The sequence below is a fragment of the Ruminococcus sp. 5_1_39BFAA genome (assembly GCF_964240875.1).
GTDB lineage: Bacteria > Bacillota > Clostridia > Lachnospirales > Lachnospiraceae > Blautia_A.
Map to the genome: position 1 here is coordinate 1 of NZ_CAXSVO010000014.1, position 57671 is coordinate 57671.

Annotated in this window: 62 protein-coding genes and 1 pseudogene (1 of these 63 running past the window's edge); 56 read left to right on the top strand and 7 right to left on the bottom strand. The window is 44.7% G+C overall.

Annotation, left to right across the window (positions count from 1 at the left end):
- Positions 1-78: 78 nt before the first annotated feature.
- The 3 genes from ACESZH_RS14455 to ACESZH_RS14465 form a co-directional block, all read right to left on the bottom strand.
- The gene (locus tag ACESZH_RS14455) at positions 79-417 is read right to left on the bottom strand and encodes a winged helix-turn-helix transcriptional regulator (protein WP_373217476.1); all 339 of its coding nucleotides are present in this window, start codon (positions 415-417) and stop codon (positions 79-81) included.
- Positions 418-576: 159 nt separating this feature from the next.
- Positions 577-2652: a hypothetical protein gene (locus ACESZH_RS14460; RefSeq protein ID WP_373217475.1), complete on the bottom strand. Its 2076-nt coding sequence runs from the start codon at positions 2650-2652 to the stop codon at positions 577-579.
- Positions 2653-2700: 48 nt separating this feature from the next.
- The gene (locus ACESZH_RS14465; protein ID WP_373217470.1) at positions 2701-3072 is read right to left on the bottom strand and encodes a response regulator; all 372 of its coding nucleotides are present in this window, start codon (positions 3070-3072) and stop codon (positions 2701-2703) included.
- Positions 3073-3260: 188 nt separating this feature from the next.
- Between ACESZH_RS14465 and ACESZH_RS14470 the strand changes: the two genes are divergently transcribed.
- The 29 genes from ACESZH_RS14470 to ACESZH_RS14610 all read left to right on the top strand — a co-directional run bounded on the left by ACESZH_RS14470 (position 3261) and on the right by ACESZH_RS14610 (position 38525).
- A complete protein-coding gene (locus tag ACESZH_RS14470) occupies positions 3261-3983 on the top strand; it encodes a LytR/AlgR family response regulator transcription factor (protein WP_373217469.1) in 723 nt (240 codons plus the stop codon).
- Positions 3984-4231: 248 nt separating this feature from the next.
- A complete protein-coding gene (locus ACESZH_RS14475; protein WP_373217468.1) occupies positions 4232-5299 on the top strand; it encodes a sensor histidine kinase in 1068 nt (355 codons plus the stop codon).
- A gap of 716 nt (positions 5300-6015) precedes the next feature.
- Entirely contained in the window at positions 6016-7668 is a 1653-nt protein-coding gene (locus ACESZH_RS14480; protein WP_373219927.1) for a histidine kinase N-terminal 7TM domain-containing protein, read from the top strand.
- Positions 7665-8945: a sensor histidine kinase gene (locus ACESZH_RS14485; RefSeq protein ID WP_373217465.1), complete on the top strand. Its 1281-nt coding sequence runs from the start codon at positions 7665-7667 to the stop codon at positions 8943-8945. Before ACESZH_RS14480 ends, ACESZH_RS14485 begins: the two co-directional genes overlap by 4 nt.
- Complete coding sequence (locus ACESZH_RS14490; RefSeq protein WP_373217464.1) at positions 8942-9565, top strand: response regulator transcription factor; 624 nt, start codon at positions 8942-8944, stop codon at positions 9563-9565. The genes ACESZH_RS14485 and ACESZH_RS14490 overlap by 4 nt, the downstream gene beginning before the upstream one ends.
- A gap of 215 nt (positions 9566-9780) precedes the next feature.
- A complete protein-coding gene (locus ACESZH_RS14495) occupies positions 9781-10164 on the top strand; it encodes a hypothetical protein (RefSeq protein WP_373217463.1) in 384 nt (127 codons plus the stop codon).
- A 73-nt stretch (positions 10165-10237) separates the two neighbouring features.
- Positions 10238-14239, top strand: a complete 4002-nt coding sequence (locus tag ACESZH_RS14500) for a leucine-rich repeat protein (protein ID WP_373217462.1) — start codon at positions 10238-10240, stop codon at positions 14237-14239.
- A 57-nt stretch (positions 14240-14296) separates the two neighbouring features.
- Positions 14297-15679 (top strand): ABC transporter substrate-binding protein, encoded by a 1383-nt coding sequence (locus tag ACESZH_RS14505; RefSeq protein WP_373217461.1) that lies wholly within the window; start codon positions 14297-14299, stop codon positions 15677-15679.
- Positions 15680-15691: 12 nt separating this feature from the next.
- Positions 15692-17278, top strand: a complete 1587-nt coding sequence (locus ACESZH_RS14510) for a helix-turn-helix transcriptional regulator (protein ID WP_373217460.1) — start codon at positions 15692-15694, stop codon at positions 17276-17278.
- A 208-nt stretch (positions 17279-17486) separates the two neighbouring features.
- Positions 17487-18533, top strand: a complete 1047-nt coding sequence (locus ACESZH_RS14515) for a hypothetical protein (protein ID WP_373217459.1) — start codon at positions 17487-17489, stop codon at positions 18531-18533.
- A 46-nt stretch (positions 18534-18579) separates the two neighbouring features.
- Positions 18580-18933: a hypothetical protein gene (locus ACESZH_RS14520; protein ID WP_373217457.1), complete on the top strand. Its 354-nt coding sequence runs from the start codon at positions 18580-18582 to the stop codon at positions 18931-18933.
- An 80-nt stretch (positions 18934-19013) separates the two neighbouring features.
- Complete coding sequence (locus ACESZH_RS14525; RefSeq protein ID WP_373217456.1) at positions 19014-20423, top strand: SPFH domain-containing protein; 1410 nt, start codon at positions 19014-19016, stop codon at positions 20421-20423.
- 22 nt (positions 20424-20445) lie between these two features.
- The gene (locus tag ACESZH_RS14530; protein ID WP_373217454.1) at positions 20446-21516 is read left to right on the top strand and encodes a DUF4428 domain-containing protein; all 1071 of its coding nucleotides are present in this window, start codon (positions 20446-20448) and stop codon (positions 21514-21516) included.
- 4 nt (positions 21517-21520) lie between these two features.
- Positions 21521-22048 (top strand): hypothetical protein, encoded by a 528-nt coding sequence (locus ACESZH_RS14535; RefSeq protein ID WP_373219920.1) that lies wholly within the window; start codon positions 21521-21523, stop codon positions 22046-22048.
- 55 nt (positions 22049-22103) lie between these two features.
- The gene (locus tag ACESZH_RS14540) at positions 22104-22517 is read left to right on the top strand and encodes a hypothetical protein (RefSeq protein ID WP_373217453.1); all 414 of its coding nucleotides are present in this window, start codon (positions 22104-22106) and stop codon (positions 22515-22517) included.
- A gap of 41 nt (positions 22518-22558) precedes the next feature.
- Entirely contained in the window at positions 22559-23032 is a 474-nt protein-coding gene (locus tag ACESZH_RS14545; RefSeq protein ID WP_373217451.1) for a hypothetical protein, read from the top strand.
- Positions 23033-23359: 327 nt separating this feature from the next.
- Positions 23360-24454: a hypothetical protein gene (locus ACESZH_RS14550; RefSeq protein ID WP_373217450.1), complete on the top strand. Its 1095-nt coding sequence runs from the start codon at positions 23360-23362 to the stop codon at positions 24452-24454.
- A gap of 13 nt (positions 24455-24467) precedes the next feature.
- A complete protein-coding gene (locus ACESZH_RS14555; RefSeq protein WP_373217448.1) occupies positions 24468-25292 on the top strand; it encodes a TPM domain-containing protein in 825 nt (274 codons plus the stop codon).
- A gap of 9 nt (positions 25293-25301) precedes the next feature.
- Positions 25302-25655, top strand: coding sequence for a hypothetical protein (locus ACESZH_RS14560; RefSeq protein WP_373217447.1), 354 nt, complete (start codon positions 25302-25304; stop codon positions 25653-25655).
- A 226-nt stretch (positions 25656-25881) separates the two neighbouring features.
- On the top strand, positions 25882-26364 hold the full coding sequence (locus tag ACESZH_RS14565; protein ID WP_373217445.1) for a hypothetical protein: 483 nt from the start codon (positions 25882-25884) through the stop codon (positions 26362-26364).
- Between the two features lie 8 nt (positions 26365-26372).
- Positions 26373-28109, top strand: a complete 1737-nt coding sequence (locus ACESZH_RS14570) for a helix-turn-helix domain-containing protein (RefSeq protein ID WP_373217444.1) — start codon at positions 26373-26375, stop codon at positions 28107-28109.
- 32 nt (positions 28110-28141) lie between these two features.
- Positions 28142-29254, top strand: a complete 1113-nt coding sequence (locus tag ACESZH_RS14575; RefSeq protein ID WP_373217443.1) for a hypothetical protein — start codon at positions 28142-28144, stop codon at positions 29252-29254.
- Between the two features lie 57 nt (positions 29255-29311).
- Positions 29312-31147 (top strand): M4 family metallopeptidase, encoded by a 1836-nt coding sequence (locus ACESZH_RS14580; RefSeq protein WP_373217441.1) that lies wholly within the window; start codon positions 29312-29314, stop codon positions 31145-31147.
- A 28-nt stretch (positions 31148-31175) separates the two neighbouring features.
- The gene (locus ACESZH_RS14585; protein WP_373217439.1) at positions 31176-32405 is read left to right on the top strand and encodes a hypothetical protein; all 1230 of its coding nucleotides are present in this window, start codon (positions 31176-31178) and stop codon (positions 32403-32405) included.
- A 34-nt stretch (positions 32406-32439) separates the two neighbouring features.
- Positions 32440-33813 carry a hypothetical protein gene (locus ACESZH_RS14590; RefSeq protein WP_373217438.1) on the top strand — a complete coding sequence of 458 codons (1374 nt, stop codon included), beginning with the start codon at positions 32440-32442 and terminating at the stop codon, positions 33811-33813.
- A 318-nt stretch (positions 33814-34131) separates the two neighbouring features.
- A complete protein-coding gene (locus ACESZH_RS14595; protein WP_373217437.1) occupies positions 34132-34848 on the top strand; it encodes a winged helix-turn-helix domain-containing protein in 717 nt (238 codons plus the stop codon).
- Positions 34849-34981: 133 nt separating this feature from the next.
- Complete coding sequence (locus ACESZH_RS14600; RefSeq protein ID WP_373217436.1) at positions 34982-35782, top strand: Ku protein; 801 nt, start codon at positions 34982-34984, stop codon at positions 35780-35782.
- Entirely contained in the window at positions 35782-36702 is a 921-nt protein-coding gene (locus tag ACESZH_RS14605) for a DNA ligase (RefSeq protein ID WP_373217435.1), read from the top strand. The genes ACESZH_RS14600 and ACESZH_RS14605 overlap by 1 nt, the downstream gene beginning before the upstream one ends.
- A gap of 260 nt (positions 36703-36962) precedes the next feature.
- Positions 36963-38525 carry a hypothetical protein gene (locus ACESZH_RS14610; RefSeq protein ID WP_373217434.1) on the top strand — a complete coding sequence of 521 codons (1563 nt, stop codon included), beginning with the start codon at positions 36963-36965 and terminating at the stop codon, positions 38523-38525.
- A 59-nt stretch (positions 38526-38584) separates the two neighbouring features.
- Here ACESZH_RS14610 and ACESZH_RS14615 read toward each other — a convergent pair whose 3' ends face one another.
- Positions 38585-38800 (bottom strand): helix-turn-helix domain-containing protein, encoded by a 216-nt coding sequence (locus tag ACESZH_RS14615; protein ID WP_373217432.1) that lies wholly within the window; start codon positions 38798-38800, stop codon positions 38585-38587.
- A 121-nt stretch (positions 38801-38921) separates the two neighbouring features.
- The gene (locus ACESZH_RS14620) at positions 38922-39134 is read right to left on the bottom strand and encodes a helix-turn-helix domain-containing protein (protein WP_373217430.1); all 213 of its coding nucleotides are present in this window, start codon (positions 39132-39134) and stop codon (positions 38922-38924) included.
- A gap of 128 nt (positions 39135-39262) precedes the next feature.
- Between ACESZH_RS14620 and ACESZH_RS14625 the strand changes: the two genes are divergently transcribed.
- From ACESZH_RS14625 to ACESZH_RS14635, 3 genes are all read left to right on the top strand, one after another.
- Positions 39263-39490, top strand: a complete 228-nt coding sequence (locus ACESZH_RS14625; protein ID WP_373217428.1) for a hypothetical protein — start codon at positions 39263-39265, stop codon at positions 39488-39490.
- A gap of 81 nt (positions 39491-39571) precedes the next feature.
- Positions 39572-39964, top strand: a complete 393-nt coding sequence (locus tag ACESZH_RS14630) for a hypothetical protein (RefSeq protein WP_373217426.1) — start codon at positions 39572-39574, stop codon at positions 39962-39964.
- A 42-nt stretch (positions 39965-40006) separates the two neighbouring features.
- Positions 40007-40267: a hypothetical protein gene (locus ACESZH_RS14635; RefSeq protein WP_373217425.1), complete on the top strand. Its 261-nt coding sequence runs from the start codon at positions 40007-40009 to the stop codon at positions 40265-40267.
- A 249-nt stretch (positions 40268-40516) separates the two neighbouring features.
- Here ACESZH_RS14635 and ACESZH_RS14640 read toward each other — a convergent pair whose 3' ends face one another.
- A complete protein-coding gene (locus tag ACESZH_RS14640) occupies positions 40517-40669 on the bottom strand; it encodes a helix-turn-helix domain-containing protein (RefSeq protein ID WP_373219922.1) in 153 nt (50 codons plus the stop codon).
- A gap of 95 nt (positions 40670-40764) precedes the next feature.
- Positions 40765-41097: a winged helix-turn-helix transcriptional regulator gene (locus ACESZH_RS14645; protein WP_373217424.1), complete on the bottom strand. Its 333-nt coding sequence runs from the start codon at positions 41095-41097 to the stop codon at positions 40765-40767.
- Between the two features lie 290 nt (positions 41098-41387).
- Between ACESZH_RS14645 and acgA the strand changes: the two genes are divergently transcribed.
- The 24 genes and pseudogenes from acgA to ACESZH_RS14765 all read left to right on the top strand — a co-directional run.
- Positions 41388-41621, top strand: a complete 234-nt coding sequence (gene acgA, locus ACESZH_RS14650) for an ACGX-repeat peptide (RefSeq protein WP_373217423.1) — start codon at positions 41388-41390, stop codon at positions 41619-41621.
- Positions 41622-41727: 106 nt separating this feature from the next.
- Positions 41728-42759: a radical SAM/SPASM domain protein, ACGX system gene (gene acgM, locus ACESZH_RS14655; RefSeq protein WP_373217421.1), complete on the top strand. Its 1032-nt coding sequence runs from the start codon at positions 41728-41730 to the stop codon at positions 42757-42759.
- On the top strand, positions 42759-43340 hold the full coding sequence (locus tag ACESZH_RS14660) for a nitroreductase family protein (protein WP_373217420.1): 582 nt from the start codon (positions 42759-42761) through the stop codon (positions 43338-43340). The genes acgM and ACESZH_RS14660 overlap by 1 nt, the downstream gene beginning before the upstream one ends.
- A gap of 17 nt (positions 43341-43357) precedes the next feature.
- Positions 43358-43546: pseudogene (locus tag ACESZH_RS14665) on the top strand (4Fe-4S dicluster domain-containing protein); the annotation flags it as partial.
- Between the two features lie 75 nt (positions 43547-43621).
- Positions 43622-44233, top strand: coding sequence for a nitroreductase family protein (locus ACESZH_RS14670; RefSeq protein ID WP_373217473.1), 612 nt, complete (start codon positions 43622-43624; stop codon positions 44231-44233).
- Between the two features lie 20 nt (positions 44234-44253).
- A complete protein-coding gene (locus ACESZH_RS14675; RefSeq protein ID WP_373217418.1) occupies positions 44254-44853 on the top strand; it encodes a nitroreductase family protein in 600 nt (199 codons plus the stop codon).
- A 16-nt stretch (positions 44854-44869) separates the two neighbouring features.
- A complete protein-coding gene (locus ACESZH_RS14680; RefSeq protein WP_373217417.1) occupies positions 44870-45484 on the top strand; it encodes a 4Fe-4S binding protein in 615 nt (204 codons plus the stop codon).
- A 1-nt stretch (position 45485) separates the two neighbouring features.
- Positions 45486-46265 carry a protein-ADP-ribose hydrolase gene (locus tag ACESZH_RS14685; RefSeq protein WP_373217416.1) on the top strand — a complete coding sequence of 260 codons (780 nt, stop codon included), beginning with the start codon at positions 45486-45488 and terminating at the stop codon, positions 46263-46265.
- Entirely contained in the window at positions 46210-47112 is a 903-nt protein-coding gene (locus ACESZH_RS14690; RefSeq protein ID WP_373217415.1) for an NAD-dependent deacetylase, read from the top strand. The genes ACESZH_RS14685 and ACESZH_RS14690 overlap by 56 nt, the downstream gene beginning before the upstream one ends.
- Positions 47099-47818, top strand: a complete 720-nt coding sequence (gene azlC / locus ACESZH_RS14695; protein ID WP_373217414.1) for an azaleucine resistance protein AzlC — start codon at positions 47099-47101, stop codon at positions 47816-47818. Before ACESZH_RS14690 ends, azlC begins: the two co-directional genes overlap by 14 nt.
- A complete protein-coding gene (locus tag ACESZH_RS14700; RefSeq protein ID WP_373217413.1) occupies positions 47815-48141 on the top strand; it encodes a branched-chain amino acid transporter permease in 327 nt (108 codons plus the stop codon). The genes azlC and ACESZH_RS14700 overlap by 4 nt, the downstream gene beginning before the upstream one ends.
- A 17-nt stretch (positions 48142-48158) precedes the next feature.
- Complete coding sequence (locus ACESZH_RS14705; RefSeq protein WP_373217412.1) at positions 48159-49046, top strand: DUF5131 family protein; 888 nt, start codon at positions 48159-48161, stop codon at positions 49044-49046.
- 467 nt (positions 49047-49513) lie between these two features.
- Positions 49514-49657, top strand: a complete 144-nt coding sequence (locus tag ACESZH_RS14710) for an RNase A-like domain-containing protein (RefSeq protein WP_373217411.1) — start codon at positions 49514-49516, stop codon at positions 49655-49657.
- A gap of 23 nt (positions 49658-49680) precedes the next feature.
- Positions 49681-49941 (top strand): hypothetical protein, encoded by a 261-nt coding sequence (locus ACESZH_RS14715; RefSeq protein ID WP_373217410.1) that lies wholly within the window; start codon positions 49681-49683, stop codon positions 49939-49941.
- Positions 49942-50002: 61 nt separating this feature from the next.
- Positions 50003-50323, top strand: a complete 321-nt coding sequence (locus ACESZH_RS14720; RefSeq protein WP_373217409.1) for a hypothetical protein — start codon at positions 50003-50005, stop codon at positions 50321-50323.
- 301 nt (positions 50324-50624) lie between these two features.
- Positions 50625-52121 carry a phosphoadenosine phosphosulfate reductase family protein gene (locus tag ACESZH_RS14725; RefSeq protein ID WP_373217408.1) on the top strand — a complete coding sequence of 499 codons (1497 nt, stop codon included), beginning with the start codon at positions 50625-50627 and terminating at the stop codon, positions 52119-52121.
- A gap of 16 nt (positions 52122-52137) precedes the next feature.
- The gene (locus ACESZH_RS14730; protein WP_373217407.1) at positions 52138-52551 is read left to right on the top strand and encodes a hypothetical protein; all 414 of its coding nucleotides are present in this window, start codon (positions 52138-52140) and stop codon (positions 52549-52551) included.
- 55 nt (positions 52552-52606) lie between these two features.
- A complete protein-coding gene (locus ACESZH_RS14735) occupies positions 52607-53341 on the top strand; it encodes a Cas9 inhibitor AcrIIA9 family protein (RefSeq protein ID WP_373217406.1) in 735 nt (244 codons plus the stop codon).
- An 18-nt stretch (positions 53342-53359) separates the two neighbouring features.
- A complete protein-coding gene (locus tag ACESZH_RS14740; RefSeq protein ID WP_373217405.1) occupies positions 53360-53911 on the top strand; it encodes a hypothetical protein in 552 nt (183 codons plus the stop codon).
- The gene (locus ACESZH_RS14745; protein WP_373217403.1) at positions 53908-55725 is read left to right on the top strand and encodes a PcfJ domain-containing protein; all 1818 of its coding nucleotides are present in this window, start codon (positions 53908-53910) and stop codon (positions 55723-55725) included. Before ACESZH_RS14740 ends, ACESZH_RS14745 begins: the two co-directional genes overlap by 4 nt.
- A 29-nt stretch (positions 55726-55754) precedes the next feature.
- Positions 55755-55922, top strand: a complete 168-nt coding sequence (locus ACESZH_RS14750) for a hypothetical protein (protein WP_373217401.1) — start codon at positions 55755-55757, stop codon at positions 55920-55922.
- A gap of 70 nt (positions 55923-55992) precedes the next feature.
- The gene (locus tag ACESZH_RS14755) at positions 55993-56181 is read left to right on the top strand and encodes a hypothetical protein (protein ID WP_373217399.1); all 189 of its coding nucleotides are present in this window, start codon (positions 55993-55995) and stop codon (positions 56179-56181) included.
- A complete protein-coding gene (locus ACESZH_RS14760; RefSeq protein ID WP_373217397.1) occupies positions 56181-57320 on the top strand; it encodes a hypothetical protein in 1140 nt (379 codons plus the stop codon). Before ACESZH_RS14755 ends, ACESZH_RS14760 begins: the two co-directional genes overlap by 1 nt.
- A 75-nt stretch (positions 57321-57395) precedes the next feature.
- A protein-coding gene (locus ACESZH_RS14765) for a DUF3990 domain-containing protein (protein ID WP_373217395.1) crosses the window boundary here: on the top strand, positions 57396-57671 show its start. Its footprint extends 420 nt past the window's final position; 276 of the gene's 696 nt are visible here — the first part of the coding sequence; the start codon lies at positions 57396-57398; its stop codon lies off the right edge, out of view.

Below are 57671 nucleotides of genomic sequence, written 5' to 3' on the forward strand. Positions count from 1 at the left end.
CGACAGCAAAACCTTACATATCTATTTCTTATCAGAAAGATTCACTTTCCAAAGACACAAGATTTTTTACAGCCTCATTTATGATTTATATGTTTCTTTATATCCTTCTCCCCAATTCCACATAGCGTCAAGAATGGGTTTCAAACTCCGCCCAAGGTCTGTCAGAGAATATTCCACTCTCGGAGGAACCTCCGCATACATCTTGCGGTTTATGAGTCCGCTTTCTTCCATATCCCGAAGCTGCGCCGTTAATACCTTTTGCGATACACTACCAATGGACTTCTTCAGTTCTCCAAAACGTTTTGTACCGGGAAGCAAATCCCGAAGAATCAACACCTTCCACTTATCACCAATGAGCGTTAAGGTTGTTTCAACCGGGCAAGCCGGTAACTCTTTTTTTACAGTTTGTTCCCATATTGCCTATCTCTCAATATAGAAGTCATGATGACAAGTGATTCCGGTGCTGTGATCAGCCCCCGGTTAGCAAACTCACGTTCCTGTTCATCCTCGAAATGCAAGAACTGCCGAAATAACACCTTTCATCAGAGATTCCTCCTTAAGTTTGCCTGAATTGACTTATTTTCCGAGTACGACGGAAATTCTGATCTCCTTTTCTGTCTCGCTTAGATCAAGTTCGCCGCCGTCTGCGACGCTCATGCGAAGCTCATACAGTGTCCCATCGGACAGCATATTGGCAGCCGCACCGGTTTCATCCGTGAACGACCACAGTTCTTTGGAGACCTCCGTCAACTTGCCATCAGCACCGTAAGCATAGAGCTTTAGGTCGGAGGCATTGCCAGATAGGTTGTTCATCCGTAGCGCGACGGTAGTTTTGGGGTGGACGTTTTCTGCGCTTACGGTGTAACCCCAGCTGGCAACACTGCCTTCTCCGCCATCTTCGGTAAACTGCTCCTGAGTCAGCACATTCCTTGCGGCCTTGTCCAGATCGACCTCGCGGTACGGCATTTCAGGCAGATACACGAACCGATCCTGCAAGCGAAGAAGCTCCAGATAGCCCGTCGGGCAGTAGAGTGCGTTGCCGCTGTTTCCAGCGTATATACCGATGGCCATATTGTTATAACCGTATTTATTCGACACATCCATAGTAAAGACGGTCTCACCTGTTTCAAAGTCCAGAATGATGTACTGCCACATGCCGCTCTCCAGATCCTGCACATAGCCGTAAATATAACCAGTTGCAGTAGAGAGCTTCATGATCGACGTGTCACTCAGGTCGTTTCTGCACCAAACACTTCTCATCTCATAGCCGGTATCGGTTTTGACCGTGTCAACACGCTCCACGCCGGGCGCGATCATGACGTTACCCTTTGTCAGCCAGTTCATATCATAGATATTGGCATAGCTCTGGATAGAAGAGTCGCTGTCGGGGTTCGACAGAGCTGCGTTGCCTGCGCCGAACCAGTTGCACACGATTGTGCTGACGTTGCCTGCACCGTCGTCATAGACGATTGCAGAGTTTTCGACGGCCACCTGATAGCCCTCGGGCAGGTCGTCCAGCACCGGTAGGCTGGCAACGACCTTGCCGGTCTTCATATCGAGCGCCAGCAGATTGACAGGATCCTGATTGTCGGTGAACAGGACAAGATCGGGTGTCAGTGACGGAGAGCAGCCGCCACCCCATGCAAGGCCGCCACCGGTAGTCTTGTCGCCCTCGCCGCTGACCTTTGCGCCGACGCTCTCATACGGCGTACACCAGACAACCTTCACGCTGCTATCAGCACGGAGCAGATAGCAATTCTGGTTTGTCAGGATCACCGCGCCATCCTTGGAGGCGGCGATGCCATTTTCCGCACCTTCACCGGGCGCCAGGTCATAGACGAAGACTGCATTGGAAAGATCCGTCTGCTCACCGCTCAGAATCGCATCGATCGCCGAACGCGCAATATAGCCGATCACACCCTGCTGCGCCCGGTCGGGATAGATACGGAAACCACCCGTGGCAAACCAGAGATTTCCCTCGTAGTCAAAAACCACGGACAGAAGATTCTGCTCCAACGTCTTGCCAAGCGCAGCCTCTGCGGCTGCTTTGATGTCAATATCCAACACCTTTTCAAATTCAGGCAGGACGTTTCCTTCTTCATCAGTCGCCCGTAGCATCAGCACATGGTTATTGCTGGTGGGGCAGACAACGCGATTCTCGGAATCCAGAAATGTATAGGAACTCTGGATCACATAACCACCGCCGTCATGCTGTTTCGGAGAAAAATAGCCAAGCGTCTTCGTTTCTTTGGCGTTCAGATCACGGATGGCGATGCCGCCGAGCAGCGGAACCACCGCGTGTCCGTAACTGTCAAAATAAATGGCGGGCGAGGCGTTCGCGTTGGTTTTCTCATAAGAGACATTGATTTCCGGATAGATGCCAAGTGGCAGAATCTCATTCGTGGAATCGGTGTTATATCCATCGTGATGAATATTTGCGTCGCTCTTCGCCATATAAGGGTTTTCGTCTACCCGTTTTGCATGCAACGCTTTCACCGGCAAATCGGCGGTTGCCGTATGATAAGTGGCTGTATCCGGTGGCAGCGTCTCGGAAGCTAATGTCTGCTTTGCACTGTAAGCAGACATCGTCAGGCATATCGCAGCTGCCAACATCAAAGACAGTGCGGAATGAAGTGTTTTTTTCTTTTTCATTTTCATAGACAAATCCTCCGTAATTTCTTATCGTTTGTTTTGAATCGATCAGCTATTTGCTCTTTCAAACCAAATGATCAAACCTTGTTTGAATGCTTCTTCGGCAATCAGTTTTGGCAGGAAGTAGTCCACTCTCAGCATAAATGCATGGAGCGAAAAATCCAGAACGCTACACCATATGATCCCACATATGGGATAAATGGAGCGAAGGTGTTTTGCCGCATTTAGCCCTGCCACGCCGGAAAATGCAATGACCACATTGGTCGGTGCAATTTTCTGCACATTTTCAAAAAAGAGTTCCTGATCTTGGTATTGCACAATTTGAGGGAACATGCCTTTCTCGCTGCAAAACCGGGCAATTTGCTCTGCATAATACTGGCCCTCCATTTCTTTTTCTGCCAGCACGGCAATGTGGTACACAGATTCCCCTCCTTCCTAAATCCAATTACATGCCTTGCTTGTTTTTAGTATAAAAAGCTGTCCGACTATTTCAAGCGGGGTGTCACGAAAGCCCCAATAATGGCATGAATTCTGAGTCTGGACCATAGTCGCTCCAAAGGAAATGTGATATAATTATTTTGGAGTATCATATAGGGAGCTACTTAACCATGAGAATCGCAATTGTTGATGATCTTGCTGATGAACGGACATTGCTGAGAAACCGGTTGGAACGGCAACTGCGGAGTCGGAATGTGCAGGCAAGCTTATTTGAATATACAAGCGGCGAAGAATTTTTGGAAGCAGAAGAGGCACAGCATTTCACTGTCGCATTTTTGGACATCTATATGGCTGGAGCAAACGGAATTGAAACAGCGAAGGAACTGCGCAAGCGGGACACCGACTGCCTGCTGGTCTTCACCACGGCCTCGACCGATCATGCGTTGGAGGGTTTTCAGGTGCGTGCTATGCATTATCTTGTAAAACCCTTTACTGAGGAAGATATTGACCGTTTAACAGACGAGCTTCTTTCAAGAATTCCTCGCCCGGACAAATATATGGAACTGAAAGTAGGCGGAAGTGAGATTCGCCTGTGCTATCAGAATATCGTCTATGCGGAGCATTTCGCCCACATGATCTATGTCCACACTACCGCAAAAAGGACGCTTGCCACGCGCCAACCCTTCAAGGCGTTCATAGCGCCGCTCAAGGATGAGCCACGCTTTTTTGTGTGCGGACGCGGTGTGATCGTCAATCTGGAGCATACTGTTGATTTTGAAGATGCAGCTTTTCGCATGGATGATGGGAGTCGCGTGTTTGTCAGTCAGGAACTGTTGAAAAGCGCCCGACAGGCTTTTATGGAGTATTTGCTGCAAAGGGGGTATATGTCGTGACAGATGCACTGCGTCCTGTTTTTGAGCTTTGTGTTGTGCTACCGGGGCTTTTGCTCGCGTATTTCCCAGTGAAATCCTATTTGAGACAGCCGCTGCTGAAACTCATTACGTGGATCGTGCCGCTGCTCCTGTTTCTTTCTGCTGTTGGGGGAGCGGTATGTTATCAATACCATATTTCCGCGGAACCAGCGCTTACATCTATCGTGTTGATTGCAGTTACCATATATATAAAAACGCTCCGGGGTTCCATGTGGAAATCCGGAACGGTGGCTTTATCTGTTTGTGCTGTATTTGCCTGCATCAATAGCCTTTCAAGAGCCATCAATGCCGCCATGCTGATCGATATGCGCTTGACGGAGGCCGAGCCATGGCTTTGCCTTCGGGCGGTCGTTTGCTACAATGTGCTTTGCTGGCTGTTTGCCGTCATCGCGTATTATCCCGCGACACACGCGGCACGAAAGATGGTGGAAGACGAGAATTTCGCGCAGACCTGGTATGTGTTCTGGGTTTTGCCGCTTGTGTTTATTGCGCTGAATTTGTTTATGATTCCGAAGTATCAAGATACGCTCTATACCGGACGGGTCTTACAGGGTTATATCGTCATCAGCATTGCACTGCTGATCCTGCTGCTCTTGTTTTACGCTATTTTTTTGATGATGGCAAACAGCTTGAACCGGAATGCCAGACTACAGCAGGAAAACCAGCTCCTTTTCATGCAACAGCAGCGATACGAAAATCTCAAAACCGCCATTGAGGAAGCCCGGCAGGCACGGCACGATATGCGGCATCACCTGAATCAGCTTTCTGCACTTGCCGAAGAGGGGAATCTTGATAAACTCAAAGTATATCTTGCCGGTGCTGTTTCCAGAATTCCTAGCCTTGATATGCGCCTCTGTGAAAACCGGGCGGCGGACAGTGTGGTCAGTTATTACTGTGCTCTTGCAAAGCGGGAAGGTATCCCATTCTACGCGCAACTTGATCTACCCGAAAAGATTCCTGTCAATGAAATCGACATGTGTCTTGTCCTCTCCAATCTGCTGGAAAATGCACTGGAGGCCAGTCTACAGGCGGCTCCCTCCCGGCAGCAAATCAAGGTGACTTCCTATCTGCATGCCAGCAGGTTGCTCCTGATTCAGGTTGAAAATACATATGACGGAGTAATCAAAGAAAAGGACGGAGTATTTCAGTCCTCCAAGCGAAAAGGAAATGGTGTCGGACTTCAGTCTGTTCGTCACATCGCGGAGAAATCCGGTGGCGCGAGCACATTCTCTTATCAAGCTGGCATTTTCTGTGCAAAAATTATGATTTGCGGGTAAATAAAAACAGGAAAAAAATAATCTCGTATAAAAAGCGCAATAAAAAGCGCAATAAAAAGCGCAATAAAAAGCGCAATAAAAAGCGCTTGCTGTTTTGGTAAAAGGCTAATGCAGCAAGTGCTTTTTTGTACAGACTTATGTTAGTCTTTTATACTAAGGATAGAAATATTAAAATGAATATGACAGATAAATACGAGGAAGATGAAAACAGTCGTTACTTTGATAATAGCCGTTTTCTCCAGACAATGACATAGTCAGGATGCACCAGCATGAATGATGTCAGTGACTACTATCGGAGCAGTGTCAGTTCATCGGCAGGCTCGGATACCTCTTATTTAGATGAACGTTTTACAGATTAAATTTTTTCACAGAACGATTATACACTGTTCAATGGCGACCATGTAAAGGTACCTACCTCATGCGATCATGTGTATGCGGATGACAATGGGAATGTTTATGTGACCAACAGTACCTAATTTATCAATAGAAGCAGCAGAAACGGAAGGAATGGCTGTGCTGTGGATGTAACAGTTCCTTCATTGCAAGAGGAAGAAGTGTATGATACAATCAAATTAATTATCGCTCTTAGAAAAATATCGCAATACACATTGAGGAGAATGTCTTAAAGTAATTCGAAAAAATATTTGACATGAAGGTGGAGGAGAACAGTGCAAAAGAAATTCACATTATGCGCAGGAAGTGCAGTAATTTTATGTGTGATTACCGCAGCAGTAATCCGAAACTTATCTTTTACAAATCCTTACCTTGATGCCATATGTTGCTTTTTAAGACCGTTTATTTACATAGGACTGTATTCGACTTGGGCATTTTCCTTTCAGAAGAGGATTATTCAAACAAATACACGCCGTTGTCTGATCTTAATTGCAGCTCTGATGATTTTCTGGATGTTTGTCCGTATGTGCAAATACCAGATGCCATATGAATTGCCGATAGCTTTACGCTATGGCTGGTATCTCTACTATATTCCCATGCAGTTGATTCCAACCGCCAGCCTTTATCTGGCATTTCACATGCGGCAGCCGGAAAATTACCGGCTTCCACGATGGACACACTGGCTGTTTCTGACTGCGTTGATTCTGATAGGACTGGTATTAACAAACGATCTGCATCAACTTGTGTTCTCTTTCCCGGAGGGAAAACTGGGAGAAGCAGCATCTTATGAAGTGGGCGTATATGGGTATGGACCAGTGTATTATTTGATTATCACATGGGATATCGGTTGTGCACTGGCGGCTGTTTGTATGATTTTGTTTAAATGCCGGGTGGTAAGGAATAAGAAGCTGCTCTGGTTTCCATTCAGTGCGTATGGACTGGCTGTAATATATGGGATTACTTATTGTCTGGATTTGCCTTTCTGGAGAATGCTCACAAGGGATATGACGGCTGCTTTCTGTCTTCTGTTTGCCGCGATTATCGAGAGCTGTATTCAGTGCGGCCTGATTCCCTCTAATACAAGCTATGCGCAGTTGTTCGAGTCCTCTGCTATTGCTGCACAGATCACAGATACGGACGGAAATGTATGTTATCGTTCAAAGGATTCCGGGGAAATCAAAGCGGAAACCGTACATCGTGCGCTGGAGAGACCAGTGATGATGGAAAATGGAATTCGCTTATCGGGAGCGCCGATCCGGGGCGGTTATGTGCTGTGGAAAGAAAATCTGTCAGAGCTGCAGGACATATTACAAGAATTAGCTGACATGAAAGAAGAATTGAAAGATGCAAATGTGATAGAGGAAGAAAACCTGAAAGCCAAAAAACAGATGGCAAAACTGTCTGTAAAGAATCAGCTTTATGATAAAATGCAGAAACAGACTTCCAGGCAGATTATTCTTCTGACCAGGTTGATCGATGAGTATTCTCTGGCGGAAAATGAGCAGCAAAGAAAAAAGATACTGGGAAAGGTTGTTGTCATCGGTGCATATATAAAAAGGCGCAGCAATCTTATATTTATTGCAGAACATAATTCTATCATATCGGTAAGAGAACTGGAATTATGTTTTGAAGAAACCATAAGAAATCTGGAATTGAGTGGTGTAGCCGCAGGCTTTCTTGTGATAAAGGAAAGTTCTCACTGTCCTTTATCACAAATGACTGGGAAAATGATCTCAAGTGAAGCAGCGATGCGAATTTATGATTTTTCTGAAGCGGTCATTGAAGAATCACTGGATAGTTTATCCGCACTCTCAGTAACACTGAAACAGAAAAATGAAAAGCTGGTGTTATCCATAAGTGCAGAATGTGAAGCGAACCTGACGGAAATAGCCGGACGCTATGGTGCAGAAGTTGAACAGGATTTTGATGGTGCATGGTTACTTTCTTTCTCTGTGAAAGGAGGGGAAAGCAGGTGATGAAATCTTTTGGAAACAATTCCCTGGAATTTCAAATGGTTTTGGTTGTTTTTTTCCTGATGACAGCTTTGACATATTTTCTATTGATCATATATGAAATTACCTGGAAACAGAAATGGAAGCGGATTATAATAAATATGGCAGTGTTTACGGTGACTTTTCTCACAGCTTCATGTTTAAGCGTGAGATATCTTTTTTATGATTGGGAACAAAATTCATTTATACTTTTTAAAATTCCTTATGTTGTTTATGTTGCTGCCGGAATTTGCGGAATCGTATTCGCAGCAATGCAGATTAGGGATGCTTTCAGACAAGGGAAAAATCATTTACAGGGAAATGCGATTCAGGAAAGTCTGGATAACTTACCCAGTGGAGCGGGATTTTTTGATGAACAGGGGATGCCTGTACTGATTAATCGACAGATGTACAGAATCTGCAGATACTTAACAGGGCGGGATATTCAAAGTGTAGCAGAGCTTCGGGAAGCATTGGAACATCCTCTGGAAGGCAGTGTGTCTTACGATCCGGATTTTCAGGTATATTGTTTTCCAGATGGAAGTGTATGGAAATTTTCAGAAGATTTCATAGTTGCAGAAAATGGAGAACGGTTCCTGCAATTTCTGGCTTCAGAAGTATCTGAATTATATCAGAACAAGCAGCTTCTGGAAAAAGAAAACAGGAAGCTTCAGGAAATGTCTGTGGCTATGAAAGAGCTTTCCAAAAATATTGTGATACTGACCAGGGAGGAAGAGACGCTGGCCATGAAAATGCGGGTGCATGATGATCTTGGATACAGTGTACTGGCAGCACATCGTATGCTGTTACAGGATTCTGAAGAAACCAGAGAGGCGTTCCTTTCACAATGGAACAGGATTTTGAGCTTATTGAGAAAAGACAATGAGCCTGCGGCAGAGACGCTTCATCAGATGGTGCAGGAAAGAGCCGATGCTCTTGGATTGAAAGTCTTTTATACAGGAGAAATCCCGGATGATCCGGGGGCGGCTGAACTGATGGATGTGATTTTTTTGGAGGCGCTTTCAAATAGTGTACGCCATGCCGGGGCAACGGAACTTTATGTAAACATAAGCAGCGGGATTCATGAGTGGGTGTTTGTGATCACAAATAATGGCAGGAAGCCGGACAAAGAGATTGAGGAAGGAGGCGGCCTGTCTGCAATACGGGAAAAGGTGGAAAATTGTAATGGTACTGTCAGTATCCGTTCCTTTCCGGAATATTCCCTGACAATAAATATACCGAAAAAGGAGGAGCATGTATGATCAGCGTACTCATTGTGGAAGACCAACGTATGGCGCGTGAGGATATGGAAAACTATATTCAGTCAAGCGGTAGATATTCCCTGGCAGCTTCTATCACGAATGCAGCTATGGCGGAAACCGTATGTCGCCGGAGTGGATGTGATCTTGTTCTGATGGATATCTGCACGGAAAACGACGCAAGCGGTCTGATTGCTGCAGAGAAGATCAAAAGAGCAATGCCTCAGACAAAAGTAATCATTGTTACTTCCATGGCAGAATGCAGTTTTATTGACCGGGCGCACAGGGCAGGTGCAGACAGCTTCTGGTATAAGGATGCCGGTAAAGAGGAACTGTTAGAGGTTATGGACCGTACAATGCAGGGGGAGAGTATTTATCCGGATGCTCCTCCGGAAGTGATGATAGGAACAGCAAAAAGCTGTGAATTTACCCCGGCAGAAATAGATGTCCTCCGGCTCGTAGTAGAAGGACAGTCCTATAAAAAAATTGCGGAAACTCTGTCTATATCGCCGGAAACGGTAAAATGGCATATCAAAAATATGCTTCAGAAAACGAACTTTGACTCAAAAACAAAACTGGCAGTAGCAGTTACAAAGAAAAACTTAATAATTAATGGATTTTAGAAAATCCTGTCGCTTTCTTTCACAGAGGGCGGCAGGATTTTTTTGCGTCATCATAGAAAATTGCTCCCCATTTTCTTATGATACAAAAGTCCCGCAAGATGTGTGATTTGTTCCATCCCACCCATATGGGGAGTGTGTGAATTTTTGAAAAACGATATAATTTTATCATATAAAGGCTGAAAGTGTATTTCATAACAACAGGGAGGAAACAGATCATGCGAAGAGTAGTCATTGATATGCAGAATCATTTATTCTCAGATGCAATAGCCAGAGTGCTTCAGGCGTATGATTCTGATTTTTTTACAGAGATGTCGGAAGCGCCGGATAAGACTGCAGACCTTTGCAGGATTGTACAGCCGCATATTTTAATGATGGAAATTGCTGTTCATGCTCCCTGGTCGCTGAGTGAACGTCTTGCAATTTGCCGGGAGGTACAAAGATATGTTCCGCACTGTAAAATCATATTCACTGTAGATGAAAAATCAGACAGTGAAACGGCCAGAAAAGTTGTGGAATGTAAGAAAACAGGTCTGATTGACAATTTTATTTATAATACCATTTCTGCCAGTTATATGATTGCTATTTTAGAGAGCCTGTAACTTATTGGAAGGAGAAGCTTTGTCTTGTTGTAAAAACGGAAGATATTTGAAAGGATAAGGGAGGATAATGCTTATGAAGAAATCATTTTATATGTTGGGTTTATTGCTGCTTTGTGTACCTGCCGTATCTGTCCGGGCAGAAGAAAACACCGTCTGGAAATACGATGATTTGAATATGCGTCTGGAGCGGGAAGGGGAAGTGAGCGGTGATGTGGAGGTTCCCTCTGTAATAGATGGACATGAAGTGACAGCGCTTGGATCTGGTTCTTTTAATGATCAGCACAGCGTGACTTCTATAACGTTTCCGAGCAGTATAGAGGCTTTGCAGAGCGGGAGTATCTGTTTTATGGATGGTTTGGAAAAGGTTCAGCTTTCGGAGAATCTGACGACTATAGAAAGCGGGAATTTCAGCGACTGCCCCGCATTGACCAGTGTAACAGTTCCTGCATCGGTGAGTTATATTGAGAGTTCTTTCTGCTGCTGTGAAAACCTAAAAGAAATACGTTTTGAGGGTGTATGTCCCATATTTGGGGGAAATGACTGGAATTTTGATGGTCTGCCGGATGAATGCGTGATTTATGTCCCGGATGATCAGTTTGATGTTTATGCGGAAGCTCTTGCTGATGCTAACAACGCTGCTGACAGGCTGCAGCCCAGTGGAAAAAATGCTGTCACAGTGGATTTTACTGCTCCGGAGGAGGATTTTGAGTTTGATCCCGCTAATGGTACGATTACTGGTTATACTGGTTCCTCTGCCCGTCTGGAAGTTCCGTCAGAAATTGACGGCGTGCCGGTGAGAGCCATCGGTGATGAAGCTTTTTACAGCTGTTATTATATCTATTATGTTACCATTCCGGAAGGCGTGGAGACGATCGGGACCCGCAGCTTCCGTCAGGCATGTAATCTGGGATATGTCAGTTTTCCTTCAACGCTGAAGACAATCGGGGAGGAAGCGTTTTGCAATGCGCAGATAGGGAACATTGAATGGAGGGAAGGTCTGGAGGAGATCGGTCCCCGTGCATTCTGTTATGATCATGAAACGGTTCTGACGCTTCCATCTACGGTCAGGAATATCGGGGAGAGCGCTTTTGAAAATTCCAGATGTTCGGAACTGTATCTGAGCGGTGACCTGGAAAAAATTGATTCCAGGGCCTTTGCGGGAACATCGCTGTATTACATGGTATTTGACCTTTATGAACCGGTCGACATTGCACCGGATGCCTTTGCGGATAACTACATTGAAGATCTGGATCTGCCATGGGACAGCAGTTTTGAAAACAGGGATGCCTATGCGGCGATGCTGAAAGAACAATGTCCGGATTGTACGGTATGGATCAACAATCCTGTCAGCGGGGGTGTTGCGGAATATCCTGACTTAGAAGCGGTGACGATCACAGACGGCGTGTGGGCGGCCTATTCGGGTGAGACCGCAGATCTGACTATCTGGGTGGCCTATAATGATATAGAGGTGACTGCACTTGGCGATGCATTGTTTAAAGGAAACAAGAGCATACGGTCTTTCTATCCCCACCATTGCGGTTGGTTTACCACGATAGGCAAAGAGGCTTTTGCTGACAGCTCGGTGGAATATGTGGAACTGTTCGGTTCCATCACAACGATCGGAGACGGAGCATTTCAAAACTGCGGGAATATGACAGAGCTGACGATTCCTGCATCTGTGACTAGCATCGGGAAAGGTGTATTAGCGGGATGCATGAATCTTCGGAAACTGACGGTTCTTTGTGATCCGTCCATCCTTCCTTTGGATTTTCTGGCTGATTGTACCGGCCTTGAGGAAATTTATGCCGCTTCGGATGCGTCAGATGAACAGATAGATTTACTCGGTACATTGGCTGGACGCCCATGGTATCATCCGGTTACACGTACGGGTGAAGCGCCCCATGAAGTACAGGTGATGCCGTATGAGCCTCTTCCCGGAGAGGACTTCTGGTATGATGAAGAATATAATCGTCTGGATAGTTATGAAGGATATGAAGTGAATCTGGTATTACCACGTGAAATTGACGGTGTACCGCTTACAATGGTTGGCGGCGGTATGATGAACAGAGCATCTTATGGCGATAATTATGAGATGGAGCTTCCGGTACGTTCACTGGTTATCCCGGAGACCTACACAGAGCTTCCTTCCTATGTTTTTGAAAATTGTGAGACACTGGAAACAGTGATCTGCTATGCACCTGTTGAAAATCTCCGGGAAGGAACTTTCCACAACTGTACCAATTTGCGAGAAGTGATCTTCGTGAATGGCGTACGTAATCTGGAAAATTATGTTTTCAGGGGCTGCCCGAGCCTGGAAACGGTTTATCTGGGAGAATACGTGGAAGAGGTGAGTGAATCCGCTTTCCAAAATGAAGATGGAAGTATCGTATTTGCGTTGGAGGACTGCCTTACCTCTCCGGACCAGATGCCTGATGTGGACGCCCTGCTGGCGGCAGTCAAGAGTGATCCCATCCCGGCACCGGAACCGGAAACGGAACCGATTGCCGTACCAATCGGAGAAGAGGGCGCAGCCTTCTTTGGCACATGGTACGGCAAGACGATGGAAATGGAGGGCGAGGTCATCGGTTTGGAAGAATTCGGCATGACGATGCAGCTTACCCTGAATGCCGATGGCACGGCGGAGATGTTTGATGGCGAAGCGGCAGATATGTCTGTGTGGTCGTTCTCGAATGGCATTGCATATATTGATACCATGCAGGGTGCCTTGACAGACAGCGGGGAACTGTGTCTGGAAGAAGATGGTGTGAAGGTGAATTTCTCACGAGAGATTCCGGAGAATGGGACAAAACCGATAACAAAGTCCGAACCGGAAGCAGCGATCGGATCGGTAAAAAAGACTGATCTGGGAGTAGGGCCTGAATCGGAAAATGTAATGCTGGTAAATGAGAAGACTGTATCTGGCGAAGATGCCTGCGATAATCTCGCCATGCACAGGCAGACACTTCTGGACACAAATAGTATCTGCGGTGTGATTTTTCTTGGCTATGTAGATGGAAGTGCGGATGACAGAAGCTGTCTGAAACAGGTTTTATATGACAGAGGTAATATGGATGAGTTCCCGTTTTTGTCAGACATTCCGGATGAACGTATCGTGGAAAATGAATATGGAAGTGAGCTTTATTGTATTTTCCCTTATGATCAGAGTGCTTCTGTGGCAGTGAATGAATATGTTTATGATGGACCGGATGATTACCTTGGAAGAACAGGTAATGTATTGTATCGGAGCGAATATGGAGATCCGATTATTCTTCGCTGCAACGCAAGTGATATCATAAGAGACACCGAAATCACGATCGTGGATTCTCAGAGAAATGTGTTGGTATGGCAGCCAGGGATCAACCTCAACGATGGAAGTGTAGATGTGCCATGGGAAGAACCTTACGTTTATGATATGACATACAGAAATCAGGATAATTGGTGTATGGAGGGAAATTTCGGCCTGAGCGTTATGCAGGTAGTAAATTGCCAGGAATGGGTTTCACTGCGGCAGGAACCGGATGTGAATTCAGCACGTTTGGATATGGTGCCGCTGGGGGCAATTTTACGGAATTGCTTTAGAGCTTCAGAGGAATTCTATTATGTCGAATACAACGGACTGAGTGGGTATGTGCATGGAAATTATCTGAAAGAACTTCCCTCTCCGCAAGGGGAAGCAGGCTCTGAGCACCCGAAGAGTGAGAATGGTTATCTCTTTGGAATGGAAGGAGAATGGGAGACAGATGTTCTTGTACAGGAAAATGGGACAGATATGGTTTACACGCTTCAATTTTTGACTGATGAGAGCGGAGTGGAGGGAGAATTGACTTTTTCCTTCGATGATCCATGGTCAGACGGTGTTTCCACCTGGTATGGAACGTATTTTGCTTATAATCCCGCGGAATATACCTGTGGGATGTATATGTATTTCCTTGATACACCGGACGGGCAACGCTATGGAGAAATATATGTTGCATTGGAAGACAATACGATGACAATTACAGAAGTGTCCGGTGATGCATTCTGGCCGTTTACTTTCAATTCAACAGAAACATTGAGGTTCTATCCATATAGATAGTTGGATTTGTCCGCATTGATTGATACCATGTAAATGGCTGCAGTGAGGAGTGAAGAGATGAGGAAAAAAAGAAAAATCTGTATTAGCATGGCATGGCTTATGGCTCTTGCATGGATGCTGGTTTTGACGGCTTGCGGAACGAATAGAGGGCAGAAAGAGCCGGTCACTCTGACCATTTGGCATGTGTACGGCGGACAGACGGATTCTCCACTGAATGATATGATTGACGAATTTAATCAGACGATAGGAAAAGAGGAAGGGATTTACGTTCAGGTTGCCTCTGTTACCAACACGAATACCATCCATGAAGATGTGCTGGCTGCGGCAAATCAGGACCCAGGCGCGGCAAAACTGCCGGATCTGTTTGTGTCTTACCCAAAAACAGTACTTGCAATGCCAGATGAAAATATTTTGGTAGATTATCGGGATTATTTTAGTGAAGAGGAATTGGAGATGTATCTTCCCGGGTTTTTAGAGGAAGGCAATATAAATGGTAAGCAAATGATTCTTCCGGTGGCAAAATCCACGGAAATCATGTACATCAATAAAACTGCGTTTGACCGTTTTGCAGACGAAACCGGTAGTGGGCTGGAGGACTTAAACACCTGGGAAGGGTTGTATGAGACCGCTGAAAAATATACGGCATGGACAGACGCTCAGACCCCTGATGTTCCAAATGACGGAAAGCCGTTCTTTGTCCATGACTATCATTTCAATTATTTTCAGGTGGGGACAGAGTCGTTAGGAGAAGATTTTTTTGATGGAAATACCATCGCATTCGGAGAAAAATTTGAACAGGCATGGGAGGCCTATGCAAATGCGGCGCTTCATGGGGCAGTGTGGCTTGAAAATGGTTATGCAACAGAGGCTTTAAGAACAGGGGATGCCATCGTTTCGGTTGCCTCTTCAGCCAGCATTCTTTACTATTCGGATGTGGTGACGTATCCGGATAATAATTCGGAACAAATCGAAATCATTGCAAGGCCATGTCCTGTTTTTAGAGACGGCGAAAAGCTTGTCATGCAAAGAGGCGCTGGAATCTGTACCGTGAAATCGACTCAGGAGAAAGAAAAAGCCGCCTGTAAATTTTTAAAATGGCTGACAGAACCGGAAAAAAATGTAGAATTTGTTACACAGGCCGGCTATATGCCGGTGACTCAGGAAGCTTTTGATACATATCTGCCAGAGGCTGTAGAAAATCTGGAAGATCCAAAGTATAAGGAGTTATATCAGGCATTTCAGGAGACACAGCGGGAATATGAGTTTTATACACCACCGCAGCTAACCACTTATCTTGAACTGGAAATGGACTTTGAAGAAAATGTAAGACTGTTGCTGAGAGCTGGAAGAAATTCTTTGCTGGCACAGGGGATGAAGGAAATCGATCTGGCAGGAAAAAGCTGTGAAGTTCTGGAGCAGCTAAAGAAACGATATGGATAATGGTGAGCCAGTATGAGATTGAAAATAAAGGATTTGCTGCGGATGACAAAGCTGGCAGAGAGTAAAAGTGTCAGTATGCAGCGCAAGCTTATGGTATATTGGACGGTTATGATTTTAACAGTTGGCTTTATGATGCTCTTTATTCTCAGTTTTACAGGGGCTTTCTCTAATCAGGAACGGAGACTGCAGGAGTGTCTGGAATATCAGTTGGAGTATTTGGATGTTTCCCTGTCACGTCAGCTGGATGATCTGACTGCCCAAAGTATTACGCTGTCAAAACAGTTGAGCAATGAGATTACGCAGCTTCTGGAAGTAAACGGAATGACGGTATCGGAGCTTGATAACCAACCGGAACTGCTGGAGAAGCTGCAGTTTGCTATGTATGAAAAGCTCTATACCACTCTGCAGGTTTGTGAATGCAGCGGCGCTTATTTTCTGCTGGATGCTACGGTCAATACGGAAGCAGAAAATGCCGGACACTCAAGAAGCGGCATGTATCTGCGGTTTGCAAATCTGAATGACAGAAATACATCCGGCAAGGATGTGGTATATTTTCGGGGTATTCCTGCTATTGCAAGGAACGAACAGCTGGAATTGCATAACCGATGGGAGTTAGAATTTGATACTTCACTTTTCCCGGGGTATGAGGAACTGATGAATAACGGCGTGAACCGTCTGGCAGAGTCAGGATACTGGACAAAAAGTTTTCCTCTCACACAAACATGGGAAAATGTCATGCTTCTTGGTGTTCCTGTTCTTGATGGGCAGGGTAACGTCTGTGGTATTTGCGGTGTGGAAATCAGCTCTATCTATTTTGACCTTTCTTATCCTGCCCCGGATAGTAAGTTTGGAACGATGATATTGATATTTGCCCCCGTTGGAGAAAATAATATGGAATTGGGGAAAGGGATGGCTGTAAGTGATGCTTATTTAGAACAGTCAACTTTCCTGGAGATAAAAAAAGAAAACCATTATTTTTCCCGATATAAGAGCGAGAATGAGACTTATGTGGGAATGCACAAGCAGCTTCGGGCAAAAACAACAGATGGGAGGCACATGGGGGTTGCTTTGCTGATTCCGGAAAGTAGTTTTCGGTCGGCTGCTTTCTCGGCCAAGCTGAAAATAGCGTCTTTTTTTCTGATTTTCCTGGTGCTTATGCTGGTACTTTCCGTTTATCTGACCTGGCGGTTTGTGGCGCCTATTTCTAAAAGTCTGATGGCGGTCCAATCGGAAGAACTGTATAAGGGACAGCAGTCAGGAATTTCAGAAGTAGATATGCTTGTGAATTTTCTACTGACAAAGTCTGATGTACAGCCAGTAAATGGAACTGCACTGCCTCCGGATATCGAAGAACTGTTTACAAATTTTGCTTCCCGTTCCCAAGATCTTACTACAGCAGAGAAGGGAATTTTGAAATATTACATAGAGGGGTGCGATGCAGCAGAGATTGCGGAAAAAGCATTTATCAGTATGAGTACGGTCCGGAAGCATAGCGGGAATATATACAGAAAATTAGATGTAGCATCTAAGGACGAACTGATGCTATATATAGAACTGTTTAGACGGTGCAACCGCCTGGATGATTTGTTGGACAGATAATTAAAATATATGGCACTTACACTACTGTTTGACAAAAGTGATGTGAGTATACCGGAAAAGCAAACATCAGTAAAGGTTTTAGCATGGTATACTTGCGCTACTTTTGCAGAAAAGTGGTGCGAGTGCCATATTTTTTCCGTAATAAGAATGTTATAAAGGGAGTATCAGATAGTGCGCAGCACAATAAAACAAAAAGGAGAAATGGATTATGAAAATGAAAAAGAGAATTATTGCATCAACAGCTGTTTTAGCGGCATCGGTTATGTTATGTGCAGTGAATGTAGATGCGGAGATCACAGATCCAGGCGATTACATGGGAGAATGGTATGCAAACTACATGATGGACGGGCAGAATGGAATGAGAATGAATTTGGCAGGTATTATGGGTGGTTCCTATTTATTTACCCTGAATGAAGACGGAACCGGATCGGTTGCTTATTTCGGCCTTGAGGATGCCGGGGAAGAGGAAGCTGAGCACATCGCATTTACCTGGGAACTTACGGATGAAAAAATAGTTTTAAAAGCAGAGGATGGTTCAGAGACAACCTTAGATGACGTGGACGGTGAAGTTCTGGTGGATATGGGAGATGATACCTGGTTTGCTTTAGGGCGTGAATTGATCCAGGAAGATCTGGACTGGGATGCGCTGATGGAGGCGATGGATGATGAAGAGAATGAGGAAAAGGCAAATACGCCGAAAGAGAATCCCTATGTCTATCATCCGGAAGCACCGAATACAGAAGCTGTGATTGCTGCCTATATGAAGAGCTACAGTTTCGGAAGCGAGTATGAAATCGCTGTGGACGAGGGGAACGGAACGTTTACGGCTGACAGACCGGGCGATGAGTATTCAGAGGCGGAGCATATTGAGGGAACCTATGAGGTCACTGCAGATAACTTTGTTAATATTAAATGGGTTTACGATGAGGAATATGGTTTTGAACAGGTTTATGAAGGAGCTGAGTATGTGGAAAGGTGGAACACATATACTGTGAAGGAAGATCTCAGTAATGTGCCGGACGTCATTGCGGCAATGGCAGATTTCATGGATTATGAGCACCAGTATACGGCAGATTCCGTGATATTGACAGAAACTTCTGATACAGAAGGAACGGCAGTTCTGAAGGACGGGGATTATGAATTTACCTATGATTATTCCATCGTTCCGGGTGTGGATCCGATCCTGACGATCAGTTATTACGATGAAGAACAGGAATATACTCCCAAGTGGGATAATTATAATATGCGTCAGTAGTGAAATGGACAGTTTTTATATTATTTGAGAGGCGGTGTGGAGACAAGTGAAACAGAACATAGATGAATATCTGGAAGACTGCTCGACACAGAAAGAATTTCAGTATCAGATTCGTTGTGAGAGTTGTGGGAAAATATGGAAAAGCAAGTCAAGACTGTTCTCTCAGGCCTGCATAACTCCTTCTACAGAAGGAAAAAGAATTATTTATCAGACGTTGTATCAGAAAGAGAAAGCGGAAGCTTTCTCTCTGGCAGCAAAAGAAGCAAAAGAGGTATTCAGTAGATGTCCGATCTGCGGTCATCTTGTATGTGATAACTGTTTTTTGCTCTGTGAGGAAATTGAAATGTGCAGAGACTGTGCCGCACGGCTGAATGAAACGGGGACACCTGTCGGAATGTAATGGGGGAGAACAGGAATGAGATGGATGTACTTTTTGCAGAGCACCTTTGAGTGGACAATAAAGTAGGGAGGAAGAAAAACATGGGTTTAATCAAAGCGGGAATCGGAGCCGCCGGCGGTGTATTGGCGGATCAGTGGAAGGAATTTTTTTACTGCGAATCAATGGACAAGGATGTTCTTGTAAAAAAAGGAAGTAAACGAACTGGAAAACGATCTTCCAATACAAAGGGAGATGAGAATATTATTTCAAACGGCTCTGTGGTCGCGGTAGCAGATGGACAATGCATGATGATCGTGGAACAGGGAAAGGTCGTAGAGGTTTGCGCGGAACCCGGCGAGTTTGTGTTTGACACCTCCACAGAACCCAGTATTTTTGCGGGGAATCTGGATGAGGGAATTGACCGGACGTTTGAGGCCATTGGAAAGCGGTTCACCTTTGGCGGTGATACTGGAAAAGACCAGCGGGTTTATTATTTTAATACGAAAGAATTAGTGGATAATAAGTTCGGAACTGCTACACCGATTCCATTTCGGGTTGTGGATACCAATATTGGACTGGATGTAGATGTATCCGTGCGCTGTAATGGAAGTTATTCTTACCGGATTGCAGACCCAATTTTGTTTTACACAAATGTCTGCGGTAATGTGGCATCAGAGTATCGAAGAGAAGAAATCGACAGCCAGCTGAAAGCAGAGTTTTTAACTGCGCTTCAGCCAGCTTTTGCAAAAATATCTGAACTTCAGATACGGCCAAGCGCAATTCCGGGACATGTGTTGGAGCTGGCGGATGCCATGAATGAAGCACTGACAAAAAAGTGGTCACAGCTTCGTGGATTAGAAATAGTTTCTGTCGGGGTAAACCAGGTGACATTGCCGCCGGAAGATTCGGAAATGATCAAGCAGGCACAACGCACGGCGATTATGCGTGACCCGTCAATGGCTGCGGCTACCCTTACAGGAGCACAGGCGGATGCCATGAAAATGGCGGCATCCAATGAAAATGGAGCTATGATGGGCTTTATGGGAATGGGAATGGCAGCACAGGCAGGAGGCATGAACGCACAGAGTTTGTTTGCCATGGGGCAGCAGCAACAGGCAGCGCAGCAGACAGCTCCGTCCCCGGCGCCTGCGCAAAATAGCTGGAAATGCTCCTGCGGAGCTACAGCGACCGGGAAATTCTGCCCGGAATGTGGTGCAAAGAAACCGGAGCCGGTGCAGGCAGGTGCCTGGAAATGTAAATGTGGAGCCACGGCGACAGGGAAGTTCTGTCCGGAGTGCGGCTCTCCGAAGCCTGCGGATGCGGACGGATGGACCTGTTCCTGCGGAACGGTAAATAAAGGGAAGTTCTGTCAGAATTGTGGAGCGAAGAAACCGGCGGGTGTACCAATGTATCGGTGTGACAAGTGTGGTTGGGAGCCAGAGGATCCGGCACATCCCCCGAAATTCTGCCCAGAATGCGGTGATGTTTTTGATGACAACGACATGAAGTAACCAGGAAAGGAGAAATGCTAATATGGGACTATTTGACAAAAAATACTGTGATATTTGTGGAGAAAAAATCGGCCTATTGGGAAATCGTAAGCTGGAAGACGGCAACCTCTGTAAGGATTGCGCCAAAAAGCTCTCGCCATGGTTCAGTGAGCGGCGCAGCAGTACCGTGGCAGAGATCAGGGAGCAGCTTGACTGGCGTGAGGCGAACCGCGAGCGCACCGCGCAGTTCCGCACCACCCGTACATTCGGCGAGAGAACAAAGCTCTTGCTGGATGAACAGCACCGGTGGTTTGCCGTGACGCGCGAGAGCAATCCTGCCACGGACAATGCTGACGTGCTGGACATTTCGGCCATCACTGGCTGCCGCACGGATATCGACGAGAGTCGCACCGAGCTGAAAATCGAGACGAAGGACCAAGACGGAAAAATCGTCCGCAAAAGCTACAACCCGCCACGGTACGAATATGACTATGATTTTTATATTATCATTTCCGTGAATGTGCCCTATTTCAGTGAGATGAAATTTAAGCTGAATGACAGCTGTGTACACATTCCTTTCCAGCCTACGACAATCAGGTGGACCGGCAGCAGCTTCCTTCAGGATCGCCATGAAGAGCCTCTGTATGATCCCTGCTACCGCGGTTTTAGGGAAGCGTGCGACGAGATTTGCAGCCTGCTTGAGCAGATCCGCAGCGGTGCGGTGAGCGGACAGCAGGTAGGTGCGACCGCACAGAGCAATTTTTCCATTGAATCGCTTATTCCCGGGCTTTCTTCTTCACCCGCGGCGAAAAAAGCGGTTGAGGAAGTGTTTAGAATCACCACATGGAGATGTGCGTCCTGCGGTTGTCCGAACAACAACACCCTTACCTGTCAGCAATGTGGAGCACCCTTCTCGGACGAAAAAGTACTGACAAACCTTAAAAATTTGGCATTTGCCGCTGCAATGGAAGAAGGTGTTGCGCCAAGCAATACCGCTATGCCGACCGATACTTCCGTCCAGAACAGTGCTGTCGCGCAAAGCTGGAGTTGCCCTTTCTGCGGTGCGGCAAATCAGGGGAAATTCTGTGAGAACTGTGGGGCAAAAAGACCGTAGAGACATGAAAAAGGTTCTAACCGTGCTTTTGATTGTACTGCTTGCCTTGACAGTTTTGTGCGTGACCGGGGTTCTTCTGTTTCGCCATTTTGTTGCTGACCAGATCATGGATAAGGGCGGCATGATGAATCCGGACTATATGGATGGAACAGATGCCGTCCCTATACTGGATGGCGATCATACATACGTCGATAATGAAAAGCTTCTTCAAGTGATTACGGGCACCTGGTCAAGCGAGGACGGGCACTATACCATAAAGCTGGATAGCGACTATCGCATTATACTTTGGCTGGATGGTGAGCCGTTGTTGGAGGATCATATCCAATTTGTTTATCTTCAGCCGGGGATCATCCGGTCTACGGAGCTTTCATTGGACTCCTGTATATTGCAGAAGGAAGATGGATCTCCTGCGGGAGAAATCACTTCCTTTTACCATGAAGTCTCTGAGGAAGATACCAGCGGCAGACTGATCGTGGAGATTGACCTTGCGGACAACAGCAAAACCGTCGAATTCAAAAAACAAGAGAAATAACCAAGGATGCTGAGAAGGAACAGTGTCCTATACAACAAAAACGGAGGAAATTACAATGACTAACAACGGACAGAAATTTTTGAAGATCACTTCTATTTTGATGATCGTAGGCGGCATCATCGCTGTTATCGCCGGGGTAATCGCGATCCTCGGCGTCAGCGCCCTGGCGGCGCTCGCGGGGAGCGCAGAGGGGACTGGCCTCCTCTACGCCAGCTCCATCCTTGTGACGATTTCCTCGGTAATTCAGATCATCGCCGGCGCAAAAGGTCTCAAGGCGTGCAAGGTTCCTGAGACCGCCGGGAAGTGCGTGACCTGGGGCATCGTGATCGCGGTCCTAAGCATTATCTCCATGGTGATCGGTCTGATTGGCGGCGGAGACTTCAATATCACGAATCTGGTGCTCAATTTGCTGGTGCCTGGTCTGTATGTCTACGGTGCGCTGAAAACGAAGTCCAATGTAAATGGATAACTGGTAGTACATTATAACCACTTTTGAAAGAAAAGATTATTATGAAAAAAACGAACAAGATTTTAGCTATTCTTCTGGTACTTACAATGGTATTCGCTCTGGCTGCCTGCGGCGGAAACAACGGCAACAGCGCGCCCAAAACGACAACGGCTTCCGGCGACATGGTAACGGTGGAACTTCCTTCCGGCTGGAGCCTGGTTACCGGCACCGACATGTTCGGAACTGACACGGCGGATGTTATCTGCCATACCGAGGATTATCAGACTGGCGACCCCTATCTGCAGGTTGAAGAATATCCCCAGGATCTGGACGGTGCAAAGGCGGTTCAGGAATCCGGCAATCCCTATGGAAACTACGCGGGGGAAAAAGAGCTGACCAACGGTACATGGTACCTGGCTGAAAATGCAGCTGTCGCACAGATTGACGAAAAAGTGTTTATGGTAAAGGGCTACAAGTGCGATTTTGGAAGTGATGAGGTACAGAGCATCCTCGGCAGCCTCCAGTGGGTCAAATAAATCACATTACATAAAAAGAAAGCAATCTGGTCATGAGGAAGTTTTTATCTGTTCTCATTCGAGCTGGAGGACGGCGAGGAGTGGTACATCTCTTGTAATATGAGCGAAAATGTCATAAACGGCCTCTGGTAAGCAGAAAGCTTCTCGTGTATTGCGCCCGCTCCCTCGCGGGCACATTTAAAGCATTTATGAACAGGGCTGCTGCGCCGCAGCAACCCTGTTTTCACTCAAACCGACGGAGGCTGCCCTTGGCAACGTTGGTACCAAATTGGAAGAAGCGGATGGCGGAAGTACCGTCGCCGTTTCTGAAACAGGGAGGAATGACACATGAGTCTTTTACAGGAATACAAATGCCCATGCTGCGGCGGCGCGATAGCCTTTGACAGCGGGATACAGAAAATGAAATGCCCATTTTGTGATACGGAATTTGAAATGGAAGCTCTGGCGGCCTATGACAGCGAACTCACTTCCAGTCAGACAGATGACATGAATTGGGAAACAGCCGCCGGTGGAGAATGGCAGGAAGGCGAAGCAGATGGACTTCGCTCCTTTGTGTGTAAGTCCTGCGGCGGAGAGATTGTTGGCGATGAAAATACTGCTGCAACTTCATGCCCCTTCTGCGGAAATCCGGTGGTCATGATGGGGCAATTTTCCGGTACTCTGAAACCGGATTATATTATCCCCTTCAAGTTGGATAAAAAGGCTGCAAAGGCAGCGCTTCAAAAGCATTATGGCGGCAAGCGGCTTCTTCCGAAAATTTTCAAGGATCAGAATCACATTGATGAGATCAAGGGAGTGTATGTTCCCTTCTGGTTGTTTGATGCAGATGCAGAGGCAAGCATCCGTTATAAAGCGACCCGTGTCCGCACCTGGAGCGACAGCAATTATAATTACACGGAAACCAGTTTCTTTGCGGTCAGCCGGGGCGGCGTAGTTGGTTTTGAACGAGTCCCGGTGGATGGCTCGTCCAAAATGCCGGATGATCTGATGGAGTCTATTGAACCATTCCGGTTTTCCGATGCGGTAGATTTCAGAACAGCATATTTGGCGGGGTATCTGGCGGATAAGTACGATGTAGATGCCGAGCAGAGTATTGAACGGGCCAATGAGCGGATCAAACGGAGTGCTGAGGAAGCCTTTGCTTCTACGGTACAGGGTTACACCAGTGTGGTTCCGGAAACAAGCAGCGTAAAGCTGCACGGTGGAAAAGCAAAGTATGCGCTCTATCCGGTGTGGCTGCTAAATACCACATGGAACGGACAAAAATATACATTTGCCATGAATGGTCAGACAGGAAAGCTGGTGGGCGATCTTCCCATCGATAACAACGTAGCGCGGAAATGGACCATAGGTCTTACGGCCTTGTGCAGTGCTGCGACTTATGGTATTGCCTGGCTGCTGCATTTTGCAGGCATTATATAAGGAGGGCAGACAGATGAAAAAGAGAATATCTATGATTTTAGTGCTACTCATTCTTTGTTTCAGCATGGCAGTACCGACTTTTACAGCTGGTGGTGCAGAGGATACGGACGGATTTACGGATGAGTATTATCGTTTGCAGGATCTTGCCGACGTTTTAACAGAGGAAGAGGTTAGCGAGATTCAAAAGCTGCTTGACGAAATGAGTGTGCGTTTAAAATTTGACCTCGTTATTGCGACAGTGGACAATCTGGAAGGTTGTACCGTTCAGGATTATGCGGATGATTGGTATGATTACTGCGAGTTCGGCTATGGAAGCAATAAAGATGGCGCTCTGCTGTTGATCAGTATGGAGGAGCGGGACTGGTATATTTCAACTTGCGGATATGGCATTACGGCTTTTACAGATGCCGGGATTACATATATTGGGGAACAGATAGGTGATGATTTGTCAGCTGAGAATTATGCAGAAGCTTTCCGCACGTTTGTCCGGTTTGGTAATCAATTCGTTACTCAGGCAAGAGATGGCGATCCTTTTGACAAATCTGATCTGCCTAAGAAACCATTGTCTGCGATTTGGATTGCAATTTCCCTTGCGATTGGCTTTGGAGTTGCAAAGATTATAGTGGGTTCCATGAAAAGTCAGCTGAAGACGGTTCGCGCCCAGGCAGCAGCAAGCAGCTATGTTCGGGAAGGCAGCATGAATGTGACGGAAAGCAGAGATCTGTTCCTCTATCATAAAGTTGACCGTACAGAAAAATCAAAAAATAACAGTTCTGGAAGCAGTACCCATAAATCGTCCTCTGGTACAAGGCATGGAGGCGGTGGTGGGAAATTCTAAGGAATCACTTTGGGAGGTATAGTTATACATAAAACGATTACACTGTTTTCAAAACGATTGGAGTTGTATTATTTACTTATAAGATATTTTGGTTCCGAATATGAGGTGGACAGATTTGGATATAGGCAAGAAAGGGAAGAAATTTTGACAATTCTGGATAAAGGACCGGAACTTCTTATAATAGAAGTGGAATGCAGTTTCATAGAAGCATTAAATTTAGCTAGGAGATTTAGGTTATGTGCATATACTGGATTCATTTTACTAATTTCTACTACGAAAGAAAGGGACAAACAGATTGAGGAAAAAATATGTGCGATAGATTCTGGTGTTGATGAATACCTTGGACATAGGGCAGACAAATGAAGAAATTATTGCAAGTGTAAAAGCACTTTTGAGACGATTTCAATGGAAAGCGGATTTGGAGCTTAGGATTTCTGGAAGAAACTTTTTCCGGATATATGGTGGAAGGAGAATAAAGGGGATACAGAAACAGACAAGAGATTATCTAAAAAACATAAAAATTGCCACATTTGTCATAGACATGTGTGGCAATTTTTATGTTTTTTATACTTAGGATAGAAATATTAAAATGAATATGACAGATAAATACGGAGGGAAGATGAAAACAGTCGTTACTTTGATAATAGCCGCTTTGATGTTTTGCCAAAATCCTCTTGGAAAACAGGAAGATGATATAAGCTTTGACAAGGGGGATTTTTTATATGAAGCGTTAGGAAATGATAAGCTGGCAGGGATGAAAGAAGAGCTTCCCGTCAAAATATGTGTAGTGAGGGATGATAACGGATGGCAGGAGATTGCAGAATTGACAGAAACAGGAGAGATAGAAGCGGCTGCACAATCGTTTATGGATATCCGTATAGGGGAAAAGACGGATATTTGTGTAACAGATCGGTATAACTCTATAAGTTTTGTTTTTGATGATGGAGAAAAGGTTGAACTCCAACTTAATGATGCAAATCTGGAATGGAAAAAGAATGACAAATTCTACATTTATGAGTTGGAGGGTATTGTTGATTTTTGGAAAATTGCGTATCAGAAAACGGCAGGGTAGGTGAAAATATGATTTTTTGTGAAAAGTTAAGCGAATATATAGAAGAACTCTCATGCACAGGAAAGGAACTTGCGCAGAATTCCGGCCTTTCTGAGGCTGTCATCAGCAGATATCGAAAAGGAGAGAGAGTTCCATCTCCAGACAGCATTCAGCTTAAGAAACTGGCAGAAGGAATTGTGTGGACGGCCAGAGACAAAGGAATACAGAATCTGAATAAAAGAGAGGTCTTTCAGATATTATATGAAGCATTGGTACAGGAGGAACATACAGAAATTGTTTTTCATGAAAAACTGGATCAGATGATAAGAGAACTGGACATTAATGTTTCAAAAATGGCGGCGTCCCTGCATTATGATGCTTCCTATATATCCAAAGTTCGTACAGGAAGAAGAATTCCATCAAATCCGGAGGCGTTTGCGAAGGGAATATGCGGCTATATCATTTCCCATTTTTCGGATGAAAGAGGACGGGAAAACGTTGCATCTATCATAGGCGTTGGCGAGAAGGAACTGGAAGAAAAGGAAGATTATCTGGAAAAATTAAAGGGCTGGTTGTGTTCCGGAACTTTGGCAAAACCGGATTATGTTTCTGGTTTTCTGAAAAAGATGGACGAGTTTGACCTGAATCATTATATCAGAGCTATTCATTTTGACACATTGAAGGTGCCAAAGGTTCCGTTTCAGCTTCCGATTTCCAAACATTATTACGGATTAAAGGAAATGCGCGAGGGAGAGCTTGAATTTTTGAAAAATACGGTGCTCGCAAAGTCTATGGAGCCGTTATATATGTGCAGTGATATGCCGGTGGAGGATATGGCGGCGGATGAGGATTTCTCAAAAAAATATATGTTTGGACTGGCAATGGTGCTGAAAAAAGGGATTCATATCCATATCGTCCATGATGTTGAGCGTCCTGTGAAGGATATGATGCTGGGACTGGAAAACTGGATTCCGCTGTATATGACCGGACAGATCCATCCCTATTATCTGAAAGGAATTCAGAACAGGGTGTATTCCCATCTGCACTATTCCTCCGGCACAGTTGCGATGACCGGCAACTGTATTTCCGGACACCATGATCATGCACATTATTACCTGACCAATAACAGGGAAGAGGCGGTGGTCTGCCGAAAAAACATGGAGTTTCTGCTGAAAAAGGCCAGACCTTTGATGGATATCTACCGCGAAGAACGAAAAAAGGAATTGTGGGATTTTTTGGATGAGGAGGCGGAAAGTGTGGGGAGAGGGAGGAGGATTTTGGCTGCTCCTCCGCTGTTTGCTGTATCGGAAAAACTGCTGTCAGTGATCCTGAAACGGAATCAGGTCACGGAAAACGAACAGCAGCAGCTTCTGAACTATCAGAAAATGCAGAGGAACAGGATGGAAAAGATACTTTGCCACAGCACGGTGATAGATGAGCTGTCGCTGATTAGCGAAAAAGAATATGTGGGACATCCCATGAACCTATCCATGCCGGAATGTTTTCTGGAAAAGGATGTCCTGCTTTCCTACGAAGAATACTGTGCTTGTGTGAAGGCAGCCGAACTCTATGATACGGAACATGAAAATTATCAGTTCAGACTCACAAAGGTGAAAGGCTTTCGCAATATTCAAATCACCTGCTATGAGGGAAAATGGTGCATGGTATCTAAGAACAGGGCGCCTGCGATCCATTTTGTGATCCATCATCCAAAACTCAGGTATGCATTGGAAAATGTCAGGCTGCCTATTATGGATAACGGATGAGAGAAAAATAAAACAGATTAGGGAGGTATCATATGAAAAGATTCATGTTAGCTGTATGTGCAGGGATTATGGTAATGTGCAGCACGGTGTATGCGGGAGACAGCATGCAGAATCCATTGGATTTTACGGATAATCTGCTGGCAGATGGCTCTTCCGTCTACTATTTTGAGGAAGTGGCAGTGACACTTCCTGCAGACTGGAAGGGAAAATACAGTATTGAAGTGGAAGGAAATTCTGCAATCTTCTATCATAAGGCGAGCCGGGAAAAATGGATGGAAAATTATGGCAGCATCGGTGGGAAGCTTTTTGCCCTGTCCTATTCTGTGAATCACGATTTTCAGGATTTACCGGATTTTTATTATATCGGCTTCAGTGAGGAGAGTGTCTTTAACTATTACCTTACAGTCCCCACAGATGCGCAGGCTTATATGGAAGACAGCGCTATTGCGGAAGAATTTCAGCAGATGAGCGCAGAGATTGATTTTGTAAAAGAGCATGCTTATATACTTGGTACGCAGGAAGCTACTGCAGCAGACGAAGCTATACAGGACAGTGTTACCGAAGAAATCAACGATATAGAGAATCTTATTTTAGGAAAAGTCGGAGATACCGCTAATACAGAGATAACGGAAATCCCGGAAACCACAGATACGGCAGAACTATTGGAATACCATTTTGATGAGACACAGGCAGGATATGAGGGAACCTGGGTGGACATGAAAGGTGGCTATCAGGTGTATCTTCCATCAGACTGGAATGTTTTAAATGTAACAGAAGAAGACGTGGCAGATTATGAGTATATGTATATGGCAGCTTCAGAGGATGAAAGTACAAGTTTTGTTGCTATGGGTATCTCTCTGGAAGAATTCCTGAAAGAATTAGACGCAGAGGAGCTGGAGGAACTTAGAACAAGCGGGTATACTATGCTGGAATTAATTCAGGAAGGACTGGGGGAAGATGGATGCGAAATGATTACCGTCAATAATATTCCCTGTGCAGTCATGGATATGCAAGACTCCGGTACACTTGTAATGTTTTTAAGTGAGGATGAAACGGTTTATCACGCGGTGATAGTTGTTGCAGATGACCTTTCCAATCACGTTTATACAGAGTCAATTCTGCATTCTGTGAGATGGGTAGACTGAAGAGGAGCTGTTTCTGCAAATGAAAAACCAGAATAAAGGGGATGGGGGAGAGTTGGCGTGAAAGTGAAATGGACAGGTTTTTCGATTCTGTTCCTTTTGATTGTAGGCATTCTTTGCTGTACAAAGGAGAGTTATGCGGCGGATGCAGAGCAAAGTGGACGTCCGGCGGGCAGCGGACTAAGTGATATCTGGAAACAGAAGATTGCCAATCGTTATGGCTCAGAGTCAGAGAATTCATCCGATAAGGATTCAAATGAAACTACACAAAACCCGGAGAATGCGCCTATTCAGCTGACTGCTGACGACATTGAGAGGATGAATGATGGAGATGTGACGATGCTGTTTTCCGAGGAAGGCTACCTGACATTTCTAAGAGGGAAATATTATGAGGAAAAAGTAACGAACGTGGAAGAAGGGATTGAGTCGCTGCTAGGCATGGCTGAGCTTCTGGGGCTTACCAGGGGAGCTGAATTCTTTGGTGTATATTCGGAGACAAACCAGTATGGTTATACATACTATATCTATAAACAACGGTATGGAGAACTGACCCTGCAGAATGCGGTTCTGAAGATCGTGGTGGATCCGAAGGGTTACACTGCCGGGCTGATCTGTTCATTTACACCGAATATCGGTTTTGCACCGAAAACCCAGTCTTCAATCACGCCGGAAGGAGCGGAGGAAATCGTAAAAACCAGATATCCGGAATACTCGTTTCAATTTTATCCGGCGGCGGCCAGACAGACATCTGTGACCATTGATGGAATCGCATACCACGCCTGGGCGATCTTTACAAATTATCCGCCGGAGGCAGGTCCTCTGGAGGGACGGGGATATTTGGAACATCTGATTGCTTTTGACGGTTCTTACCTGACCTACATGGCGGTGAGTTCTCCGGAGGAATTGGTTCTGGGAGATAATGTGCAGGAGGAGTTGGCACTTTCCTGGTTTGAAGGAAAAATGGCAGATACATACACGGGTACCGTTACTCTGCACGACGGAAGCAGGAAAGAGATTACAGTTCCGGTGGTCAGAGATTCCGAAGGAACCTATTATCTGGCAGATGCAAAACGGCATATCCTTTTGACAGATTATTATATTTATAAAACACAGATGCAGTATCAGCCCTTCACATCCAGGGAGAATACTGGATGGTCGGAACACTATCTCCTGACCTATGAAAGCTACATAAAGGTCTTTGATTTTTTTAACAGTTTTGGTATGACCTCTGTGGATGGATTCGGAATGCCGATTTTGATTCTTACAGATTACTGTAATGACATAGGAGTTCCCATTGATAACGCCTGCTATCTGGGGCAAAATGCGGGTTGGGCGCTGTTTGCTGCCAGCGCGGTGAATGATTTTGGAGAGAGCATCGATGTGATCGCCCATGAGTTCACCCATGGAATCACGTCCTACACGTTGGCGGGAGATCTGTATGAGAATGAACCAGGGGCAGTGAATGAGGCGCTCAGCGATATCCTTGGAAATCTGTGCGAGATGATGATGGGAGAAACAGGTGACAGACAATGGCTTCTGGCCGAGAATTCCGGCAGAACGATCCGGAGCATGAGTTTCCCGTGGCTTTACCGTCAGCCGGCAACAGTCGGCGGAGATTTCTATCAGGAGATGTCGGACAATCCGACTCTGGATGATGATTTCGGAGGCGTTCATGTAAACAGCTCTCTGGTAGCACATTTGGCATGGCAGCTCTGTGCGCAGGGAATGGAGCTACAGGATGCGTTCTGTCTGTGGAAAGAAGTGATCAATCTTTTGACGCCATATTCCGGATTCCGTGAAGTACACCATGCGCTTGTATTTGCTGCAGAGATTATGCAGATGGATGTGAAATGGATGGGGATGATCCATATGGTATGTGAGCAGGCAGGATTTTAAACAGAAAATTTGAAAGGAGAAAAATATAATGAAAAAAACAGGAAAAATGGGAATAGCTTTTATGCTGGCGGCTATGCTGACGGCCAGCACGGTCTCTGCGGAATCAGGACTCAGCATTTTTGGGGAAATCGGGGAGGAGAGCAATCAGATTACTGCGCCGCAGAGTGCTTTAACATCCTCAGGAGATATCGTTGCGCTGGATGATTTGGGAATATCCATTGTTGCTTCAGATTATATGGCGATCAGGCAATCAGATGGATTTGTCTATATTTATACGGCAGAGGATGACTCCATACCTTATGTGATCATCGGAAGATATGATAGCGCTTCCGATGATTTCGCAGATGCCTTCACTGTTTATATGTCCGGATGTTATGAAGATCTCAGGGTAGTGGAAGAAGCCGCTCCGACTGTAATTAACGGCAATACTTTCAGCAGGATCGTTTATGAGTACACAGTCAGCGGATATACGGTAACGGATACCCGTCTCTTTCTGGGTTGGAACGGCAGCACCTATATGTTTGGCTCAAAAGAGATTCCAGCGCTGAACTATCTGGTAGGCACCGGCTATTTGGAACAGGTGGCAGGCGGTTTTGCGCCTCTTGCAGGCGGTGACAGTGATTATGACAAACATGTGGACAGCAGCCGCAGCGTGACCGGGCAGAGTATGCCGGTAACGAATCTGGGAGGACTTGGGGATATTGTTCTTGAGAGAGACAGCGATGACGCATCTGAAGGCAAAGATACGGTTGGCGGGAATGCAGGAAGTGTCGGAGGTATTGCAGATAATACTCAGATAGAGGAAGCAGCAGGAAGCATTACGTTTGATGAATCCGTGGCAAATTTTACGGGAACATGGGTGGAGTTTCAGGACGGATTTAAGCTGTACCTGCCGAAGAACTGGACGCAGTATCCTATTACAGATGAGCAGAAGAATGCAGGAGCACTCTATTTAGCCTATGATGCGTCTTTGGAAAGCTCGCCTTATATTGAAGTGGACTGGGCGAACAGCCAGGGGTATACCACGCTGGATGAGCTGGCTGCAGATCTGACAGCAGCAGGGTATTCCGTGGATGACAAGGTTCTGGTCAATGGAATAGAATGCATTTCTTACAGCAATACAACAGACAATATGAGCGGTTTGATGTTTTTCCACCCTCAGAGCACGGATTATGTCTTTGTGGTAATTGCCGGATCTTATTCTGCCGATGTGGATACGTTGGCTGCAATCCTCTGTTCCCTGAGTCCGAACAATTGACCGTATTTATTGATTTGAACGCCAGGAGGTAAGGATGAGAAGGGCAGTATGGAAACAGATTGTAAAATATATAACAGTCTCCGGAATAGGATTGACTTTGTGTGCCGGACTGATTTCCGGTATGGAAGCGAAAACAGTAACGGCAGAAGAGTTATCGGGATACGGTGTGCATGGTGATTTTGATATAGGAGCATCAAAGGCGGCAGCCGGTGTCGGGGACATGATAGGAGAAGAAAGTTCTTCCCTTGAAAATAAAATGTGGGAGATGGATGGCGGAAATTCTTTTGCCGGGTTTACGGCAGGCGGAATAGGAAACAGTCAGGTCAGCCAGCCGGATACCATGGAATCCACATCCAAGGTATCAGGTTTCAAAATTACAGAGGTACAGGACAAGGAAACCGGAATGACGGTTGCCCGCTGCTATGCGCCATCCGATTACACCATAAACGAAGAGACTATCTGGTGCGGAAAATGGCAGAGCGCAGGGGTGCCCGCACAGGTTTATCTGACAGCATTAAGCCCGGATGGAAATACGGTGATGGGATTTTATTCCCAGGTGGGCTACGAGCATTTGCTGGAGAGCAGTATCAGCGGATCTGTTTATAAGCAGCATCAGGACGGGGTATTTGATACGGAGTATATGACACCTATGCTGCAGTTTATGACAGCAGATGCCTACTGTGATTATTTGGCGCAGTCCATCCTTCCGAACCAGCAGCTTCAGTTTATGAGTCAGGAAGAGGTGACAGCGGAGCATCAGAACAGGATGGATGCTTTAGCATATGAACTGTATCAGCAGATGGGACAGCTGGTATCCGGAACGGGCATCAGTGTGGATGATGCGTATTTTGGCTCAACGGAGAGGGTTTATTCGGTGACGCTGAATGGTTTTCCATTTTTGCTGACCGTTTCCGTTGCCACACAGGGGGTACAGATGTCTGCTTACATGGATTTTGGATACAATGTTACGGTAAAACAGTCCTTTATTTCATGGGAATCTCCGTGTGCTTTTTTTATACTGACTCCGGCAGATGAATATGACGGGAATTACGCCAACTATGAGCAGTTTGTATTGAATACAACGGTCAGCGATCAGTTTACAGCTGCGTTGATTCAGACAAGGGATAAGATTCTCCAGACAATGACACAGTCAGGGTGTACCAGCATGAATGATGTCAGTGACTACTGTCAGAGCAGTGTTAGTTCATCGGCAGGCCCGGATACCTCTTATTCAGATGAACGTTTTACGGATTATATTTTTTCACAGAACGATTATACACTGTCCAATGATGACCATGTAAAGATACCCACCTCATACGATTATGTGTACGCAGATGACAATGGGAATGTTTATGTGACCAACAGTACCGATCAGCCGGCAGGAACGACGCAGTTGTATCCGAACTGAGGATATGGGGTAACCCAGATATCGCCAAGTAAATGAATTTGGCAGAAAGCACAAAAATCGTAAATGGTTTTTGTGCTTTTTCCATGGTAAACCGATGAATGCAGTAATATTCTCGACAGCATTAGATTTCAATAAAAATCACACCTAATTTATCAATAGAAGCAGCAGAAACGGAAGAAATGGTTGTGCCGTGAATGTAACACATGGGGGTACCGGGGAAAAATTCTGAAAATAAGTAGCATTCAGGAATGTATTAACATAATAATGGTTTTTTTCTAGTTATGAATAAAGTCTTTGATGAAATGTTGGATTTGAGACATGGTTATACGTAAGAAACTTTTAATTTTTTCAGAAACGTTAGAATTATATCATTTACTTATACATCATTTTGGAGCAGAGTATGAAGTAGAGACTTATAGAAAAAATGAATGGGATAGCAAGAAGGAAAAGCTGTTGCCGACTGTTCTCAATAGAGTTACGCTTGTAATTATAGAAATAAAGAACTGTTTCAGCGAGAGCACTAGAATAGTCAGACAGATTCAATTATATTCATTTTCAGGATACACTCTTTTCATTTCCCGAGAAGAGGACCGAACCAGGCAGATTGAGGAAAAAATCTATGCGATTGATTCCGGAGCAGACGAATATCTGGCATATCCACAGACAAATGAAGAAATTTTAGCCAGTGTGAGAGCTTTATTGCGGAGGGCTCATTGGAAAAGAGTTTATGCATTGAGGATTAGTGGAAAAGAGCTTCAAATCAATCCACAGACACGAAAAGTTTCTGTGGATGGCTTAGAATTTATTTTCACAAAGACAGAGTTTGCCATTTTGAGTTACCTGATTTTTCATTTAAATAAGGCTGTTTCTTATAAGGAACTTTATGAGGCAGTATGGGAAAAGGAATACCTTCATGATGATATGAATATCATGGCGCATATCCACCGTATACGAAAAAAGATGGGGGATGATACCAAAAATCCTCTATACATACAGAATGTATATGGAACCGGATATATGATAGAGGGGGAATAAAGGCACTTGTTGTTTTGGAAAAAATGCCAATGCAGCAAGTGCTTTTTTTCGTTTCGCAGGGGAAGTGTTTTTTCTCTGCATAGGAAATTTCGGATCGTAGATACTAACCTTAAAAAGAAATTGAGGTGATGATATGGCAGTTGCGCATAAAGGGAGCATTTCCATGGGGCTTGTCCTGATACCTGTTGGAATGTATAAAACCACACAGGATAATGATATCCATTTCAACCAGCTTGAGAAGGAGAGCAAGGCCAGGATCAAATATAAGAAATACTGTTCTCATTGTGGGAAAGAGGTAACCAGTGCGGACATTATTAAAGGATATGAATACGAGAAAAATAAATATGTGGTTATGACTGATGAGGAATTAGAGAAAATCAAGACCAAAAAAGATAAGACTATCCATATCATTCAGTTTGCAAAGATGTCTGAGGTAAATATGATCTACTATGAAAAAGACTACTATGCCGTGCCGGAAGTGGGGGCGGAGAAAGCATACGAACTGTTGCGTCAGGCATTATTATCGCAAAAGAAAGTGGCGATTGCGAAAACGGTGATGGGCACCAATGAGAAATTGCTGGTACTGTACCCGACAAAGGATGGGATTATAGTAAAGACGTTATTTTATCAGGATGAAATCGTTGCTATGCCAAAACCTGTGCAAAAGCTGAAGTTAGATGAAAATGAGCTGAACATGGCGAAAATGCTGATTGAGAACATGACAAAACCTTTTGTGGCGGAAGAATTTCAGGATGAATACCAGGCGAGGCTTCGGGAAGCCATTATGAAGAAAATACAGGGACAGGAGATTGTGGCAGTGGATACCATCGGACCGTCGAACGTTATTGACCTGATGGAAGCGCTTCAGAAGAGTCTGGAGTTATCACAGGAACCCGATGAAAAAAGCCGGAAGCAGCTGACGGGGACAGCATAATGGATCTGTTTGATACGCGCGGCGCAAGTCCCATGCTGATCGCACAGCAGATGGATGCATTCGATGATAGCGATTGGATTTATGAGTTAAAGATGGATGGTTTCCGGTGTCTGTCCTATATAGATCAGACTATGGTGGATTTTCGGAATAAACGGAACATGCGGATGCTGTCAAAATTTCCGGAACTGAAGGATATTTATAAAAACGTGAAAGGGCGTTGTATTCTGGACGGAGAAATAGCTGTCCTTGTAAACGGAGTACCGGATTTTTACCGCTTGCAGAAAAGGACGATGCTGACGGACCGGTTTAAGATTGAGTTAGAGGCGGCCAGATATCCGGCTTCCTACGTGGTATTTGACTGCATTTACAGAGAAGGTCAAGAATTTATATGGGAACCCTTGATGGAGAGAAAAGAACAGTTGTCTCAACTGGTTGTGGAAAGTCCGAGAATTGCAGTATCCCGCTTTGTCGAAGGACAGGGAAGGGCGTTATATCAGGCGGCAGAGGCAAGAGAACTGGAAGGGGTCGTGGCTAAACGCAAGGATAGCCCATACCTTATGGGAAAGCGGACAAAGGACTGGGTTAAGTTTAAGCGTATGGCTGATGAAGATTATGTGGTGGCTGGATATATACAGAAAGGCAGGTATACCTTCAGCCTAATCATAGGCAAATACAAGGGGGACATGCTGCTTTATAAAGGGCATGTCACGTCCGGTGTGACAAAAGAGGTGGTATCACTGCTGGAGGTTACGAGGGTGAATCCGTTCCGCATACTGCCATCGGAAAACAAAGATGCCATCTGGGTAAAGCTGAATTATGTATGTACAGTGGAGTTTATGCCAAATCTCCAGAATTCTTTACGACAGCCGGTTTTTAAGGGTATCCGGGAGGATATCCTACCAAAAGAGGTACAGGTATAAAAAGAAAAAGAAGCACGTTAAAGTGGAGAAATCATGGGAAATGTGTTATGTTATTCTTAAGTTCAAAAAATGTTATATAAGTAGTAGCGCTGGAATAAATGCAAATTGATGGATAGAAGTTAACTGGGATGGAAATGAGGGATAGTCAAAGATGAGGAAAGAGGAATCCGAAGAATGCTGCGGCATTTTTCGGATTTCTTTACAGAAGAACAGCTTCGTGAGAACATGGAACTTATAATCTGCAAACGATGTTTGAAGTGGTGAAAGAATACTTTCAGAGTTACCTGCAGGAGGATGTGCTGCTTTATGCGATTGTCACGGGGAAAAGACATTTCCTGAAACTGGTGGATGAAAACAGCGAAGATTTTTTGTCTGTGAGAAGGGATTCGCTTTTATTGGAGCCAGATATTTACAGGAACTATCTGAATCTGAATACGCTGAATGAGAAGAATCTTCGGGATAGCTACGACCTGAAAATAGCGTATAAGAAAGGCAAGGAATACCTGGACAGGAAAAGCTATACATTTGAGGAACTGAAAATGCTTGCACCATTGCAGCCTTATTATTATCAGTTATACGGATTCCTGACAAATGACAGAAGTGATGAACGTATGCGTATATTAAGGGAGCTTGTAAAGCGTGACTGTGTGCCATATCCGAAAGAGGAAGATGAATCTGGGCTGAAAAATCTGGCGCGGCGGTTGTCCGAAAAGCCGCTTTCTGTGTGGATGCGGGAGGAATTAGGGCATGTTAAGGATTTAGACGCGCATGTCTCTGTAGAGCTTCTGACAGACTGGGAAGATTACCAGAGATTTATTCCCGGCATTAATAACGAGCGGCAGGCAATCTATCTGGTACGGAACAGGGATATATTGTCAAAATATGAAACGCTGGATCAATTTCAGGAAAGTATGCTTCAGGATGACGAGACTTGGTTGTGGCTTAAGGAAAACCTATCAATTACAGACGAATTTGTAAAACGCTATGAGGGCAGAGTCCGCCAGTTTGTGTATAATGGCGAGGCGGAGATTGTGCGCCAGTTTTGTATGGAAACAGAGCATAAACTGGAAACGGTACGCCGGCTTCTGACAGCGGAACTGATGGGGGAATTTGAAAAATTGAAATATCATGAGGAAGATCTGGAAAGGGAGATCGCTTATCCGGTACCCGTAGAAGTAGAAGACGCATGGAAGGATAATTTGTCCAGGAGTGTAGATGACTGCAGAATCTGGGAAGAGGACAGGTTTATCCCGGTACTGCAGATAGGGGAAATACCAATACATACCTGTATTTCTTACCGTGGTGGTGTCAATAAAGAATGCTTATTATCCTGTTTTGACGCCAATAAAAAGGTTATTTATCTTGAAAAGAATGGACGGATTGTATTCCGTGCGCTGATCAGATTGACAAAAGGATCTGTAACTGAAAAACCAATTCGGGCGAAGCGGGTAGAGTTTGTGGATCTGACAAAGGAAAACGGCAGTATGGAGGGAATCGAAGAACTGATATTATTCTTGGAACGCCCCTACTTTGGAGGAATCAGCGAAGAGCAGGAGAATGAGGTGGTATCCTGTGTATATCAGATGGTGCGTGAAAAAGCAAAAAGGATGCGTGCCCGTGTGGTGATCAGCAAAAGCTACGAAAAGTATGCGGCATCAAAGGAATATGAACTTATGGATTATTATGTTTACATTTCCGCATCTAAAAACGGGAAACAGTATCTGGACAGCCTTTACGGGGAGGCGACAGTGAGCGATTCAGGCACATACGGGAAAAATAAGTTCCTGATGGTGTGTACAGAAAAGAGAGAGATCGCAGCATAGAAACTTTTTCGCCGCAGGAATCAGGGAAAATCAGGGAACGCCAGTTTGGGTGGTGTTCCCTAGTTTTCTTTTGCCTCGTCTGGCACATATTCCATGATATCTTCTATGCGGCAGTCAAGGATCTTGCAAAGATTATTCAAGGTGACGGTTTTCACTATCATATTGTGCCGCAGCCTGTGAAGCTGGGCTTTGTCAATGCCGTAATCTTTAATCAGCTTGTATTGGCTGATATTTTTTTCTTTCAGTGTAGACCATAGGCGGTCATATTTTATCATTTGGTTATCACCCCTTATTACTGTATTTTAAAGGGCTGGGTTCTACAAAGATATGGTGCGCGTGTACACCATAAAAGCAATAGAAAAAAGGGCATTGTAAAACTGAGAGGCTTACAATGTCCTATTTATCTTTATCGTCTGGCACATATTCCATGATATCTTCGATCTGACATTCGAGAATCTGGCAGAGTCTATTCAATATGATGGTTTTGACAACCATATTTTTTCTTAATCTGTGAAGCTGTGCTTTATCAATGCCATATTCATTTATGAGCTTATACTGGCTGAGATTTTTCTTCTTGATCGTAATCCACAGGCGGTCATATTTTATCATCCATTTCACTTCCTTCTCTTGCATTTTAAATGTCAATTCTTTATAATGATATGGTGCGTGTACGCACTATATCATTATTATGAGTGAAAAATAAAAAGAAATACGGAATGATGACAGGAGGAGAAATCTTGGCAATAAAATGGGGGATTCCATCTTTTGTGATAATTTGCTGTTTCCTGTTTTACGGGTGTGGCAAGGCACAGACAGAAATAACGGAGACCAAGATATCATTGGAAGAGTTTCAAATAGAGGTTACTTCTGTGGTAAAACCAGAAGACTGTTATATTTGCGGGGACAGAGAGGAAAGTCTGATGCCCTATTACGCAGGCCGTGATTCGATCGGCATTGTTCACTGAAACCAACTGGAAATCATTGATTCGGATGCAAGAGCCTATGATGATGAGGGAAATGAATTGTTCGGCCAGAATGGCAGCGGTATGAGTACTTGTTCTTTTGGAAATGGTTATGGCAGTGTTTATGTAAATGGCACTCCAAACCGGGGATTTACGCATGTGAAGGCGTACTATGAGGATAAAGATGAGTTGGATTTTATGGAGGTCCGCAAGATGGTTTGTCAGAAATGCTTAGATAAAGCGGCAGAGTTTTATGAAGATCAGAAAAAAGCCGGAGATGATAACAGGATTGCGACAACAGGGTATTGTCTGATAGATTTTTCAACGAGAGAACTTTATACGTTGTCTGATCCGTATAGAGGATATTTTATCAGAGACTATTACGTTACCTATGATATTATAGAGGACAAAGAGGGTACGGAGGATCATATAGAATTACTCATACTATATGCTCCGGAACGGAAAAGTAGTATATGAAGGAGAAGGGGCATGTGGTGTGAAAAGAGAAGGGGAAAGCGTATGACAGCGAAAGAAAGGGATAAAAAGGCAATCCGATTACTGGCTGCATCGTTTGGAGCGTATATTCTGGTATATCTTTATTTGATATTCTGCTATAAAATAAATGTGCGGGAAGATGTGACCGCATGGGGATTTGTAATACTTACTTTAGTAGGAGCACTTTGTGCATACGCATACGGAAAGCTGCCGAAACCAGAGATATCACCAGAATGTCTGGAAGAGTTAGAGAAAATGATTGAGAGTATGAAAGAGGATGTATAAATGGCACGGCAGCGCTGAGGAAAAGATGGCCTGTCGGCTAAATTGGCGCAATAGGACTAATGGGGTACTACATTTTACTACGATTGAGAGACTAAGAATAAAAAGCGTAAAAGTAACGGTCTGGAGCAGAAAATTCTGTTTTTCAGACCGTCTATATTATTCCGATATAGGATTAAGCATTGTTTCGATATCGACGGTAAAAAGTGATAAACTGTGCCAGTATTATACCGAATGCCTTACACACTGTTTCTAAGATGGGAAGCGTGGGTGCTTTTTTCTGTTGAACATATTTGTAACTGAGGAGTGAGAGAGGTTTGCTTCTTTTGCCAATCGGTAATCCGTCCAGCCACGTTCCTCCATCAACTTTTTATGCATTTTTGCGCATCCATACTGTGTATCCATAAAGGAGAGGATAAAGCAACGGATTTGTCCTTAATTATGTTGTAAAAAGTAGGTTAATGGAACGAAAAAAGACCAGCGTTGCTGATCTTTTTTCATTACTCCTTATTTATCGTATTCTTATATTGTATTCCCCACTGTTCCATGGCACCTATAATTGGCCGCATAGATTCGCCTAATTCGCTTAAAGCATATTCTACCCTCGGTGGGACTTCGGGATAAACTGTACGAGTGATAATTCCATCGGCTTCCATAAAACGCAGACTGTCCGTTAGTACCTTTTGGCTGATTCCTTCTAAATTTTTTTGCAGTTCATTAAAGCGCCACGGTCGGACAAGTAGATTACGCATAATCAGCAACTTCCATTTACTTCCTATAAGCTGCACTGTAGTCGCCACCGGGCAAGCAGGTAATTCGTCTTTAGCTTTCACTTTTATCACCTCTCTTAAATTATCGTTAATACATTATTATTTTATGTTACATTCATTTCTGATGTTACATTCATTATAGCATTGACAGTCTCTGAAATCAATGTCTGCGGGTATGTTCAAGAAAAATTTACAATTTCCTATTGGCCGAAAAGCCCGAGAAAGCTCAATAGTTACAAAAAGGTGCGTATCCCAATAAAAAGGTGCGTACTTGTGGGACTGAGAAAAATTCGTAAAATGGTAAGTACAGAGAGCAAAACAGCACTCTGAATACTTACTTGGAGGTCAAAACAATGGCACTTTCTAACCTGTCTGGATGGAACAAGAAAATGGAGGCAGCTCCTGCTTCTGCTTGTGGTTCTGCCTGCGGCGCTTCCGATAAACCGGAAGAAAAGCCTGCTGCCTGCGGTTCCGCTTGCGGTGCTGGCGATAAGCCTGCCGAAGCTCCTGCTGCCTGTGGTGCTGCTGATAAGCCGGAAGAAAAGCCTGCTGCTTGCGGCTCCGCTTGTGGCGCTGGCGACAAGTAAATTGTTCTATTTCCACTAAAGCCGTTCCCGGCGGGAACGCTCTCGTCGGGAACATTTGAAATGTTACTCGGTCAATCCGATTTATATATAAGTGAGGTAATTCGATATGAAACAGTATTTTTCTTTCCAATGGCACATCACTGATGAGTGTGACCAGCGATGTAAGCATTGTTATATCTTTTCAGAAGATGCTTGTAAGCATCTGGATGCTATGAGTTGGGAGCAGATGCAGGATACCTTTTACAACTGTCTGGACTTCTGCAAAGTATATGAGCGCCTGCCGTATTTCTATATTACCGGCGGCGATCCCATCCTGCACCCTGATTTTTGGAAGTTGCTCAGGCTAATGAAAGAGAACGACATCCCTTTCACCATTCTCGGCAATCCTTTCCATCTGAATGATGAAGTGTGCCGCAAACTGAAAGAATACGGCTGCCAGAAATATCAGCTTTCTCTTGACGGTATGCGGGAAACACATGACTGGTTCCGTAAACCGGGCAGCTTTGATATCACCCTTGAAAAGATCGCCTGCATCAAGAAAGCTGGTATTCGTAGTGTCATTATGACAACCGTTTCAGGCACGAACATTGAGGAGATTCCTGACATCATCGACACGGTAGTGGCACACAAAGTCGATGTGTTTGCCTTTGCCCGATACTGTCCAACCAGTGAGGAAAAGGATACCGACATTGATCCGATGCGCTACCGGAAGCTGTTGGAAACCTGCGATCAGAAGTTTAAGGAGTATGAGGCGGCAGGCTGTGAAACTTATTTTAACAAAAAAGATCATCTTTGGACGCTGTATGAATATGAAACCGGTGCTTTCAAAATTCCAAAAGTAGTGGAAGAAGGTATGATTTACGGCGGCTGTAACTGCGGCAACTGTCACTTGACTATTTTACCTACTGGCGATATTTTCGCCTGTCGCCGGGTACAGAACAGCAAAGTCGCAAATGTGTTTGAGGATAGAATTGCCGATGTGTGGGTCTGCCAGATGGAAAGTTACCGGGACTATACCAAATTTGAAAAATGTGCAAAATGTGAATTGTTGGCATGGTGCCGGGGCTGTCCCGCTGTCGCCAGTGGCAAGAACGGCAACTTCTATGCAGCCGATCCGCAATGCTGGAAGGAGGTCTGATGATGGAGTTATTGGAACTTATAAAATACCGTCGTTCGATTCGCAAGTATCAAAATAGACAGATTGACCGTGATACCTTGCAAAAAATTATTGAAGCAGGGCTGTACGCTCCTAATGCTGGAGGTGGCCAGCGCACATTCATCTGCGCCATTCATGATAAAGATTTGTGTGAGAAGATCGGAAAACTCAATCTTGCCCGGTTTGACAGATCGAGACTGGCCGGCTCCTATGTTTCAAAGAATCAGCCCAGCATTATTGACGATCCGGCAATCAAGAGTGGATTTTACGGTGCGCCTACGGTTTGCGCGATTTTTGCCCCGAAGAAATTTTTGTATAGTATTCCCGACGCATTTTGCTGTGCTGAAAATATGGTACTGGAAGCGGCGGAACTTGGTATTTCTTCCTGCATCATTGCCAGAGGCGAGGAAACCTTTGACAATGAAATTGGCAGCCGATTTTTAGAAGAATGGGAAATCCCTCAAAACTATATTGCCAGATGCTTTGTACTGCTTGGTTATTGTAATGGTGACTATCCGCAGGCAAAGCCCAGAAAAGAAGGGCGATACAAGATTATTGGCTAAGGAGGGGGAAATATACGATGGGAGCAGAACAGAAAGCTCATTTCAGGGTTGATAAATCAAAATGTATTCAGTGTGGAAAGTGTATCAATACTTGCTCTGGCATGGTAATTGTCTTTGGTAAAGATGGTTACCCGGAAATGAAAGAGTTTGAACGGTATGGCTGGCGTGGTTGTTGGAAATGCCAGCACTGTTTGGCCGTATGTCCGCAGGGGGCAATTTCTATCTTTGATAAAAAGCCGGAAGATTCTCTGTTACCTCCCCCGCCTGAAATGGGAGGCTATATGGAACAACTTATTGTCAATCGTCGTTCTTGCCGGAGGTATCTGGATAAAAATGTTGATCCGCAGATCATTAACCGGATTTTAAGTGTTATGGCTGCGGCCCCGACCGGGGGAAACTCCTGTAATGTGGAATATACCGTCATTGACGATAAGGACAGGGTAAAAGAAATTTGGCAGCTTGCTTATTCAAAAATGGAAGCGGATGCAAAAAAGCATATTTACACAAACAGCTTCAGCGATTTTTATTACGGCAAAATGAAGCAGTCTGAAAAAACGGTTAGGAAAAATGATCTGTTGTTTTGTGGAGCACCGCATCTGTTTATTGCCCATGAAAAATGCGCGGGCAAATGGGCAGAGGATTCTAAGGTGAATTGCAATATTGCAACTGCGTACTTTGAACTTATTGCCAATGCTTTTGGTCTCGGCACAGTCATTATGAGTTACCCAGCGGAAGTATTACAGGAGCTTGCGCCGAAAGCCAGAGCAATGTTGAACATTCCGCAAGACCATTATATGAAACTGATCGTTGGATTTGGTTATCCTGAAATTGAATACGCAAGAGGCGTGCAGAAGGATAAGAATCACAAAATACATCGTTATACGAAGAGCTGACAAAAGGAGGAATGCTGCACATGGATTTTATAGATATTTCAAAGAAACGTGTTACTGTGCGGAAGTTTGCACAAACACCTGTGGAGGAAGAAAAAATACAGAAAATTTTGGAGGCCGGGCGCTGGTCGCCTACGGCGGTCAATGCCCAGCCGCAGCGAATCCTTGTGCTGAATACACTGGAAAGTTTAGCAAAGGTCAGAGAATTTTGTTCCTTTGGATATAGCCAGAAGTATGTGGATTTAGCAAAGGAATGTGATGATAAAGAACACGGGAAGATTAACTTTTACTATGGTGCCCCACTCGTTCTTTTTGTTACCTATGATAAATCTGCATGCTGGACGCATCCGCAGAGTGGTAAAAGCAGCGGAGCTACAGACGCTACGATTGTAGCTACACACATGATGTTGGAAGCGGCAAGCCTTGATCTTGGAAGTGTATGGATCAGCTACTTTGATGAGGGAAAAGCAAGAGAACTGCTTTGTTTACCGGAGAACTGGCAGCCAGTGTGTATGCTTTATATTGGCTACCCTGCTACGGATTTTGTGCCGAATACAAAAGTAGGATGCCATAGAAAACCGCTGGAAGAAACCTGCTTTTATAACACAGTACCGAAAGAATAGGAAGGGGGATTCCGAAATGGACGCAAAAACTTGTTTACAGAAATTGCAGTATGTGGGCGTTTTAGCCTTTGCAACGGTGGATGAATACGGGAATCCGCAGGTTCGGAATATCAGCGCGATTCACTATGAGCCGGATGCCATGTACTTTTTTACGGCAAGGGGAAAGGATTTCTGTAAAGAGCTGCTTTCGGATGGCCGGGTACAGATACTTGGATATACCAAGTATAAGGAAATGATTCGTTTGGCGGCAAAGGCTGTGCCTGTTTCGCAGACGGAGCAGCAGAAATGGAACGACATCATTTTTTCAGAGCAGCCCTATCTTTCCAATGTGTATCCGGGAAATACGAGAAGTATTGGCGTTGTATTTGAAATCAAGGATGCGGTGATTGAATATTTTCATCTCGGAGTAAATCCTATCTTCCGGGAGGTTTATGCAATCGGCAATGGAAATGTCTGGACGAAAGGGTTTCAGATTACAGAGGGCTGTATTGGATGCGGAAAATGCCAAAGGAACTGCCCGCAGCGGTGTATTACGGAAGGGCAGCCATTTATAATCCAGCAAGAGCATTGTCTCCATTGCGGTAATTGTTATGAAAACTGTCCGGTAAAGGCGGTAAGAAAGCGGGGATGACATGACACAGACAGAAAGAAGAATTTTTCTCATAAAAGAATTGCTCAGTGAGCAGCCACAGTATTCTGATATGATAATCCCGGCGGATGAACAGTGGCAAAAGAACCTGCTTCGTTCGCTTTTTAATATCCGTATGCCGGAACCTGTGAGCGAAGCGTTTTTGAAGGAACAGAACGCCTATCTGCAAGAAGAAATCAGGCAAAAAGGGATTACTGAGCTTTCCAACCTAAAGCCTATACAAGACGGCATCTATCTCTGGCAGGGTGATATTACCACGCTGCGCTGTGATGCTATTGTTAATGCAGCAAATGCACAGATGCTCGGCTGCTTTTGCCCTTGTCACGGCTGTATCGACAATGCAATCCATACCTTCTCTGGCGTTCAGCTTCGGGCAGCTTGTGCAGAACTGATAAAAAAACAGGGGCATGAGGAAGCTACGGGCGAGGCAAAAATCACACCGGCCTATAATTTGCCTTGTAACTATATTCTGCACACGGTTGGCCCTATTGTGCAAGGATGGCTTACTAAAAAAGATAAGGAACTGCTGGCATCCAGTTATCGTTCCTGTTTGGATCTGGCAGAGAAAAATAATGTAAAAAGTATTGCTTTCTGCTGTATTTCCACAGGAGAGTTTCATTTTCCAAACGATAAGGCGGCAGAAATTGCTGTTAAAACAGTAAAAGAGTACAGGCAGCAGACACACAGTAAAATGGAGGTGATATTCAATGTTTTCAAGGATGTGGACTACAAAATCTACAGGGACTTACTTGGAACGAATTGAAAGGTTGAAGAAGGAACTTGAAATGACCGATGCGGTTGTGATCGGAGCAGGCGCCGGTCTTTCAACCTCTGCAGGTTTTGTATATAACGGAGAGCGGTTCAAGCAGCATTTTTCAGATTTTGAGGAAAAATACGGTTTTCACGATATGTATTCCGGTGGCTTTTATCCGTATTGCACACTTGAGGAGCATTGGGCTTATTGGAGCCGGTATATCTATGTTAATCGCTATATGGATGCTCCAAAACCTGTTTATGATAAGCTCTTAGGGCTTGTCAAAGATAAAGATTATTTTGTTATCACGACCAATGTAGACCACTGTTTTCAAAAGGCTGGTTTCGATAAAAAGAGACTGTTTTATACACAGGGTGATTATGGTCTGTTTCAGTGCAGTGAACCTTGCTGTAATGAAACCTTTGAGAATGAGGCAATCATTCGCAGCATGATGGAGCAGCAGCAGAATATGCGGATTCCATCGGCATTGTTGCCTGTCTGCCCGCATTGCGGAAAGCCGCTGACAATGAATCTGCGCTCAGATAATAGGTTTGTAGAGGACGAGGGATGGCATAAAGCGGCGGAGCGGTATGAACTGTTTATCCGCAGACATCAGAATATGCGAGTGCTCTTTTTGGAGCTTGGCGTGGGATATAACACACCGGGCATTATTAAATATCCCTTTTGGCAGATGACTGCGAAGAATCCGAAAATAACTTATGCTTGTGTCAATGATGGCGAGGCGATTGGCCCGAAGGAAATTGAACAGCAGGCTATTTATTTCAATGGTGACATCGGAAAAGTTTTGGATGAATTAGACCGAAAGACAGGAGGGAGTAAGTTTGCAGGTGCTTAAAAAGGACACAAAATATTTGCGGGCATTAAAAGCTGCTTTCCCACATACAATTCCGATCTTTGCTGGGTTTTGGTTTCTTGGACTGACCTATGGTATCTACATGAATGTGTCCGGGTTCAGTTTTTGGTATCCGATGCTGATGAGCCTGACCATCTTCGCGGGTTCTGTGGAATTTGTAGCAGTGAATATGCTGCTTGGAGCATTTAATCCAATACAAGCTCTCGCTATGACCCTGATGATTAACGCAAGACATCTGTTTTATGGGATTTCCATGCTGGATAAATATAAAGGAACTGGTTGGAAAAAGTTTTATCTTATTTTCGGAATGTGTGACGAGAGTTTTTCCATTACTTTCACCGCAGATATTCCAGAAGATGTAGACAAAGGCTGGTTTATGTTCTTTGTCACTTTATTGAATCACTTTTACTGGTTTTCCGGTGCAACGCTGGGTGGTATCTTTGGTTCTCTGATTCATTTTAATACAGAGGGACTTGACTTCGTAATGACAGCCATGTTCGTGGTGATTTTTATGGAGCAATGGTTCAAGGACAAAAGTCATATCAGCGCCCTTTTAGGTCTTGGACTTTCAGCCCTTTGCCTGATTGCTTTTGGGGCCAATAATTTTATTATTCCTGCAATGATTGCAATTCTTGGAGTGCTTACACTTTTGAGAAAACCAATGGAGAAAGGCGGTGACACGGCATGACCCTAATACAGCAAATTATTACGATCCTTATGGTAGTGATCGGAACCATGTTGACACGATTCCTACCCTTTATGCTGTTCCCGGCAGGAAAACCAACACCGAAATATATTCAATATCTTGGAAATGTTTTACCTGCGGCTGTATTTGGTTTATTGGTCGTTTACTGTCTGAAAAATGTAAGTCTGTTCACTGGCAGTCACGGCTTGCCGGAACTTATTGCGATTGTGATTGTCATTGCACTGCATTGTTGGAAACGGCAAATGCTTTTATCAATCGCTGGCGGAACCGTATGTTATATGCTATTAATACAGCTATTATTTTGACCTTTGGGAGGTGTCTTATGCACGATATATGGAATCCTTGGCATGGCTGTGTAAAGTGCAGCGAAGGATGCCAACACTGTTATATGTATTTTCTTGATCGGTTGCGACATCGTAATGGCACTGATATTTTTAAGACAAAAGCAGGATTTAACTATCCCCTCCAAAAGAACAGAAATGGCAGTTATAAAATTCAAAGTGGCGAATTGATTCGTGTTTGTATGACCTCTGACTTCTTCTTGGAAGAAGCTGATGGGTGGCGAGCCGAAGCGTGGGAAATCATGCGTCAGCGTCCGGACGTAAAATTCTTTTTGCTGACGAAGCGACCACAGCGTGTAGCTGAATGTTTACCCAAAGACTGGGGCGATGGTTGGGAAAACATTATGTTCAATGTTACCTGTGAAAATCAACGCAGGGCCGATGAGCGCATCCCCATTTTGCTTGATTTGCCGTTTAAACATAAAGGCATTATGTGCGCACCGTTTATCGGTGCAGTGAGTATAGAAAAATATCTTGCCGCTGGACAAATTGAGCAGGTAATATGCGGAGGCGAAAATTATGATGGCGCAAGACCATGTGATTTCGATTGGGTGAAGACTCTCCAAGCTGAATGTGTAACTCACAATATTACATTCTGTTTCATTGAAACCGGGACATTTTTCATCAAAGATAGGAAACGCTATTATATCCCCAAAAAGCAGGTGCAAAGTGAGATGGCTTTCAAGTCAGGAATGAATTATAAAGGAAGGCCAATAGATTGGAAGCTGACGGATCGTTTTGGTACACAAATCCATAAAGAAAATCTCTATATTGCTCATTATCGTAAAAACTGTGGGAAATGTGGAAGCAGGCTGATATGTAACGGTTGTTCAGACTGTGGACGGTGTAGAGAACACAGTATCTATTAAAAACTGGTCCATGAAATAATAGAATATACTATATATTGAACGTATTGAGTTGACACAAACAAGATATTGTGATAAATTATAAGTGGATTATATATTTGTGCATAGGGCTTTTATGCAGAAAATTTGGTTCCGGTGAGTTTGCCGGAAGTATAATTTCAGGGAATCCTATTAAGTATAGAATGACATCAAAAATCTGGTAAAGGGTTTTTGGTGTCTTTTTTTGTGCCGAAAAATGTGGCAGGTAGGGCTTTTGCAAGAGCACTTATGCAAATAAAAAGAAGGAGGGCAGTGATAATCCGAATAGAATAGCAGGAAATTAAAGAAAAGAACATATTTGCGGATAACAGATGTAAATAATATGAAATTTTTAAGGGAGAAGGGACATTGTTTCCTTCTTTTCTTATGTAGAGAATCTGGTATCCGCACACTGGGATGCCGGCGTCTGTTATCAGCGGAAAGGAGAGGAAATGGTGGATTTAACCGTAGGATATGGATTCCGTAAGGGAGAAGACCGACTGCAGGAAAATCTGAAAAAGGCGTGTCTGGTACTGGTAAAGGACAAAGGCGCCGATTGGGGATTTCGGATACTTACCAGCTATCCTATGTTTTGAGAATAAAGAGATGGAGGAAGAGTATGAAATTACAGGTATTAATGGCCGCAAAGGAAGGGATCGTACAGGGAAAAAAGATTGATTTTGAGCTGGACGAAAAAAGCAGGCTTTATATTGCATCCTGCGAAGGAAGGGCTTTTGGAGTCGCAAAAAGGTTGATATCGGGTAAAAGAAGCCATTTAAAGCGGCTGGGCAATTCTTTTAGCGGCGTGGCAGTCAAGGTTTGCCCCGAGATCAGAAATATGGAAGTGAAAGTGATGCGGGAAAGGAGGAAGACTGGATAATGGAAGAACAGGAAAGAAGCGTGACTTTTCAGGAATACGCGAAACAGAGGCGGTGCGCTGCATGAGGGATGAAGAATATGCCGGATATTGCTGTCTTGCGATTGCGATTTTGTGCAACCTGAATGCGGATGAAGCCAGAAAGATGTACCAGTATGGCCCGGAGCATCCGCTTTGTCAGAAGATGCTACGCAGGAAGGTACGGATGTCCGGTCTGGAAAGACTGGATAGGAGAAAATCCGGTGAGGTGATGAAAGAATTGCTAAGTCAGGGATACAGCGTGGACGCGGTATCAGAAGCGTTTCACTGTTTCCCATCGACTGTCAGGCGTAGAGTAAGGGAAACAAGAGAGAAGGGAAAGGAGGAAGAGGATGCACCTGCATAAGTTTGCGGATATGGTCCATTTTGATGAAATTGCTACCTGCGGTACATAAACCTTACCGGAGTATCTCCAATGCGAAAATTCTGGAGATGAGGCCGGTTGCGTATGCAAGTTTCCAGATTGGTTTATAAGAATGCTTTATTTCTTCAAGGCCCGGGTGACAGCCTGGGTTGCTGCTTAGAAAGGCTGTGATTGCGCGCAGCACTTTTGATAAAAGGAATCGGTCAGGCAGCGTAAAAAGACACACCGGGAAGCATGGCTTTTCCGTCCATGAGCAAAATCAAACGCAAAGGACGGGGAAGAAATGGAGCAAATCAGTTTATTTCCTTTAGAAGAAAAAATAGGACGTGCGCTCGAAACTATAAAACTTTTTGAAAAAACAGCACTTCGGATGAATGAGGAGGGATACTATCTGGCGTTCAGCGGAGGAAAGGACAGCCAGGTGATCTATCAGCTTGCGCGTATGGCAGGGGTAAAATTTACAGCCCACTACCATATCACGACAGTAGACCCTCCGGAACTGGTACGGTTTATCCGAAAGGAATATCCGGAAGTGCGGATGGAGCGGCCAAAGATGTCCATGTGGCAGCTGATTGTAAAGAAAGGATTCCCACCTACCAGAAAGGTTCGTTACTGTTGTTCTGAATTAAAAGAAAGAGGCGGCGAAGGGCGTTTTGTAATTACCGGTGTACGCTGGGCGGAGAGTAAGAAGCGATGCAAAAGAGGCCTTGCGGAAGTGACAGGGAAGAAAAGCGCAGATGTCATACTTTTAAATAATGATAATGATGAAAAACGGCGCCTGATCGAGGACTGCCAGATAAAAGGGAAACGGGTTTTAAATCCGATCATTGATTGGACGGATACAGAAGTATGGAATTTCATATACCAGTACGTCCACAGGCATTGTGAATTGTATGATGATGGATTTTCCAGACTGGGGTGTATTGGCTGTCCGCTGGTATCTGTCCGGAAACGTGAAAGGGAGCTTGCGCGTTATCCTAAGTTTAAGGCGGTATACCTCAGGACGTTTGACCGGATGCTGAAAGAACGGGAGTTGGATCCTGCATATGGCGTAAGGTGGAAGAACGCGGAAGACGTTTATCAGTGGTGGCTCTATGGTAGTGAGAAAACGGAGGAACAGATGCCGGGGCAATTATCCCTGGATCTTCAGCCGGAAAGGAGGAACGTGGTGAATGAAGAAACGAAAATAGAAGGAAAATCGAAAAAGGAATGGAAGGCGCTATATCAGGCATCTTTGAGCCATTGGCAAAAAATCTATGATTACGGCGATCCGGATAAGATGTGGGCAGATGGTGTTTCATTGAATTTGATAAGGCGGGATCTTATGAAAATGAAAGAGATTCTTTTATCCTATGGAGAGGAAACAGAGGTTCCTTTAGAAATGCCGCCAAATTATATGGCGAATGCGGAAGCAATCCAGAAGCGGGCCACAGAGAACCTGAAAAAGTATCTGGAATCAGAGGATTATCAATATCTGTGCGATATGGAGCACTGTCTTAGTGACACACAGAAACGGAGAACCAAAATCCAGCCCGCACTTGGCAGCATTCAGAATCTTAAGCAGGCGGTTGAGAATGGAGATTATGTTGTGATGCGGGAGTTCGGTCAGGAAGGGCAGTTTGACAGGCTGCTGGCGGATACGGCTGAGCAGGTTAAAAAAATGGCTCCGGCAAAATCAGGGATAAAACAAAAAACAAAACGAAAAGAGAAGACACCGCCGATGGAAACAGAGGATTGGCAGGTTGAAGGCCAGATGAGTATCTATGACCTGGTATCTTAAGAGAAGGAGGAAACGAATGGTAAGTCAAAAAATGATAGCAAATATTTTCACAGAATTCCGGGATCTGTATACCGGGAAAAAAGCGATAGGGATACGTCCCTTATGTGAAAAGTATGAAAACCATCCGATGCTGATGGGGCTTCTTACGAATATGGAAGCGGCGGCAGAAATCGAGGTTCCGCAGGCAATGAAGGAAATCTATGATTTTTATAAAGAGTACCGCGGAAAAGACCTGAATGATGAGGACTGGGAAACCATTGTAGAACGAACAGGCCGGATGGTAAAGGAAAGGAAAAACAATTTATGGTACCGCAGGGTCATTTTGGAGGTCGTGAACTTGTTGGAAGATGATGACCGTGAACGGCGGAGAATTGCGAAAGAAGTGGAAAAGGAAATGGAAGAGGCGGCAGGAGAACAGGAGGCAGCCTGATTATAAGCGGCAGGAGGGGGAAAAACCCTCCTGTTTCATCTACAGGAGGAAAGCTATGTTAGAAAAAATCGTAAAAAGCGTGGAAGAATTAAATGCTGCGGCAGCGCATCTCCGCCAGAGCGGGGCTCTGGACGCGCTCTGGCGGCTCGCAAAGGCATGGGCGGTACCTTATAAACAGACAGAGGATTTTATTTGTGGGAAACGATACCGTCTGGCAGAGGTTCCAATCGCGGATAAGGATTTCCGGACGCCTTCTGAAAAACTCCGGGAGGAAATGCTTGCTTTGGATGATAAGTGTTTCGCGGATATTGTTGGATGGCACATTACCCATAAGTGCAGGGATGATGAGGAATTAGCGGCTCAGGTTTTAAAGAAGCACAAGTCTTTACAGCGCTGCCTGGACTTTATAACAGGTAAAGCGTTCGAAATGGCGACGGAGCAGGCGAAGCAAAAAGGGCTGGAACGCGTACAGCAAAATACGGGGCTTGCCATAACCGAAAGAGAAGTGTTCCCGTGGGCGGAGGAATATTACCGCAGTGCGGATGAAGCGGAGGCTGAGAAAAAGGCGGAAGAGGAAAAGAAGAATATTCTTGCCGCATGGGAAACAGCAGAGAAAAAAGTGACGACCGCTGGAAAAACCGCGTCAGTAAAGAAAGAGGGAATCGGAAAAGCGAAAAAGCCGCAGAAAAAAGCGGATAAGGAACCTGGTACAGGACAGAAAAACGCCCCGGAAGCAAACGAGAAGAAGGAACCATTCGGGCAGATGTCATTATTTGATCTGCCACAGTAATGGAAAACGGGAGGATATATGATCGCATACAAAGGATTAGAAAAAGACCTTACCTGTAGGGGATACCAGTTTTTTCAAGACAGGATAAACGTGACAGAAAAGGCGAACTGTGCGCAGAATGGATTCCACTGTGCGGAAAATCCGCTGGATTGTTTGTGTTATTACCATAACTGGCGCGATTCTGTTTACTATGTTGTAAGGGCGGAAGGCGATATTGACGAGGATGGTATGGACAGCAAAATCTCATGTACCCATATGACACTGCTGAAAAAACTGTCCATGCAGGAACTTCTGCTCCACGCCCTTGCGTATATGGTCCGGTATCCGGGGCGCAAATGGAATGGATACGTCCAGAGGGAATCTGGAAAAAGTAAGGATGGTTTTACCATTGTCCGTGGAAAATGTCCCAGAGCGTCCGGAAAACTGGGTGATATTCTCGCGCTTGCGAAGGAAATTCCTGACACACAAGGGATACAGGAAGTGGCGCTGTTTGTGGTTGATGGTGAAACTTATCTCCCAAATGTTTGGTATGACGTAAAAGGGACGCGGATGGATGAGGAGGCAGCATGAAGAAAAAGAGATTATTGGAGATGCCGGTTCTGGAGCTGACAGAAAAGATGCGGAAGAAAGCGTTAAGCGCGAAACCTGAGAAAAAATGTGATTGGTCGAACGAGATCCGTTATAACTACAACACATATTTCCGGGCGGCGGTAGAAAAAGAAATCCTGCGGATTGAAGTTTATTTTACGCATCGGATACGCAGTGGATGTATGAGACCGGCTTACCGGATATTTTTTGACAAAAAGGCGGATGATTTCCTTACTTTTGATATGGAAAAACAGAAGTGGACCAGTTCAAGAATCGATAATTTAAAATGGCCGGGTTCTTACTCTAATTGGGACGATCGGCTGTATTTAGAGAGGGAAGAAGAAACGTGCGTGGTGGATTATCTCGGGCTGAAAAGTTTTCGGGATCTGGATTATTGGCAGTATAAGCTCAGGGAAGAGCAGCGGCTGAGCGCCTATAAACGGAGAGCTGAAAAATGGGATGCCATAATGGAAAGGGTACCGCCACTTCCAAAGGATTGGAGCACATGGCTGGCAAAACATGTGATTTCTGAGCACTATATGTTTTATGAGTATAAAAGGGGAGGAAAGATTACCGGCAGATGCAGCCGTTGTGGAAAAGAGCAGATCCTTTATAAACCGAAATATAATAAAACGGGTATCTGCAAAAACTGCAGGCATCCGGTGATATATAAGTCTACCGGGAAATGCGGAAGAATGTGGACAAAACGTTATACCGCACATATTTTGCAGAGAATGGATGGCGGTGTTGTGTCACGCCAGTTTCATACGTATGCTTTTTATCCGAAAGGCTGTTTTGACAAACCGGAGATCAGTTTTTGGGAAGATAGGCGGCTGCTTCTGGATCAGAATGGGAATGAGAAGGCCTATTATTTTGGCGAATATAAGGATAGGATGAGGCATTGGATTGAGACGGATGTATGTCAGTATGAACCGCTGCATTATTATAGTAATCCACGTCATTATACGGAAAAAGGAATGGTATATAAGAGGACATTGCCCGATCTTTCTAAAAATGAGCTGAACAGGACAGGAATCTGGGAAGCGGTGAGGTCAGGTGAATCATTCGCGCCGGAGATCTATTTATTGGCTGTGAAGGAAAAGCCGGTAATAGAAAAGGCCGCAAAGGCGGGCATGGGCCGGCTGGCGGTTGATCTGGCACAAAGCACTTTGGATATCCGGTTAAGCCATATCGGAAAGCTGCACCAGTGCCTTGATATTGACAGGAACCAGTTAAAGAGGCTTCGGACAAATAATGGAGGTTCCGAATACCTAAAGTGGCTGCAGTATGAAGGCCAAGGTCAGAAGAAAATCGATGATGAGGTTATCGCATGGTTTATCGGAAACGAGATTGAAGTACAGCAGATATCTTTTATCAGAGACAGGATGAGTCCGCGGCAGGTAATGAATTATCTGATCAAGCAGCAGAAAAAAAGGACGGGTGAGTCCTGTTCCAAAGTGCTCTCTGCCTGGAAAGATTATCTGAACATGGCGGAAAAATGCAGGTTTGATGTGAATGATCCGATCATTTACAGGGCTGCTGATTTATGGAAAAGGCACGATGAGATGGTACGTCGGATGGAGGAGCAGAAAAATGAGTACAGAGTCCGGGAAATACTGGAGCAGTATCCGAACCTGAACCATATCCTCGCGTCCTTGAAGGAAAAATATGGTTACCAGGATGAAAAATACGCGGTAGTAGTTCCGGAGAATGTGGGGGACCTGCTCCATGAAGGAGATACCCTGCATCATTGTGTCAATAAAACAGACAATTCGCGGAAGCTGCGGAATTTTTGAAAACCTGGCAGAAAGTAGTAAGGAAACGGATGACGAAAGCGGATCTTGCGCTGGCAAAGAGGAGCAGGGAACTCCGTACGGAAGAATACGAAAAACTCCGCAAAGATAATGTAAAGATCGCGCAGGGAACTTACGGAGGGCAGCTTCTGGTAGACCTTTTGGAGTCTGACCTGATGGAGATACCGGACGCGGCGTAACGGGATAACAAACGCTGCAGCGGCTGGGAAGATTGTTTTCTGGCCGCTGTTTTACGGGAGGAAAACAGGAATGGGAAAGGCAGAATGTAATATCTGCTCTAAAGAATTGAGCAGCTGGGATAAACGTATCTCAAAGGTACTGGCATATAAGCTGCCGGTATGTGAGGCGTGCATCGCGGCAGAGTATGGGATGGGAAAGGAGGAACTGAGGGCAAGGATGGAAAGATTCTTCGATATGCGGCCCTGCCAGGGAATGTAATGGGAAATGAGTTTAATTTATTGACAGAAGAATTGCTTCTTTCCGGGTATTCAAAGGAGGAATATCCGAAATACGTAAAAATGCCTTATGGATCTGGAGAGGAATCTCTGGATAATATCTATGGAGGGTTTGAATTTCAGAGAAATTATCTGGAGAAGCATTTCTTTCAGACCGGCTGTGGCTTATGTGTCACCGCACGAAACTGTATCAGTGGTATGGGATATATGGGAATAAACTGGTGTTTTGAAAATGACAACGTACTTATTAAATGCCCGTACCATAAAGAAGGCTGCGAACGGAACCATCCTGTCCTGGCAGATATGAAGCCGGCATTTTGCTTTTGTGCCTGCCATATGACAGATCATTATGACTATGAAAATAGTGTAGAAAAGCTTTTGCGGAAGCAGGATGAGGAAAAGGAGCGTCTGTATAAACAGTATAAGGAAGAACATTCGGGACGAATCTGCAGAAACCATATGTACTATAAAGAGAAGGACAAGGAGTGGGAATTCCGGTATGATCCGGTAAAGTGCATAGGCAGATGCAGCTACGGCCTTTGCCCGGTACGTTCCCGTATGTTAGTAAAAGAAAAAGGAAATGTATTCTATGATATCCGTATTTCCACAGTGAGAAAGGATGGCACATTTTTTGACGGGCAGCCCATAATCAGTGTTGTGAAAGGTAGGAAATTTCTGGAACGGCAGGTTTCCATGGATATCTGCCGAGCGATCGCCGCTTGCGGAAAAGAGGAAATATTCCGCCGGGAATGGTGGAACGGCTATTCCATGCAAAAGCTTTATGATCCGGACCTGAAGATTGAGATCTTGAATATCAGGGCAGAGCGCAGGGCGTGCAGGGATTTGGAACAGGATTTGGAAGATATCAGGAATGGGATTTCCGTAGTACATGAATCAGACAGGATAAAGGCCAAAAAAGAGCGGAAGAAGGTGAATAAGCAAAAACAGCTGGAACGTCTGGAACGAAAAATTGCAAAAAGCGGTTATGGCGCTTTAAATGACGCGGAACAACGGATGGCGGATAAAAAAATCGGAGCTGACAAAGTCGCAATTTTAGAGCAGGAAAGACAATGTACAGGGCAGAACCGGCAACTATCATTGTCTATGTGGATGGAACTGTAAGACAATGGATTTTCCCTATTGGATGAAAGGAAAGTTTCTGATATAATAGGAATATATTTACGGAGGTAGGTCACTATGAGTATTCAATCTGATGTGGAAATGCTGTCGATTCGCGTACTTGAAGATTATGCTCGGTCTCATCATTTGTCTGAAAGCGATGCTGTTGATTTATTTCATAAGTATCAGGTGTTTGAAAAGTTAATATTGCAGCATGAATATCTGCACCAACTGGATTTTAGTGAAACGGTTAAGTATGTTGAGGATATTATGACTCAAAAATCATCAGTTTTAGTTCTATATCATGGAACAAATATTGCTTTTGAACACATAGATTTGTCAAAATCACATAAT

Bases quoted from the DNA above. Each gene is read 5' to 3' on its own strand.
- ACESZH_RS14460 (WP_373217475.1), bottom strand. From the start codon at position 2,652: ATGAAAAAGAAAAAAACACTTCATTCCGCACTGTCTTTGATGTTGGCA.
- ACESZH_RS14470 (WP_373217469.1), top strand. From the start codon at position 3,261: ATGAGAATCGCAATTGTTGATGATCTTGCTGATGAACGGACATTGCTG.
- ACESZH_RS14475 (WP_373217468.1), top strand. From the start codon at position 4,232: ATGTGGAAATCCGGAACGGTGGCTTTATCTGTTTGTGCTGTATTTGCC.
- ACESZH_RS14490 (WP_373217464.1), top strand. From the start codon at position 8,942: ATGATCAGCGTACTCATTGTGGAAGACCAACGTATGGCGCGTGAGGAT.
- ACESZH_RS14495 (WP_373217463.1), top strand. From the start codon at position 9,781: ATGCGAAGAGTAGTCATTGATATGCAGAATCATTTATTCTCAGATGCA.
- ACESZH_RS14500 (WP_373217462.1), top strand. From the start codon at position 10,238: ATGAAGAAATCATTTTATATGTTGGGTTTATTGCTGCTTTGTGTACCT.
- ACESZH_RS14505 (WP_373217461.1), top strand. From the start codon at position 14,297: ATGAGGAAAAAAAGAAAAATCTGTATTAGCATGGCATGGCTTATGGCT.
- ACESZH_RS14510 (WP_373217460.1), top strand. From the start codon at position 15,692: ATGAGATTGAAAATAAAGGATTTGCTGCGGATGACAAAGCTGGCAGAG.
- ACESZH_RS14515 (WP_373217459.1), top strand. From the start codon at position 17,487: ATGAAAATGAAAAAGAGAATTATTGCATCAACAGCTGTTTTAGCGGCA.
- ACESZH_RS14525 (WP_373217456.1), top strand. From the start codon at position 19,014: ATGGGTTTAATCAAAGCGGGAATCGGAGCCGCCGGCGGTGTATTGGCG.
- ACESZH_RS14530 (WP_373217454.1), top strand. From the start codon at position 20,446: ATGGGACTATTTGACAAAAAATACTGTGATATTTGTGGAGAAAAAATC.
- ACESZH_RS14535 (WP_373219920.1), top strand. From the start codon at position 21,521: ATGAAAAAGGTTCTAACCGTGCTTTTGATTGTACTGCTTGCCTTGACA.
- ACESZH_RS14540 (WP_373217453.1), top strand. From the start codon at position 22,104: ATGACTAACAACGGACAGAAATTTTTGAAGATCACTTCTATTTTGATG.
- ACESZH_RS14545 (WP_373217451.1), top strand. From the start codon at position 22,559: ATGAAAAAAACGAACAAGATTTTAGCTATTCTTCTGGTACTTACAATG.
- ACESZH_RS14550 (WP_373217450.1), top strand. From the start codon at position 23,360: ATGAGTCTTTTACAGGAATACAAATGCCCATGCTGCGGCGGCGCGATA.
- ACESZH_RS14555 (WP_373217448.1), top strand. From the start codon at position 24,468: ATGAAAAAGAGAATATCTATGATTTTAGTGCTACTCATTCTTTGTTTC.
- ACESZH_RS14565 (WP_373217445.1), top strand. From the start codon at position 25,882: ATGAATATGACAGATAAATACGGAGGGAAGATGAAAACAGTCGTTACT.
- ACESZH_RS14570 (WP_373217444.1), top strand. From the start codon at position 26,373: ATGATTTTTTGTGAAAAGTTAAGCGAATATATAGAAGAACTCTCATGC.
- ACESZH_RS14575 (WP_373217443.1), top strand. From the start codon at position 28,142: ATGAAAAGATTCATGTTAGCTGTATGTGCAGGGATTATGGTAATGTGC.
- ACESZH_RS14585 (WP_373217439.1), top strand. From the start codon at position 31,176: ATGAAAAAAACAGGAAAAATGGGAATAGCTTTTATGCTGGCGGCTATG.
- ACESZH_RS14590 (WP_373217438.1), top strand. From the start codon at position 32,440: ATGAGAAGGGCAGTATGGAAACAGATTGTAAAATATATAACAGTCTCC.
- ACESZH_RS14595 (WP_373217437.1), top strand. From the start codon at position 34,132: ATGGTTATACGTAAGAAACTTTTAATTTTTTCAGAAACGTTAGAATTA.
- ACESZH_RS14600 (WP_373217436.1), top strand. From the start codon at position 34,982: ATGGCAGTTGCGCATAAAGGGAGCATTTCCATGGGGCTTGTCCTGATA.
- ACESZH_RS14605 (WP_373217435.1), top strand. From the start codon at position 35,782: ATGGATCTGTTTGATACGCGCGGCGCAAGTCCCATGCTGATCGCACAG.
- ACESZH_RS14615 (WP_373217432.1), bottom strand. From the start codon at position 38,800: ATGATAAAATATGACCGCCTATGGTCTACACTGAAAGAAAAAAATATC.
- ACESZH_RS14620 (WP_373217430.1), bottom strand. From the start codon at position 39,134: ATGATAAAATATGACCGCCTGTGGATTACGATCAAGAAGAAAAATCTC.
- ACESZH_RS14630 (WP_373217426.1), top strand. From the start codon at position 39,572: ATGAGTACTTGTTCTTTTGGAAATGGTTATGGCAGTGTTTATGTAAAT.
- ACESZH_RS14635 (WP_373217425.1), top strand. From the start codon at position 40,007: ATGACAGCGAAAGAAAGGGATAAAAAGGCAATCCGATTACTGGCTGCA.
- ACESZH_RS14640 (WP_373219922.1), bottom strand. From the start codon at position 40,669: ATGGATACACAGTATGGATGCGCAAAAATGCATAAAAAGTTGATGGAG.
- acgA (WP_373217423.1), top strand. From the start codon at position 41,388: ATGGCACTTTCTAACCTGTCTGGATGGAACAAGAAAATGGAGGCAGCT.
- acgM (WP_373217421.1), top strand. From the start codon at position 41,728: ATGAAACAGTATTTTTCTTTCCAATGGCACATCACTGATGAGTGTGAC.
- ACESZH_RS14660 (WP_373217420.1), top strand. From the start codon at position 42,759: ATGATGGAGTTATTGGAACTTATAAAATACCGTCGTTCGATTCGCAAG.
- ACESZH_RS14670 (WP_373217473.1), top strand. From the start codon at position 43,622: ATGGAACAACTTATTGTCAATCGTCGTTCTTGCCGGAGGTATCTGGAT.
- ACESZH_RS14675 (WP_373217418.1), top strand. From the start codon at position 44,254: ATGGATTTTATAGATATTTCAAAGAAACGTGTTACTGTGCGGAAGTTT.
- ACESZH_RS14680 (WP_373217417.1), top strand. From the start codon at position 44,870: ATGGACGCAAAAACTTGTTTACAGAAATTGCAGTATGTGGGCGTTTTA.
- ACESZH_RS14685 (WP_373217416.1), top strand. From the start codon at position 45,486: ATGACACAGACAGAAAGAAGAATTTTTCTCATAAAAGAATTGCTCAGT.
- ACESZH_RS14690 (WP_373217415.1), top strand. From the start codon at position 46,210: ATGTTTTCAAGGATGTGGACTACAAAATCTACAGGGACTTACTTGGAA.
- ACESZH_RS14700 (WP_373217413.1), top strand. From the start codon at position 47,815: ATGACCCTAATACAGCAAATTATTACGATCCTTATGGTAGTGATCGGA.
- ACESZH_RS14705 (WP_373217412.1), top strand. From the start codon at position 48,159: ATGCACGATATATGGAATCCTTGGCATGGCTGTGTAAAGTGCAGCGAA.
- ACESZH_RS14710 (WP_373217411.1), top strand. From the start codon at position 49,514: ATGGTGGATTTAACCGTAGGATATGGATTCCGTAAGGGAGAAGACCGA.
- ACESZH_RS14715 (WP_373217410.1), top strand. From the start codon at position 49,681: ATGAAATTACAGGTATTAATGGCCGCAAAGGAAGGGATCGTACAGGGA.
- ACESZH_RS14720 (WP_373217409.1), top strand. From the start codon at position 50,003: ATGAGGGATGAAGAATATGCCGGATATTGCTGTCTTGCGATTGCGATT.
- ACESZH_RS14725 (WP_373217408.1), top strand. From the start codon at position 50,625: ATGGAGCAAATCAGTTTATTTCCTTTAGAAGAAAAAATAGGACGTGCG.
- ACESZH_RS14730 (WP_373217407.1), top strand. From the start codon at position 52,138: ATGGTAAGTCAAAAAATGATAGCAAATATTTTCACAGAATTCCGGGAT.
- ACESZH_RS14735 (WP_373217406.1), top strand. From the start codon at position 52,607: ATGTTAGAAAAAATCGTAAAAAGCGTGGAAGAATTAAATGCTGCGGCA.
- ACESZH_RS14740 (WP_373217405.1), top strand. From the start codon at position 53,360: ATGATCGCATACAAAGGATTAGAAAAAGACCTTACCTGTAGGGGATAC.
- ACESZH_RS14745 (WP_373217403.1), top strand. From the start codon at position 53,908: ATGAAGAAAAAGAGATTATTGGAGATGCCGGTTCTGGAGCTGACAGAA.
- ACESZH_RS14750 (WP_373217401.1), top strand. From the start codon at position 55,755: ATGACGAAAGCGGATCTTGCGCTGGCAAAGAGGAGCAGGGAACTCCGT.
- ACESZH_RS14755 (WP_373217399.1), top strand. From the start codon at position 55,993: ATGGGAAAGGCAGAATGTAATATCTGCTCTAAAGAATTGAGCAGCTGG.
- ACESZH_RS14760 (WP_373217397.1), top strand. From the start codon at position 56,181: ATGGGAAATGAGTTTAATTTATTGACAGAAGAATTGCTTCTTTCCGGG.